Here is a 42,993-nt window from a genome sequence, read left to right as displayed (position 1 = left end):
TACTAATGGGTAACAAAGTAGCCGAACACTTAAAAATATCGACTGAAAAAGACCGAAAACTCGTTATTTCAAAGATAAATCAATAAGTTAAATTCGTAGATAATCTTTCGGGAGTTGCGTTGACCGGTGTTCGGATACAAAGTTTCGCATTAGTAACACCTGGGCTGCCATCCAGGGCCGCGATGCGTTATCCATCGAGTGGGACCTGGAACCCGCCGGAGACAACGCGGGCTATACCTCCGACGACTATCCCAGGCTGCTGGAAGAGCGCGCCGAGTCATCCGGCAAGGTCATCCGGGAGTCCGGGGATGTGGAAAAGGCCCTGGAAGAAGCGGACAAGACCGTCACCGCCACGTATTACATGCCTCATATGGCCCAGGCGCCGATGGAACCTCCCGTGGCCATCGTTCAGTTCAACGGCGACAGCGCTGAAGCCTGGGCGCCGGTCCAGCATCCCCGGGCGACCCGGGAGGGTGTCGCTGGTGCGCTGGGCCTCGACCTGGACAAGGTGACCGTCCACCAGACCCTGTTGGGCGGTGGTTTTGGCCGCAAGTCCAAGCCAGACTTCGTGATCGAGGCGGCCATACTGGCGAAGCAGTTTGAAGGACGCCCGGTGCGGGTTCAGTGGACCCGTGAAGACGATATTCACCATGCCTATTTCCACGCGGTCTCGGTTGACCGGTTGCAAGCCGGCCTCGATAAGGACGGCAAGGCAATGGGCTGGCTGCACCGTACCCTGTCACCGAGCATTGGCTCACTGTTCGCTGAAGACCCGAAGCACAAGGCGGACTTCGAATTGGGCATGGGCTTTAACACCATGCCCTTTGATATCCCGGCCATTCGCCTGGAAAACCCAGAGGCTGCCGCCCATACCCGCATCGGCTGGTTCCGCGCAGTCTATAACCTGCCCCACGCCTGGGCCATCCAGAGCTTTGCTGCGGAAATGGCCGAGGCAGCAGGCAGGGACCATCGGGACTACCTGCTGGAGCTTCTGGGAGAACCACGCAAAATCAACCCGGCGGAGTTCAAGGACGGCTGGAACTACGGGGAAAACCCGGAGGTCTATCCCATCGATATCGGCCGCATGAGAGCGGTGGTGGAGCGGGCAACCCGCGAAGCCAACTGGGATAACAAGGACCGGGGTGAGCGGCGTGGGCTGGGCCTGGCCATGCATCACAGCTTTGTGTCCTATACCGCCATCGTGATGGATGTAGAGGTAGACAACGACGGCGGGGTGATTATCCACCGGGCGGACATTGCCTTCGATTGCGGCAGGGCGGTCAACCCGGAGCGGGTACGCTCGCAGCTGGAAGGCGCCTGTGTCATGGGCATCGGTATCGCCCTGCAAAGCGAAGTGTCGTTCAAGGACGGCAAGGCCCAGCAGGATAACTTCGACCGATATCTTATCCCCCGCATGGAACACGCGCCCCGGGAAGTGCACGTGCACCTGGTGGACGGTGGCGAGGATGCCCCCATGGGTGGTGTGGGTGAGCCCGGCTTGCCACCGGTAGCGCCGGCCCTCTGCAACGCTATCTATGCGGCCACCGGCAAACGTATCCGCCGGTTACCGGTAGGAAACCAGTTGGGCTGACGATCATGCAGAACCTGGATTATCGGGTGGTCGGCCAGGCCATGGCCTGGCTGCAGGAGGGCCGCACGGTGTGGCTATGCACCGTGCTGTCCACCTTTGGTTCATCGCCGAGGGAGCCCGGTTCGCTGATGGTGGCCAATGCCAGCGGCGAACACCTGGGCTCGCTCTCCGGTGGCTGTGTGGAAGAGGATTTCCTTGAGCGGCTGGTGGCCGGTGAGTACCAGCAGCCAGCGATGGTAGTACGTTATGGCGGGCCGGAGGATGCGGGCGACCAACCCGGGGCTGCCCGTGTGAAGCTGCCCTGCGGCGGCGTTCTGGAAGTGCTGGTCGAGCGCATGGCCGCCGGCGAGGAGACCCTGGCACATCTCGAACAGATAAAAACGGCGCTGGGCGGTGAGCACGACCGGATCCGGCAGGTACGGCTTGCCGATGGGCACCGTTCCCTGTCAGAGGCGGACCCGAGTGGGCCCCGGGTGCAGTGGAATCCGGGAGAGGAGGTTGTCCGAATCCGGGTGGGGCCGGTGGCCAAACTGATACTGGCTGGTTACTCCAGCGTGGCCGAGGCCTGTGCCGGTTTTGCGCTTACCCTGGGCTACCAGGTCGTGCTTTGTGACCCCCGCAGCGTGGTTACCGACAGCATGAACCTGCCGGATGCCGTGGAGTTCATACCCCAGCTGCCATCACTCTACATCGCTTCGCCGGGGGCCTGCACCCCGTCAACGGCAGTAGTCGCCGTCACCCACGATCCCCGTATTGACGACCTGGCGATGATGGCAGCGGTGAAAACCTCCGCCGGCTACATCGGCGTCATGGGTTCCCGTCGTACCTCACAGGCGCGGGCGGAGCGACTGGCTCGCACCGGTGGCCTTGCGCCCGACGAGATCAGCCGCATTCATATGCCCATCGGCCTGGATATCGGCAGCAAGACCCCGGCGGAGATCGCCCTGGCGATCATGGCGGACGTCCTGCGGGTTCGCCGGGGGAGGGTCCTGTCAGAGGTATGATCTTCTGTCTGGAGTTTTACATGCGGCCACACCCCGAACGTTCCAACGAGGACTCGGCCGGTGGCTGATATTGCCGCCCTGATTCTGGCTGGCGGCTCCAGCACTCGCTTTGGCGGGTGCAAGCTGCTGGCGGAGATCGATGGCCGAAACCTTCTGCAGCGTAGTATTGATCTGGCATCCGGTGTGTTATCAGGCCACGTCCACGTGGTCACCGGCGCCTGGCATACGCAACTGATGGCGGCGAAGGCCGAGGGGCAGCTCTACGGGGCGGAGTTCATCCACGTCGTGGACTGGTCTGAGGGCATGGCGGCATCCTTGCGGGCCGGAATCAACACCCTGGCCGCTGACTACGACGCTGTGCTGGTGCTGCTGGCGGACCAGGTGGCGCTGACAATGGCAGACCTTGAGGCCTTGCTGGAGGCTTTCGACGGGCACAATATAGTTTGTGGCGTATACGGCGGCCGCCGGGGTGTGCCTGCGGTTTTCCCCCGCAGCAGCTTTCCACGGTTGAGGCAGCTGGTTGGCGACCAGGGCGCCAAGGCGGTGTTGTATGAAACCGCCATCCCCATCCGGGAGTGTGCCATGCCCAATGCACAACGGGATATTGATACCCCGGAGCAACTTAAGGCCTGGCCTGGGAGCGGGGCCGGAGGAGACAGTTCGCAGCAATAATCAACAGCTCAATCCATAAGTCCAGGAAGCAACTTGTCCGAAACCGTGTCGTTGCTGATACTGCGTGACAAGCTACAAACACGCATGTCCGTGTGGTCCATGTTTCAAGGAGTCCTGCGATGTCCATTTATCTCCGCCAGATCTGCCTGGTGGCCGAACAGCTTGAACCGGTTGTCGAGCAGATTGAAAACCTGTTCGGCGTACCGGTATGCCATCGGGATCCGGAGGTAGCCACCTTCGGGCTGGAAAACGCCCTGTTTGCCTTTGGCAGCCAGTTCCTGGAAGTGGTGGCACCCATCCGCGAAGGCACGGCCGCCGGGCGTTTCCTGGAGCGACGGGGTGGACCCGGGGGTTACATTGTGATCTGCCAGGCCACCTCACTCGAAGAGCAAGCTGGCGTGCGGGCCAGGGCTGCCGAAAACAACGTCCGGGTAGCCTGGGAGTCGGATCATGAAAGCGGGAACCTTATGCAACTGCACCCCCGGGACATGGGCGCAGCCTTCCTGGAAGTAGACTGGGACGAACAGGCCGACCCCCGGGGTAACTGGCAGCCAGCGGGAGGTATGGACTGGGTCAAACACACCATGACCGACCGGGTGTCCGGAATTACCGGCGTCACCCTTTCCGACACGCGACCGACCCAACTGGCACGTCACTGGTCAAACGTTCTGGGTATGCCCGTGAAAGACCGTGATGGCACACCGGTGATCGAGACACCAAACGCGGTATTGAAGTTTGCAGAATGCGATCACCAGGAGTCCGCCGGGCTGACGGCGATCGACCTGGCAGTCGGTGACCCGGCGACGATTCTGACACGTTCCATGGAGCAGGGCACCGATCACACCGGCCACGGCCTCAAGCTGTGCGGTGTGGAGATTCTTTTGCGGTAGTCTCGTGACCTTGCTTGCGGCCAAGCCGGTTTTTCTGCCGCTAGCGTTGACCTGGTGGAATACCCGGGGGCTGGGGGCCATCGGGTACCCCACCAGGCAATGGCTCAGTAAGCCTTGTAGGGAAGGAACTTGCCGGACAGCACCACGTTAACGCGATCCCCATTGGGGTTTTGCTCGCGCTGGATGTCCATGTTGAAGTCAATGGCGCTCATGATGCCGTCGCCAAACTCCTCATGGATGAGTTCCTTGATAGTGCTGCCGTAGACATTGACCACTTCGTACCAGCGGTAGATCAGCGGGTCGGTGGGCACGGCTGTCGGCAGGGAACCCTTGTAGGGAACCACCTGCAGCCAGGCAATGGCCTCATCGGTCAGGCCGAAGATGTCGCCGACAATTTCGGCCTGCTTCTTGTCGAAGGTCATCTGGCCCAGGCACGCAGCGGTGGTCCATTCCTTGGAGAGGCCGATGGCATCGGCCACCTGGCTCCATTGAATGCCCTTGCTGACCTTGGCAGAGAGGATCATGTTGGTCACTTCTTCGCGGGTATGGATCATGATGTTCACCTTTGGTTGACGTCATTGTCGGGACTGGGCCGGTCGTCCGGCCCGGAAAGATCAGGCGGCCTTGCTTTGCATGGGCTGGCCAAGGCTCAGTGTGGCGACGATGGTGTCGCCAACCCGTTGTTCCATCACCATGCTGTTGCCTTCCCGCTGGGTGATTTCCCAGCGGCCATCCGGTTTTGGCAGGCCGTGCAACACCAGCGGCAGTGACCGGGTTTTCAGGCGCACCACCGGTGGTCTATGTTCATAGGCTGGTGCCTCAACACCCAACACCGCCGCCGCAATGGTGCGGGCCTGGTGCTGGATGGGTTCGATAAAGCGGCACGGTTCACCGTTCAGACTGATACAGTCGCCAAGGGCATGGATCCAGGGATCGCTGGAGCGCAACTCCTGGTCCACCTCGATGCCACCGTTGAATGCCAGCCCTGCCTGGCGGGCCAGGCGGTTGTCGGTTTTCAGGCCGGTGGCGGCGATCACCTGGTCCACGGTCAGTGTTTCACCGTTTGCCAGCAGAACGGTCTTGCCGTCACCGTCGGCGCGGACTGCCTTGACCTGGCTGTCGGGCCGGTAGTGAATGCCCAGTTCCGCCAGGCTTTCCTGCAGGGCCTGCCCGGCTTCCGGGGGAATCAGGCCATAAAGGGGGTGGCTCTGGCGGTCCAGCAGGGTGACCGTGTGGCCGGCGCGGGCCAGGTCTTCGGCCAGTTCGCAGCCCACCATCCCTGCGCCGACAATGGCCACCCGCCGGGGGCCTGCCGCCAGTTGTTGCTGTAATCCGCTCCAGCCGGCCAGGTCATTGATGCGCCAGCACAGTGATGGGGGCAACTCGTCAGGCAGGGCGGGCTTTGCGCCCTGGGCCAGCACCAGGCGGGTGTAGGCCACGGTGCCCCGGGTGGTGCGCACTTCCCGTCGCTCCGGGCTGATGCCCACCACGAAGGTGTCTGCAAGCAGGCGAACCCCGAGTCGGTTTGCCGCATCGGCAGCGCTCTCCCGCACCAGGTCCCCGGGCTGCTGCCCCCGGCTCAGGGCTACCGATAGCTCCGGTTTGTGGTAACGGTCACCATGGCAGGCGCTGATCAGGGTGATCGGGGTTTCGGCGTCCAGGTGGCGGATCGCCTCTACTACTGACCACCCGGCAATGCCGGCACCCACCACCACAATGCCCGGAGTCTTGCTGAAGGTGGTGATGCCCACCGGCGCGGCTGCGGTAATCTCCTGCTTTTCCAGCAGTTCGAAGTCGGACTTGGTGACACCGCACAGGGGGCACTCCCAGTCGTCCGGAATGTCCTCAAACCGGGTACCCGGGGGCAGTCCGCTGTCCGGGTCGCCTTCCGCCTCGTCGTAGATAAGGCCACAGGCGAGGCAGATGTACTGGCGCCAGGGGCGTTCGTCCAGGTCGGGTTTACGGGTACTCATGCCGGAACCTCCTCTCGCATCAGTTTGTCCATCTCCCAGCGCAGGTGCTTGATGGCCGGTGTGACGATGGCAACGAAATGGGCTTCACGGATCCGGCGCTGGGGGGCGGAGTTCATCAGGTACCCGCGGGCCCCCTGGTGCAGCAGGGCGGACTGGGAGGCCTTCAGGGACAATTCGGAACCGTGGGCCCTCAATTCCAGCACATCGAGCAGGTAGTCCTTGCTGCCGTCAAAGGGGGTTTCTGCAAGACGGGCTGCGCGTTCGGCCACCTCGTCAAATTCGGCCTGCAATTCGTCGGGGCGGTTATGCAGGTACTGATTCACGTGCCCCAGCTGGTTCTCCACCGCACGGATGGAATCGATGGAGCCCTGGATGACACCGGCGGCGATGCCCACCTGCAGCAGGATGAACGCACCGCGGATCCTCTGGATAAACGGCCGGGCCGGGTCCGCAATGATCTGGTCTTCGCTCACGAAGTAGTCGTCCAGGGGCACCGACCAGGTGCTGGTGCCCTCCATACCCGAGAACTCCGGGCAGGGTCGCAGGGGCACCCGGTCATCAATGTCCAGCAGGAACATCACTTCGTGGGAGCGGCTACCGTCATCGCGGTCTACGCCGGCAATGGCGCCACAGTATTGGCCCGGGCCAATGTGGCTGACCCAGGGCAGGGTACCGCTGACCCGGTACCCGCCCGGTACTTTCTTCGCTTTCAGGGCCATTTTCTCGATGCCGGTCAGGGCCTTCATGGGATTGGACAGGGCGGTGCCCCCGAAGGTCTGGCCGCCAGCATGGCCCTGCAATCGCTCCAGCAGGGCCGGGTTGCCGGACTGCTCCATGTAGAGTCCGCAGACATCGTGGCACCAGGTCATGAACCCGGTGGAGCCACAGTGACGGCTGATCTCCTGCATGCTCGACAGCGCCAGTCCGAAGCGACTACCGTGTTGGTCCAGGTGAGTGGCGAAGGCGCCGGCCTGGCCCAGGTCTGCCATGATGTCGGTCGGGTAATAACCTTCATGGTCGATGCGGTAGGCGTTGGGCGCCAGCTGCTCGCTGGCAACCCGGGCGACCTCAGCCTGCACCATGGCGTCATCGGCCCAGGGGCTTAACGGTGGGTTGGATATGGCGACGTTATTCATGGCAGTTCTCTCCTCTTGGTCCTCGCCTCTGTGTGGGCCGGTTCAGTCCATCAGGCTGATGCTGAACGGGATCGGGTTGCGCATGGTGTTGGCCACCGGGGAGAAGTAGTTGGCGTGCTGAACGATCTCGTCCAGCTGTTCCCGGGTGGCATCGCCTTCCACCAGCACCTTGACGCGGATTTCCTGGAAGCCCATCTGATCGGGCTTCATTTCCGCACCACCGGCACCCCAGGCCGCCGGGTTGCCGATATCCCCTTCCAGGAAGATCTCCAGTTTGCTGAGTTTGACCTGCTTCCAGGTGGCCACGGCGGTGATGCCGACGGCGAGGCAGCCACCCAGGCCGGACAGCACGATCTCGCCAGGTGCCGGCGCGGTGTCCTCACCGAACAGGTGCAGGGGCTCGTCCACCACCACTTCATGCTGATTGACGTGGCTGATGGTCCGGTACTGGCCCTCGGTAACCGTGTGGACCTTGTTGGTGCCGCGGGTGCCGGGGTTGTTGCGACCCTTCTCGGCGAAGGCCAGCAGACCCTCCCGGTCGATCGGACGCAGGTAGGTGGAAATGGTTTCGGGTTTGGTAGGCGTTGCAGTGGTCATTGGCAATTCTCCAGTGGCTTTGATGACACCGCGCGGTCCGGGACGGGCCTCGCGGTAACCTGTTATGTCCAGAGCAGGAGCTGTGCCAGTTTCGCCATTTTTATTTTTTAGCCTTTAAAAACAGATGCTTATGGTTTTCGGTGTGGCGGTAGAAAGGAGTGAGGCGGGAAGTGTCGGACATTGTCCTGATGACAATGTCCGACAATGTCGGTTGGTGGTCAGGGCGCATTGGTCAGTTCAAGCTTGTCCAGCCGGTAGCGGAATTGGCGGGCGCTCATGCCCAGTAATGCCGCTGCTCGCGTCTTGTTGCCGCCGGTCTGTTGAAGGGCGTTCAGCAATTGTTCCTCTTCATCCTCCCGGACCCAACGATACGGACGGGAAGAGGCGGCAACAGGGGCTACAAGGCCCGGTTCCGTGATGCGGGTCGTGGCAGCAGGTTCCGCGGCGCGCGGGTAATTTGATACAGCCGCCTGGCCCGCCTCCAGGTGCTTGTTGATCACCGATTCCTGGCGCAGGATGCTCTCGATGTCGCTGACGCTGATGTTGCCGTCCAGCGCAATCAGTACCGCCCGCTTGATCACGTTTTCCAGCTGGCGGATATTGCCGGGCCAGTTATAGCTCTCCAGTCGCTCCAACACACCCCGCCCAAACAGGGTGTAGCGGCCGTACTCGCGATTGGCGCTGAGCAGGAAGTGCCGGGCCAGAATGCGAACATCACCGTCCCGTTCCCGCAGCGGCGGCAGGTGGACCGGGAACACATTCAGGCGATAGAAGAGATCCAGGCGGAAAGTGCCCTGGTTGACGGCCTCCTGCAGGTTCTTGTGGGTTGCGGTGACAATGCGCACATCCACCGGTACATCCCGGGTACCACCGACCCGCTGGATAACCTGGCCTTCCAGCACCCGCAGCAGCTTGGACTGCAGTTCCATGTTCAGGTCACCGATCTCGTCCAGGAACAGGGTGCCACCGTTGGCCAGTTCGATCTTGCCTGGCTTGGTGGCGGTCGCGCCGGTGAAGGCACCTTTTTCATGACCGAACAGCTCGGACTCCAGCAGCTGCTCGGGAATGGCGGCGCAGTTGATGGCCAGGAAGGGCTGGTCACAGCGTTTGCTGTTGAGGTGGAGAATCTGGGAGAACCGCTCCTTGCCGGTGCCGGACTCACCGGTCAACAGCACCGTGACCGGGGTATCGGCTACCCGGGTAATCTGCAGCAGGGCATCCTTGACGGCGGCGCTTTCCCCCAGGATGCCGTGGTTGTTCTGTTGCTGCTCCAGGGCCACCTTCAGTTCCTGGTTTTCTTCCCGCAGGTGGCTGGTACGCTCTTCGATCAGGGTGTTGATCTTGATGATCTGGGCGATAAAAGTGGCCAGGATGCGCAGGATCACCAGGTCGGCATTGATGGCCCTGGGCCGCATGCGCAGCCGGTGTGCCGCCAGCACACCAACCGTGAGATTGCCCTCCATGATGGGCACCGCCAGGTAGGAGACAATGCCTTCCGGCAGGGTCGCCCGGTCCACGGTCCGGAACAGGAAGCCGGGTTCCTGGTCCACGTCCTGCACCACCGCCTGCTGCCCGGTTTTCATGACCTTCCCGGTGACCCCTTCCTCGAAACTGTAGAGGCCCCGTTTACGCTCCTGATCGGTCAGTCCGTAGCTGTAGCGAATCGCAAGCAGGCCGTCCTCATCCGATGGCAGCAGCACCCGGCCCCGGTTGAGTCCCAGCATCTGGGACATCAGGCGCAGGGTACCGGTGATGGCCACCCCGGGTGTGGCGGACTGACCGATCAGCCGGGCGGCCTCCTGCACCACGGTGAGGTCGGCAGCGCCGGTGTCAATGGGCGCGTTGGTGGTCACGGACGAAATCGGCTGCGTGTCCATGGTGTTCATTCTCCTGGCTGGGCAACGACAAAAGCCCGCTCAGGGAGCAGGCTTGTTGCAGGTACGGGAATCCGGGCGCTGGTTATTCGACATGCCAGTTGAAGCGCTTTATGAGCAGGCCGCAAATCGTGTCCAGCCCGTAGCCTATGAGGCCGATGACAAGGACAATCGCTGCCAGTGTGTCGTAGGCCAGGGTGTCCCGGGCATCATTGATGGCGTAACCCAGACCGCTGGTAACCCCCAGGTATTCCGCGGGCACCAGCACCACCCAGGCCACGCCCACGGCAAGCCGGATGCCGGCCATGACATCGGTCATGATCGCTGGAAGGATGATCCGTCGCAGCATCTGCGGGCCGGAGGCGCCGAGGTTCTTCGCCACCTTGAACCAGTTCGGGTCGATGCGGCGCACGCCGTGGGCGGTGGAGAACATGATCGGCCATACGGTGGCCATCACCAGCAGGAAGATGATCGCAGCGTCCCAGGTGGCAAAGGCCAGCACTGCAATCGGCATCCAGGCCAGGGGGCTGATCATGCGCAGGAACTGGAACGGCACGTTGGCGATCTTCATCGCGGTGCCGACGTAGCCGATCAGCACCCCTACGGGGACGCCGATAACCACGCCCCAGAACAGGCCGATCAGGACCCGGTACAGGCTTGAGACGATGGTGGGCCAGATGTCACCACTGGCCACCAGGTCGTAAAGGGCGCTGAAGGTAGGCGCCGGGGCGAAGTTGGCGAAGGCCCACATGTCCGGGTCATTGGCGACTACGTAGCCCCCCAGCCACCACAGGGCGAGGAGCGTTGTAATGCCAATGGCCGGATAGCGAAGCGCGGCCAGCCAGCTGATGACAGGGGCGAGGTTGACCTGCGCCCCGTTGGCACCGCTGAGTGCCTGTGTTGTCTGAGTACTCATAGCTTGATGGCCTCCTCCCGTTCGAACGGGTTATCGGCGTTAAACCCGGGGCCCTGCTGCCAGCCGGTGTGCTTTTCCATCGCGGCTTTCACAAAGCGGTAATCCACCAGGTCGTCGGCAACAAAGTCCGCGTCCAGGTCTTGCAGGAAGGTGGTATCGCCACCCACCAGTGTGTTTTTCAGTTCATTGACGATCAGCCGGGTGGCGGAGGGGTAGGGCCAGGGCTGGAAGTCGATCCGTCCGCTGCCCCATTGCGGGTTCTGGATGGCGTCCGGTGTGGCGTAGCTGTCCTCGTCGTAAAGGGTCATGGCCCGCTCGACAATGTCAGCTTTCATGGGCAGGTAGCCCTTACCATCCTTCGACAGCATGCGGGCTACTTCCGCCTTGTTCTGCTGCGAATAGATCTGCGCCCGGACGATGGCGTTCATCACTTTCTGACTCCACTCCGGGTTGGCGTTCACCTGGTTCTCATTCATGCAGACCACGCAGCAGGGGTGGTTTTTCCACATGTCGCCGGTGAAGCGCAGCATCTTGCCACCGGCCAGCATCTCGCCAACGGCGTTGAAGGGCTCAGCCACGATAAACGCGTCGATCTTGCGCGCGGCCAGGGCCGGGGGCATGTCCGGTGGGGGCATGATCTGCAGGTTGACTTCGTTGGGTGCCAGCGTGTCCCCCTGGGATTTAATCACTGGCGTCAGGCCAGCGTGGCGCAGGCCCATCTGCAGCACAATGTTGTGCATGGAGTACCAGTAAGGCACGGCGATCTGCTTGCCACCCAGTTCGGCAAAGCTCTCCACATTCGTGTGTCGACCCACCACCAGCCCGGAGCCGTTCAGGTGGGCCCAGGCCATGATCTTGACCGGGAAACCGTTGTTGTAGCGCATCCAGACGGGGATCGGCTTGAGCAGGTGCACCAGGTTGAACTTGGCGGCGGCAAAGCCTTCCACCAGCGGTGACCAGCCCCGGATCAGGGTCGGCGGCTCGGTTTTCAGGCCTTCATCCTCGAAATAGCCCATGGCATGGGCGACCAGCAGAACCGTGGCGTCGGTAATCGGCAGGTAACCGATACGCACCACTTCGTCCTCAGGCGCCTGCATGCTGCCCCAGGCGGAGGCGCTGGCGGTCAGGCCGAACCCGGCCGCCAGGCCGCCGGCGGCCATACTGTCCAGCAGGAAGTCACGCCGGCTCATCTCGTGTTTTTGCAGATAGGCCAACTCATCGGCGGGGATATTGCTTTGCTTGCTTCTTGGCTTCTTCATGGTCAGGACCTCAATGATTCAGGCAGAGTCTCAGGCGGCGTTTTCGGCGTCGTCATCGGTGGTTTCAGTGATGGCCTTGCGGCCGGCCAGTCCGTCATCGGTATCCTTGAACTGGGTCATCAGCTGGTCGCGCAGGGACTGGAAGCCCGCGTCCATGTGGCGGCGGGGCCAGGGTAATTCCACATCCAGCTCGCCCACGATGCGGCCGGGGTTCTGGGACATGATCATGACGCGATCCGCCATGGCGATGGCCTCATCGATGTCGTGGGTAACGATGACCATGGTGATGTCCAGGTCGCGGCAGATTGCGGGAACCTCTTCCTGCAGGGCGGTGCGGGTGAAAGCGTCCAGTGCGGAAAAGGGCTCGTCCAGCAGCAGGATTTCCGGATCGGTTGCCAGCGAGCGTGCCAGTGCAACGCGCTGTTGCTGTCCCCCGGAGAGGCTCTGCACATTGACGTCCCGCTTGTCATGGAGGCCCAGCATCTCCAGCAGTTCGTCCACCCGGCTGAAGGCTTCGGTCTTGGCCATGCCGGAGAACAGCAGACCAAGCGCCGCGTTCTCCCGCACGCTCATCCACGGGTAGAGCGAAGCCTTCTGGAACATCATGTTCCACTTGGCGCTGGGCCGGGAAACCTGGTGGCCGTTGACGCGGACGCAGCCTTCGGAGGGAATCAGCAGGCCGGCCAGCATGTGCAGCAGGGTGGACTTGCCACAGCCACTGCGGCCAATCAGCGCGACCATCTCACCGGGTTCGATCCGGTTTTCGATCTTCTCCAGGGTTGGTGCCGCCCCGCGGCTGAAACGGTGGGTGATGTAGTCGAGGGAAATCGTTGCGCCCATAGTGATGCTCCGGTCAGGTATCTGGTCCGGTATCAGCAGGTTGTATGCCACATCAAGAAAGTGACGGTTATACAGCGGGTTGGCTGAAATAGTGAGGCTTTGTCAGGCATTGTCACCACCGGACAATGTCCGACAATGGCGCACTATGGGAAATGTGCACCGGGGCCGGGCGTGGACCAAGTAGCCAGACGGGATACTAACTCTCAGATAACGTTCGCCACTCCGAACGGAATATGCACCATCGGGATATTGCCACCGGCGGATTGCAGGTGGCTTTGCTGGTCGTCGAAGAACATGTGGGGGCGAAGCACGCTCAGGATACGGTCCTTGGTCATGCCGCCGAGGAAGAACACCTCGTTGGCGTCGACGCCCCAGTGCTCCAGGGTAGTGATGACCCGCTCGTGGGCCGGGGCGCTGCGGGCGGTGACGATGGCGGTACGCAGGATGCGCTGGTAGTCCGGGTCAGCGTTGCTGGCCTCGTCTTCCAGTTGCTGCAGTAGGGACAGCTTGCGGAACAGGTCGGCCAGCGGGCCTGGACTATGGGGGACGTCGGCCCGGGAGGTTTCGTGTTCGTGGAAGGCTTCCAGTTCCTGGCTCTTGTAGACCCGCTCTGAGGCATCATCGGCGATGACTCCGTCGAAATCGAAGGCGATGCGCAACTCCACATCGTCTTCCTCGTCGACCACTTGGGAGGGCAGCACGGTTCCCGCCGGGTATTCATAGTCGATCGCCTTCTGCACATCCTGTTCGTTGGACGACAGGAACAGCGAGGCATTAAAGGCGGGGATATAAGGGTAGGGCGACTTGCCCTCCAGGAAGGCCGCCCGGCTGATGTCCAGGCCGTGGTGGGCGATAGACCGGAACACCCGCTTGCCGGTAATGGCGGAATTGCGCGACAGGAGCACTACCTCCACCGGGCTTTTTTCCGGGAAGCGCTTGTTGATGTTCAGAAACCGCCGAACAAACGGAAACGCCACACCCTTCTCCAGCGGCTGGTCCAGGTGCGCCTCCTGGTAATCCCGGTAGGCGACGGCGCCTTCTTCCTGGAACACCCGGTCCGACTCGGTCAGGTCAAACAGCGCACTGGAGGCGACAGCGATGACCAGTTTCTGTTCAATGGGGAAGGGCATGGGGCAGGGGGTCCTTGCAGGGATTCGATGACGTGCGCCCGTTCATCAACAGGTAGTGCGCTCGCTTCATCAATGAATACGCATATCATTCGCTTCTAGTATTGCCGGGCTAACCTGGATTTCTCATGACGGGATAAAAGAAAGCGGCTGAAAGTGCTATGATTTCAAGAGCCTAACCAATCCACCAAGCACCAACAGCCGCTTCCAAAATGGTACCTGAAAAACTGACCTTCTCGCCACTCTCTCGCCGTCAAATTGAAGCCGATTTCTCCGGTGGTCACATCACCTCCGATGCCGGACTGCTTTTGCTTCGGGAAGTCGACAATCAACACCAGCTCACTCAGCGCCTGGCTACGGTGCTGGACGATGCCCGTAATCCGGTGCTTCGCCACAAGCTTCAAACCATGATCCGGCAACGGGTCTTTGGCGTGGCTGCCGGGTACGAAGATCTAAACGATCACGAAACGTTACGCGCTGGCCAGGCACTTCAGACCGCGACCGGTGAAGAGGCCATTCTGGCGGGCAAATCGACCTTGTGCCGCATGGAACAGCGCGTAGACCGGCAGGCCGTGGTCAAGGCCCACGAACTGCTGTGGCATCACTTCATTGAACAGCACGAGACTCCACCCAAGGAAATTGTGCTGGATTTTGATGGCACCGACGTTCCGGTGCATGGCGACCAGCCCGGCAAGTTCTTTAACGCCTACTACAATCACCATTGTTACTTCCCACTGTACGTGTTCTGCGGTCGCCATCTGCTGGTGAGCTACCTGCGCACCAGCAACCGAAGCGACAGCCGCCACAGCTGGGCCATTCTGGCCTTGCTGGTGAAGTTCATTCGGCAGTACTGGACGAATACCCGCATCGTGTTCCGGGGTGACAGCGGCTTTTACCGTCCCCGATTGCTGAGCTGGTGCGACCGGAACAACGTGGACTATCTGGTGGGCCTCAGCAAGAACAGCCGGCTGCTCAAGGAGGTAGACGTACCCTCGATGTTGGTTCGCAAGGCTCACAACGAACTGGGTGAAAAAGTCTGCGCCACCTACCGGTTCCAGTACCAGGCCCGAACCTGGAAACACCCCCGCTGGGTGATCGCGCGTCTGGAGGAGGGCGAACTGGGTGCCAACCCCAGGTTCATTATCAGCTCCCGTTACGACGACGGCGTTAAACTCTACTACGAGCAATACTGTGCCCGGGGTGACATGGAAAACCGGATCAAGGATCAGCAGTTGTGTCTGTTCGCAGATCGCACCTCCAGCACGCGGTGGTGGACCAATCAGTGGCGGCTGCTTCTGTCGGGCTTTGCCTACACGTTGTTCGAGCGATTACGCGCTCACCTGAAGAAAACGCCCTTCGAGCGCATGAGCGCCAGTAACCTGCGGCTGAAGCTGATCAAGGTGGGCGCGGTCATCATTCGCAACACTCGGCGCATACGGGTGTTGATGAGTGATGCCTATCCTTACAAAGACGAACTCTCTGACCTGGTACGCCGTCTGGTTCCGGGATAGAAGCCCGGGCTCCCCCGGCCCGATACCAATGGGGGAAAGGGGGAGTTGTGCCTGAATGCCGGAAACTGGCTAAATAATCGCCAACTTCGACCATGACCACTCGGATCTGGCACTACCAGGCTTGGTCTGCGAAGGTTGTTGGAGCACTATGAGAAATCCGGGTTAGGATCGGAGAGTCCTTCATTTGGAGGGGCGCTATTACGGCATTGCCAGCAAAACTTTGTCCAGGGTCAAACTGGAGCTTGCGCGCCGGGTGGAATGTCAGCAGTAATGACACCCCAGGCGGTGAATTTGTCTGATGAGGATATTGCTGATATTTCTGCTTATTACAGTGAACAATAAATTTATTTTTTTAATTCGTATTTAATTTAAAAATATATAAAAGCATTTTTTATACCCTCCCCCAAAAAACTTTAGGGGGAGGGTAAATTTATCAGCCGATTAGATACTTCGCATGGAAGCGAAGGTGCTCCTCAATAAAACTGGCGATGAAGTAGTAGCTGTGGTCGTACCCTTCATGCCGGTTCAGTTCCAGCGGATAGCCACTTTGTTTGGCAGCGGCTTCCAGCATTTCCGGCTTCAACTGCTCGGTCAGGAAGTTGTCCGCTTCGCCTTGGTCCACCAACGCCGGCACAAACTTGCTCGCCTTTTGCATCAGCAAGCTGGCGTCGTACTCAGCCCAGCTGGCGGTGTCTTTACCGAGGTAAGCGCCAAAGGCCTTCTTACCCCACGGGCAATTGACCGGGTTACTGATCGGGCTGAACGCCGAGACGGACTGGAAACGCTCCGGGTTGCGCAGTGCCAGCACCAACGCACCATGCCCGCCCATCGAGTGGCCAAAGATGGAACGCTGATCGCTCACCGGGAACATATCTTCAATCAGTGCCGGTAATTCGTTGAGCACGTAATCGTACATCCGGTAATGCTTGCTCCAGGGTTCCTGAGTCGCATTTACATAGAACCCGGCGCCCTTACCCAAGTCGTAGCCTTCATCATCGGCGACATCGTCCCCGCGCGGGCTGGTGTCCGGGGCAACAATGGCGACACCCAGTTCGGCAGCCATGCGATGCGCACCGGCTTTTTGCATGAAGTTTTCATCGGTACAGGTCAGCCCGGACAACCAATACAGCGCTGGCACCTTTTTGCCATTGGAGGCCTGCGGCGGCAGGTAGATAGCAAACCGCATCGAACAGTTCAGCGTCTCGGAGTGATGACTGTACTGCTTGTGCCAACCACCAAAACTTTTATTACTGCTCAGATTTTCAATAGTCATTGCAACCTCTCAACAAAACGGTCGCCCGCCTGACTGGCAGGCGACCAGATTTCATTACTTGTCGTAGTGAATAACGGTACGGATGCTCTTGCCTTCGTGCATCAGATCAAACGCCTTGTTGATATCTTCCAGTCCCATGGTGTGGGTGATGAAATCGTTCAACTTGAATTCACCTTGCATGTACCGCTCAACGATGCCCGGCAGCTCGGAACGGCCCTTCACGCCACCAAAGGCAGAGCCTTTCCAGACCCGACCGGTCACCAGCTGGAACGGACGCGTGGAAATTTCCTGGCCGGCGCCCGCAACACCGATAACCACCGACTCACCCCAGCCTTTGTGGCAGCATTCCAGTGCTGAACGCATTACATCTACGTTGCCGATGCACTCGAAGGAATAATCCACACCGCCGTCGGTCAGTTCTACGATCACTTCCTGAATCGGCTTGTCGTAATCTTTCGGGTTGATGCAGTCGGTCGCGCCCAACTGGCGGGCCAGCTCAAATTTGCTCTCGTTGATGTCGATAGCAATGATGCGGCTGGCTTTAGTCATGGTGGCACCAATCACCGCCGACAGGCCGATGCCGCCCATACCGAAGATGGCCACGGTAGCGCCCTCTTCTACTTTGGCGGTGTTCATCACCGCACCCATGCCGGTGGTTACGCCACAACCGAGCAAGCACACTTCTTCCAATGGCGCTTCTTTGTTCACTTTTGCCAGAGAAATCTCGGGCAGTACGGTGTACTCGGAGAAGGTTGAGCAACCCATGTAGTGATAGATCGGCTCGCCGTTTAACGAGAAACGAGTGGTGCCGTCTGGCATCAGGCCCTTGCCCTGGGTTTCACGAATCTTCCCGCACAGGTTGGTTTTACCAGAGGTGCAGAATTTACATTCGCCGCACTCAGGGGTGTACAGCGGAATAACGTGGTCACCCACTTTCAGGCTTGTAACGCCTTCGCCTACCGACTCAACAATACCGCCGCCTTCGTGGCCGAGAATGGTCGGGAAAATGCCTTCGGGATCTTCGCCAGACAAGGTAAACGCATCGGTATGACACACACCGCTAGCGATCACCCGGATACGTACTTCGCCAGCTTGAGGCGGCATCACATCCACTTCTTCAATGGACAGAGGTTGTTTCGGGCCCCAGGCGATAGCGGCTTTAGATTTGATGGTCTGAGTCATGTTGTGTGCTCCAGATTTTGTCGGGCTTCGGCAGGTTCTTCTGCCATGTTGATGGGATCATTGTATTATTGTTCTTAAGATAGATAATCGGCCAATTAATCAAATCACCTTTACTGTATAGTAACAATGAACCGTATTTTGTTTGCTGGCGGCATTTTGTATCTAAGCTCACCCAAGTCGTAACGCAAGGAACTGAACATGTTTATTTGGGAAGGGGTCAGTGAGTTTGTGGCGGTCGCGGAAGCCGAAAGTTTTACCGCTGCGGCGAAACGATTGGGCATTTCCACAGCTCAGGTGAGCCGGCAGGTCAGCGCACTGGAATCCCGGCTTTCGACCAAACTGCTGTATCGCACCACCCGCAAGGTTTCGGTGACGGAAGCCGGCCAAACCTACTACCAGTATTGCCGCCAGGTACTCGATGGTCTGGAAGAGGCCGAGCGGGCCATGACCAACCTGCAACTTATCCCCAAGGGAAAATTACGGCTGACCGCACCGGTGACCTATGGCGAGAAGGTGATCGCCCCCTTGGTGAACGATTTCATCCTGCGCTACCCGGAGTTGGAGGTGCAGCTGAATCTGACCAACCAGAAGCTGGATCTGGTCGGTGGCGGTTACGATTTGGCGATTCGGCTGGGAAAACTGGAAGATTCATCCATGATGGCCAAGCGGTTGTCGTCACGAACCTTATACGTGTGCGCCTCGCCGGAATACTTATCCACCTATGGTGTGCCGCATTCGCTTTCGGAACTGGACCGGCACAATTGTTTGCAAGGCAATCTGGATTACTGGCGCTTTCAGGACCGAGGTAAGCCCTACAACGTTCGCGTTAAAGGCAACATGAAGTGCGACAGCGGTTGGGCGTTGCTGGACGCGGCCCTGAAAGGCATCGGGATCGTGCAACTTCCCGATTATTACGTTCAGCCGTCATTGGCCTGTGGAAAACTTATGAACTTGCTGGAACATTATCAAGAAGCCGACGATGGAATCTGGGCGATTTATCCACATAACCGGCATTTATCCCCAAAAGTGCGGATGCTGCTGGATTTCCTGGACGAATCGTTAAGTTAAATTCTGTGGGGCAGTAGTTTTGTCAGTTTGTCCAAATGCGCCGTTTGGCCTGCGTCAGTTTCGCGGCGGTCTCCAGCCGTACATATACCAAACGCCTCTGGTCATCCGCCGCGTCGCAACTCCCTGACACCCCGACCCAGCTTGCGGCGCAACAGGGCCCGCAGGGTCACCCCATCCGAGTACCCGACCTGTGCGGCGACTTGGTCGACGCTCGCGTTTCCGGTGCGCAAGAGATGGACGGCATGCTCCACGCGCAGGTCCTGGAAATACGACAACGGTGTCTTGCCCAAAACGCTTTGCAGCCGCCGCGCCAAGGTGCGCTCGCTTGTGCCCGCGGCGCTGGCCGCCTCGGCCAGCGAGAACCCCTTCGCGAGCTGACTTCTGGCCCAGCACTCGAAGCGCTCCACCATCGGGTCGGCATGCGCAAGGTGGTCGGGAATCACGAACTCGGCTTGCGAACTGCGTGTCTCTACCAGCAGATAGCGTGCCACCAGGGCAGCCAGCGCCGGACTGCGCTCCCGGATGATGCGCAAGGCCAGGTCGACGTGGGCCAAAGCGGCACCCGCGGTGGTGAAGCGTGTCGAGTTCACGATCATGCGTGACTCGTCCAGCGTGACGTTCGGATAGCGCTGCCGAAACATCGGCCCCAGCCACCATGACGTCGTCGCACGATGCCCATCAAGCAGGCCGCTCTCTGCAAGCAAGAAGCTACCGGAGCAGGCGGCACCAAGGTGCGCGCCAGCGGTGGACCACTGCTGTAGCATGGCGACCGCATCGGGCACGTCGGGGCGTGTGAGCCGAGCCGAGAGCGTGTCAGGCATCTTGTCACCAAACGCGGGCACGAGCACGACGTCTGGTTCCGGCACACCACGCGCAGGGACCACGGGGACCGTCAAGCCTTGCGCAGTTCGGATGCGACGCCGCACGCCCACCAGCGTGAGCTCTATGTGCGCGGGAGCTTGTGGCAGCGAGCCTGTCATCGCATTGGCCAAGCCCACTGTGTCAGTGAGCGCCGCAAGCCCCAGATCAAACACGCCATCACAAACAAGGATGTGGAGTTTCATGGCAAGAATGATATCAAAGTTGTCATTATTGTCTATAGAGATGGCTGTCATGACGACTTAGACTTCAGGCTCGTTGATCCATTCACCTAACCCATTTACCCAAAGGATTACAGTATGACCAAGCTCGCCCTGTTTGTTCGCCTCGAAGCCAAACCCGGCCAGGAGGCTGCGCTTGCCGACTTCCTGGCCAGCGCACTGCCGCTCGCCAACGCCGAGTCCGGCACCACTGCCTGGTTCGCATTGAAGTTTGGCCCTTCGACGTTCGGTGTGTTCGATGCCTTTGCCGATGAGGCAGGTCGCCAAGCACATCTGAACGGCCAGATCGCCGAGGCCTTGATGGCCAACGCCGAGACCTTGCTCAGTTCTCCGCCCAATATCGAGAAGGTCGAACTGCTTGCAGCCAAACTGCCTGCATGACAACCCGGCCTTGACTCAATCAGGTCACGCTGCGTAGGGCCACACGGCCCTACGCAGCCCCCCTCGATTGCCGGGGGGGTGTTCGGCGACAATTAGGATGACCAGTTGGCGACAATTCTCTTGGCAGCCAGCCTTCTGATTTTAACAAGGTCGATAATACTGATGCCTGTAGTTGCCCCAACTAAACTGAGCACCATCTTGCCAGTTCAGCCCGGTATTCCCCGGTGGCATTTCAGACTCTTGTGCGGGTGGCTGCGATTATAGTCTCAGATCCATTTCGGCAATCTGGCCATCACTGTGGCTGGATCAGGAAGGTCGTACAGGTATACATCGCCCCGCTTAAACGCCTTCACAAAAGCCTCCGCTATGCCGTTACTATGAGGGCTTCGCGCGGGTGTGATATACACCACAAAACCCAGAGCGGATGCGAAGACTCGCGTTTCTTTGGCAATGTAGCAGTTGCCATTATCCGTCAGCCATTCCAGAGATTGTGGCACTCACTTCGACTAGCCGAACCGGTATTTCGGGCTTTCCCGCAGTACTCCTGTTACCTGCCCGCTGAACTGGTGGCTGGATTATCAGGCCACATCTCCAAAGGTCCTGCGCCAGTCACGAGGGCTTACGTGGTGACGTTGCTTGAAATGCTGCCGGAATGACGTTGCTGTGTGGAAGCCGATTCTTTCCGAGATGGCTTCCACAGGCAGCGATGTGGTCTCCAGCAGTTCCCGTCCTCGCCGAAGTCGTTCACTCACCAACCACTCCACTACCGTCATGCCGGTGGCTCTCTGGAAATGGCGGGTGAAGGTGCGCCGGCTCATGGCGGTGCGGGCGGCCAGTTCATCGATTGTGTGTGTTTCGGCCAGATGTTCCCGCAGATAGTCAAGTAGTCGGTTGATATGCGCATCCTGAGTGGAAATCGCGACCGGCTGCTCAATGAACTGAGCCTGGCCACCTTCCCGGTGCGGCGGAACAACCATCAGGCGGGCAAGGGTATTGGCGGTCCTGGCACCGTAATACTCCCGCACCAGAAACAGGCAGCAATCCAGTCCCGCCGCTGTGCCAGCGGACGTGACCAGCCGGTCATCCTTCACATAGAGGGCGTTGGTATCCAGATTCACCTGTGGAAACCTATTGAGGAAGTCCTGTTCTGCCAGCCAGTGGGTCGAGGCTCTCTTGTTATCCAGCAAACCCGCATAGGCCAGCGCATAGGTGCCGTAGCAAAGGCCTACCACATGTGCGCCCCGTTCATGGCAGCGGGTGAGAGCCTCCGCCAATTGCGGCGGTGGGGCTTCGCTAAGATCGTGCCAGCCGGGTACTACCGCAATATCAACCGCATCCAATAATTCCAGCCCGCCATCTGGCTGAACGGTCATGGCCCGTTCGGATGTGAGGGGCTTGCCGTCTGGGGTGATAATCAGCAACTCGAACAAGGGGCCGTCGGGCAAGGCAATACTGAACACCATGTAAGGAACAGAGAAATGGAAGGGGCTGAATTGTGGGTGAAGGATAAGCCCGACTTTCGGTAGCGCCACGGTGTCACTCCTGTGGTTCATTTAACCCGATGATAACTGCTTGGCCCGATTCTTTCGATCATTGTCTTTCAGGTCAATATTGGTGGTGATCACATCTCCGTAGACTTACTCCATCAACGAACACCCTGTTGGAGGATAAATACCATGTTGATCAAAACTTTCGCTGCCGCCCTGATGCTTGCTTCGACTGTTTTTACTGGCGCTGCTTTCGCCGAATCGTATACCCGGGAACCCAGCCACCAGATACAGCAAATCCGCAATGCCACCATCAAGGTTACATACGGAGAGACCACCTTTCTGATTGATCCTATGCTGGCCGAACAAGGAGCTTACCCGGGCTTTCCGGACACTTACCGCAGTGAGCTGCGTAATCCTTTGGTGGGCTTGCCCATGGCCGCTGAGGATGTGATTGAGGGTACCGATGCGGTGATCGTTACCCATTCCCGAGCTGGCCAAGGCGCTCGGTGAAATCATGGGTGTGGTTTTTGAAGCCGAGGGGCAGGAAACCACTTACGTGGTAGGCGATACCGTGTGGCGTGATGAAGTGGTTCAGTCATTGGAGCGCTTTCAGCCGGACGTTGTTGTGTTGAATGCCGGGGCGGCGGAACTGACAGGCTTTGAGGGCGACTCGATCATCATGGGCAAAGAAGATACCCTGCGAGTGCACCGAGCTTTACCAGATGCGGACATTGTCGCCGTGCACATGGATGCGGTGAACCATATGACCCTGAGCCGTGAAGAGCTGGCAGAGTTCGTGGAGAACGAGGGGATTGATGAGCGGGTATTGATCCCGGCGGATGGTGAGATTCTTTCTTTCTGACCAGAACACCCCTGAAACAAATGATCCAATGAGGAACAGTCAAATGAGCAAGCGAGCCGTTATTGTTGTCGATATCCAGAATGAGTACTTTGCCTCCGGCAAACTGCCTCTGGTGAACATTGAACAGGCAGCCGCCAAGGCTGCCCAGGTGATAGATACAGCGCGTCAGAACAAAGACCTGCTGGTGCATGTTCACCATGAGTTTCCGGACCCGGATGCGCCTGTATTCACCCCGGGTACAAACGGCATCAACATCCACGAATCCGTGGCACCAAAAGGTGATGAGCCGGTGATTCTGAAGAATTATCCCAACTCATTCCTGAAAACCAACCTGAAAGAGCTGCTGGATGCCAGCGACATTGAGGAAGTGGTTGTGATCGGTGCCATGAGTCACATGTGCATCGAAGCCACCAGCCGAGCCGCTTCAGATTTTGGCTACAAGGTCACTGTGCTGGAAGATGCTTGCGCCACGATGGACCTGGAGTTCAACGGCGTGAAGGTGCCGGCGGCACAGGTTCATGCCACGGCTATGGCGGCTCTTGGGTTTGCCTATGCGAGTGTCCAGTCCACCCGGGATTACCTGTGAGGATCTTGCTCTTCGTATCTGTCGGGTGGTTGCTCCCGTAAACTGAAGCCGACCGGCCAGAAACATTTCAGCCGGTCGTTTCAGTGGTATCGTTCGGCCCGGATCTATTGCTGGACGGCCTCATATGTTGCGTGCAGATTCCAAAAATCTGAACGTTCGCTTTGCGACCAGGTTGGACAACAGGAAACAATTTTCTGAGCCATACTTAAAGGCCCTAACCCTCCGAAGAGGGCCACACCATGACATTTCCTATCAGCAAAGCTCCCTGGAACAAGGGAAAGCTCGTTGGCCAGAAACTACCGCTCAAACTCGAACAAATATGGGCTATCCGTATTCGGTTGGAGATTGCTAAGAACATCCGAGAGCTGGCGATGTTCAACATGGCAATTGATTGCAAGCTCCGGTCCTGCGATTTGGTAAAGCTCTTGGTTCGAGATATTTCCAGAAACGGAGAGGTTCTGGATCGGGCGCAAGTCACTCAGCAGAAAACCAGTCAACCTGTTCAATTTGAGATAACGAAAAAGACGCGCGAATCGGTCGAAGCGTGGATCGAATTGCGCAGACTTTCAGGTATGGATTATTTGTGGCCGAGTCGGATGAGAAAGTTTGACCACATCACTACTCATCAATATGCCCGTCTCGTCAAAAAGTGGATAACCAGCATTGGACTTGATCCTTCAGTCTACGCAACCCATTCGATGAGACGCAGCAAAGCGACATTGATCTACAAGAAGACCAAAAATCTGCGAGCTGTACAGTTGTTATTGGGACACACGAATATGTCGAGCACCGTGCGATACCTTGGCGTCGAAGTCGAGGATGCTCTGGAGATAGCCGAGAGTATTGAGATCTAAATGCGTAACTTGGCTTGGTCGCTGAATGTTGCAGACGCTGCCAGATCCGGTCGATGATCACCTTCGGGTTTCGATCAGGCTCCTTCAGTCGTAAACAAAAGCGGACATTCTAGCCACAAACCGTTTGGGCTAGCTCAAGAGATACTTCGTGACTGTGAATTTGCCGCGTTTTTACTATGAACCGGTCGGATCACGGATGAGAGATGGGTGAAAGAGTGGTTCTGTGATGACTCTCCTGTGTTTCTGATTATACTGGTCGCATGAAACACTCTGAGATCGGCTTGCATATACGAACCTACGAAGACGAGGGAAAAAGCCACTCCCACGACCATCACCAACTGGTATTGCCGTTGGTGGGAACGTTATCTCTGTCAGTGGATGCCAAGGAAGGAAAGGTTGCACAGCATCGAGCGGCAATCATTCCCGCAGGAATTGGCCATGGATATGCTGCGACCGACGATAATCGGTTTTTGGTTGCAGATGTCCCCGAAGGCTTGGCCCCGGCGCTAGACAAGCTACCTTGTTTCGTAGACCTCGATCCGGCATTGCTCCATTACGTCCAGTTCCTTCACGCACAGCTCCAACATGGGACTGAGTCGGATTTTACCCAGCATCAAATGCTGCTTCTGCTGATTCAGTTGCTTCAGGAGCGCCATGGAAGTCAGCTGAAGCTGGACCGCAGAGTCCTCGCCGCGAAACAATTGCTGGACGAACACTTCAGCCGACCGCTGTCCTTGGCTGAGGCGGCTGCCGTGGCACATCTGAGCATTCGGCAGTTGAACGATCTGTTTCGGCGCCAGGTCGGCATGACGCCGCATCAATACCTCACAGAGTTACGAATGAAAGAAGCTTGGCGGCTTCTGGAGCAGTCGGGGCTCAGCGTCCAGCGAGTTGCCGACGCTGTTGGCTATTCATCGTTATCGGCCTTTAGCGACAGGTTCAGAGCCCACTTTGGAAAAGCGCCCAGCCACTTCCGCCGTATTTCGAAATAGTTCCGCCAGGATTTGAAAGTTCCTACCCTTCGCACTGGATACCCTTCTGCAATCATTCACACATGAGAGTTTCGGGAGGGTTTCATGGCATCCGTTACCGCCGCAACCTGGATCGGGTCAATTTCGGTTCTGTTATGGGGCACTTTGGCATTGCTGACCAAGCTTTCCGGTGGTGAGATTCCTGAGTTCCAGCTTATGGCCATGACCTTCGGTATCGCTTTCCTGCTGATGTGCGGTCGCTGGGTCTTCTCGGGACATTCCGGTGTGCATTATTTACGGCAATCGCCGCTTGCATGGTGCATCGGCATCGTTGGTTTGTTCGGGTATCACTTTGCCTACTTCAAGGCCATGACACTGGCCCCGGCCGTTGAAGTCAGCCTTCTGGCTTACCTATGGCCGCTGCTAATCGTCCTGCTGTCGGCCTTCCTGCCGGGCGAGAAACTACGAGGTCAGTACATCGTTGGGGGCCTGGTTGCCCTAGCGGGTTGTTGGTTGTTGATCAGCCGTAATGCCGATGGATTTTCCTGGGAGAACCTGCCGGGTTACATGGTGGCTCTGTCCTGCGCTTTGATCTGGTCATCCTATTCCGTTCTCAGCAGACTGGTTCGCTCGGTACCGACCGATGCGGTGGGCTGGTTCTGCGGTGTCACGGCTTTTCTGGCGTTGATTTGTCACCTTTTATGGGAGGAAACAGTGTGGCCAGAAGGCGCACTTCAATGGATTGGCGTGGTGGGGCTCGGCCTCGGACCGGTGGGCATAGCATTCTTCACCTGGGACCATGGTGTAAAGCACGGAAACATCCAGTTACTGGGAACCCTGGCATACAGTGCGCCACTGATTTCAGTGATCCTGTTGATCATTGCCGGATTCGGGGAGGCTACAGTTGCCGTGTTGAGTGCCAGCATCCTGATCGTCATTGGTTCCTTGATCGCGGGTCGTGCGAAGAGCCGAAAGTTCGCCAAGCCAGATTTGTTAACAGACTAACTACGTCAGAGGAGCAGTGAGATGATTACCTGGGACGATTTCGATAAGGTTGAACTACGGATCGGGACCATCATTGAAGTGATGGATTTTCCTGAAGCGCGCAAACCGGCTTATAAATTGCGAGTGGATTTCGGGCCGGACATTGGTGTTCGTAAATCGAGTGCACAGATTACAAACCTCTATGGCAAGGAGGAGCTCATCGGCAAGCAGATTCTGGCCGTCACCAATTTTCCGCCTAAACAGATCGGCCCTTTTCTGTCTGAGTGCCTGGTCACTGGCGTGCAAACGGAGAAGGGCGCAGTTACCTTGGTGAGACCGGATGCGCAGGTGGATAACGGGGAGCGCTTGTTCTGAGTTTCGACGGCTTACACATCACGGGCCAACTGGTATTTAAGTCCAAGTGAGGGCGATGAACGGGACAAAGTCTCCTGTGCTGGCTATGGTGAGCGGAAAGCTCACCGTTGCAGCGCTCTAATGCACTTTCCTCTGATTCGTTGCTCCAAAATAGCCGCAAAGCTCCGCGTAATCGTCCAATGCAAATGTTCGCTTTGCGACCATGAATGTCTTCTCCTTCGCGGAATACCGGCGACGACGCAATCCGGTTATAACTTCGACTTCCTCCACCTTGGACACGCTTTTGCACTAGGTCTATGCCTAGGCCTTTGCTTCTACCAAGGTGTCCGGTTTAAATGGGGGCTACTACAGTAATGGTGGTTGTCCTTCGGTACTATGGCGTGGGGCTTTAAATATCGTATGTTGTCGGACGCATCTACGCTGGCGCTGGCACGCCGCAAAGTCAGGGTACTGCCAAGAGGTCAATTTCATTGCCTGAGTTGAAAACGGTTGGTCTTTTTCTCGTCACCGCTTTGGCAGAGATCGTGGGTTGTTATTTGCCTTATCTCTGGCTTCGAGAAGGTAAAACCATCTGGCTCCTGGTGCCAGGTGCGTTGAGCCTCGCGGTATTTGCGTGGCTGCTTTCACTGCACCCCACCGCTGCTGGCAGGGTCTATGCTGCGTATGGCGGTGTGTATATTTTTATGGCAATTGTGTGGCTTTGGGTGGTCGATGGGATTCGACCAACAGTTTGGGATTTAGTTGGTTCAGCTGTTGCTTTGGTGGGAATGGCGATCATCATGTTTGCGCCTCGCGCCACATAACCAACTGTTGTAGTTCGTTCCGGGCCGTCGGTCCTACACCCGAACGCCCATTTCGCTGCGGTACATGGGCGCCACTATACTAGTGCTTATCGTCCTACCCGAATGTTCGCTTTGCAACCGTCCCCTATTCCATGCAAACCAAACAAAAGCGAATGTTGGCACTGCGACGCAGTGCTGACAGTATGACGAGCGTTGGACGCATTTCTTCTGGTGAATGCCGGAATCATCAACCCACTGCGTCGGGTCTGTGGTTGGATTTCAACGGAGACAATACTCCTATCACCCCCATGGGGGATATTACAGATGGCCAGATAAGATCCACACACCCACAGCGATTAACGTAACGCCGCCAAAAATTTCTGCTCGATGTCCTAATACAGCTCCGACAGCGCGCCCCAGCATGATGCCAAGGGTCACCATGAGAGTGGTTGCTAAGCCAATCAAAGCTGCGGCCACCCAGATGTTCACGTTGATGAGTGCCAAGCCTACACCAACTGCCAAGGCATCAATGCTTGTCCCGAAGGCTGTAAGGCAGGTGCGGAGCAATGACTGCTTTAATGGCTTTTCTACCTCATCTTCTTCCGGCTTAATGCCCTCAGAAATCATATGCAGGCCAAGAATCATCAGAAGGGAAAACGCAATCCAATGATCCCAGGCTTCCACATAACCTGAGGCAGACTTACCGATCAGCCAGCCGACCAACGGGGTTAAGGCTTCAATCGAACCGAAGATGAGTCCGATTTTGAAAGCTTCGGTTAACCGGGGATGCTTAAGGCTTGCACCTTTACCAATCGCCGCAGCAAAGGCATCGGTGGACATCGCAAAGGCAAGCAAGAGAAGGGCAAAAGGGCTCATTAAACGGGCTCCGGTCGGGCATATTGAGTCCACGATATAACCACACGCCCGACCTTGGGCATGGATATATCGATGGTCTCGCCAACCGAGAGGTGTTCGCACCATGGCATGTGGCCAAGTATGTTGATACGAACTCTTCCGAGCATCGGAAGCAGGCTACTCCCCAACGAAACGGTAATTTAGCAAGCTTCTATAGCCAATACAAACTTGCCTCTGATTAGCATTGATTCGGCAGTTCCTCTGGCATTGATTCATGATTGGTACTGCACTGGTTTAACTCAACGGTTACATGAACCAGAGATTTAGGCTGGGCTTGAATACGATTCCTGTACGCTGTGGGTGACTCAATACGGTGTGAAACCAAAGATACTATGCAGCGTGTATGTTTGAACCAATCGTCCACACATGCAGGTCAGAGACTTTTGCTTCGTCGTCTTCGACAGTTTGTTTTATAGCTTCCTCCAAGTCCTGAAGTTGCTCGTCGAGAAAGACTTTGGTACGCCATCGGCTAGCCATGCCATTGAGCCATATACGATTCCTGCGAGGATTTCCCAGACCATCATTGCCAGTGATTCAATCGTTCGTGATGCACAGAAAATTTCCTGAGAAAAAACGGATAGACGGTTTTGTCGCTATGAACGAATTCATATCCCCGGGGGGGGGATAGGGAGCTGCTACGCCAGCCCGCTGGCAGCTGCACGTGAGGTGTCAGTTGCCTGACCGTCCGCCGGTTGAACTGGCGCCAGTACCTGATTCCATCCGCGACATGGTCTTTGGCAAGTACATTGTTCGCTATTCTGTACATGTGAGTGCCATCATCATTCTAAGGGTATGGCACGAGCTGGAAGGTGAACGATAGCATTTTAAGCAGCCGCTGTTGTCGGACAGTTTTCCACCGCTGCGCGGTTCCAAAACTGCCGCAAAGCTTCGCGTTATCGCACCATCTGAACGTTCGCTTTGCGACCATACCGAGTACCAACAGCTTGTTCCGATCTCATCCAAGGGGGCTCATCGAACGGTCACTCTATTGCGGAACAAATACGTTGTTCCGTTGAATGGGCGAGGGGTCGTGAAGTGAGTCGCTGGTTTTTTGCGGACAGGGTGCGATTTTCTACCAACCAGTTAAACCTTCCGCACCCGTCGGGACCAGGCTTAATCGATGTAAAGATTCGTATCCGAATGTTTCACCTTGCGAAGTGGGTTCCGGGGTAGCGGTTGGGCAGTTATACAGACTTGCTCATAGCATATGAGCGGTTTCTTCTGTGATCACAATTTTTTAATTGTTCTGCAATATGGCGTTTCAGTGAGTTGAGCTTCCCGTTGACATTTGGATAGCATTAGCCGATATTTGTTGTACGGTTATTTTCCGTACGCGATGGCTTCTAGGTTTAAGCCAGTAGTACAGCAAAATGGAAAACACCAAAACAGAGGGACTGGTCGATTGGCCAGCCAGTTGAAAGAGGAACACCGCATGTCAAAAACAAGCGCGCGGCTGGATTTACGAATTGATCCAGCTATTAAAGAATTGGCGGCGCGCGCTTCAGCTCTGACCGGGAGTCACAGTCTCTCAGAGTTTGTCATCCAGGCAATCCGGGAGAAGTCGGTTCGCGTGATCGAGGAGGCTGAGGTGTATCGCCTGAACAGCCAGTCGTTTGATGCTTTTGTAGCAGCTTGCGAGGCAGCTCCAGCACCGAACGAGGCGTTGCTGAGCGCGAAACGCCGCCGGAGCAAAAGGATGGAAAACGGTGACCTTGAGGTTAGAGCCATTAGATAAGAAGTCGCATGACCGGAAATCGTTTGATTGTGGGCTGGAACGGGTAAATGAGTTCCTTAGCCGAGAAGCTCGCAAGCAGATGGACAAGAAAATTAATCGCACCTGGGTGCTGGTGGATGATGAACCTACAAATGTGTTGCCAGCTCCGGTCCTGGGGTATTTCACCCTGACCAGCGCAACCGTAGTGCGTGATGAGCTTCCAGATCAGGAGACCCGTAGCCGATACCCGGCTTATCCCATTCCAGTGATCAAGCTTGCGTGGCTGGGTGTGGATAGCAAACTACACGGCTCCGGACACCGATACGGTGAAACGCTGCTTCTTGAGGCCTTGGAAGAAGCGTACCGGATTGTTCAATACAGTGGCATGGGAATAGCGGTTGTAACGGACCCTCTTACCCAGAGCAGTGATCGCTTTTTTAAGCGCTACGGCTTCCTGCCTATGGGAAGGCAATTCGGAGATCTGCAGTCGCTTTACTTGCCTATGGGTACAATTGGTCAGCTGATTGATCTTCCATCTTGAGAATGGTCGCAACCAGGAATTGCCGCCCGAACGAACGTTCAAAGCTTTGAATAACGGGCCTGTAGTGAGATTTTGGTTCCATTCAGAAAATGAATGCTCTCGCTGCCAGTCCGTCATCAGCATAAGGGGTATGAAGCCTGGCGGTGCTCTCAGGCAGGGCTGGAGCTCCTTTCCACATACCAAACCGCCGAGTCCGCGATCTCTGGCGGATGAGTCAAGCCGCAAGAGAGCTGCAGGTGGCATTCTACCTAACCTTTATAGAGTGCTGCCGCCCCTCTTAGCGCTGCCAATACCAATTGCTCGTCGTCACAAACGGACTGTTTCTTTAGTTGTGCAAGAGCCAGTGCGCCAAGCCGAAAACTTTGTGAAATGGGCAGGGGTAGGGCGTATCCGGTACCTGATCCTTGGCTGGCAGCCAGGTAAATCCTGCCGGGCTGGCGCTCAATCGTTATCCCCTTTGTTGGCCTCTTAAACTCGGCCTTGGGTAAATAGCCCAGACACACACAACAAAGAAGTGGTAGATCGTCCTCGCCCAATTGGAGAACAATCTTACTATTCCATTCAATGCGTTCACCTTTGCGTGGTGCGACTTCCAAATTCAGTGCAGCCAGCGGCACGCCTCCCTCTTGGGTGATGTAGGTCGCCTCTGCAGTGAGAGCCGCCTTTGAACCGAAACAGCGTACCTTTGCCTGGAGAGCAGGGTGTTCAGGCTTAACCGTCGACATAGCGATGAATGCTCAATGCTTGAATGACTGGTTCTGGTTCTATCTTGGATTCGCGCTGGAGTCTAACTGGAACCTCTTTACGAAATGCTGGATTTTCACGCCAAGCCAACCTCGGGAGAGTCTCCTGCTGTGCAATAACTACTCCCGAAATCGGGCAACTCTTCCGGAGGACCTTGCCCGCCTCGCGATAGGCGTAGTTTGCTCGCAATTGATTCGGCAGAGTGATTCGGCGGACCAAAGGCTGATCTGGTGAACATTTTCGCCGCAGGACATCTATGGCGGTGTCTGCCAACTCCACATCACGATCCCTGAGCCCTTCGGCAAGCGCCATGGCCTCATCAAAGCTGAGTTTCTGGATCCGGGCGTGACTGGTTGCCCAGGTCCAGGAGATTGAATCCAAATTACGAGGCATGATCCGGATCTGTCGGTAACACTCCCGCAGATCAAGCGTCTGAATTCCGGCACTTTTCAGAGCGTTCTTCAGGACCGTTTCCCGTGATACCCCGCGCTTCTCAAGGGAAAGGTTCCGGATTTTCAGGACCGTTCCCTTGAAGTGACTTTTAGCTGCGTTTAGCTGCTCGACCGCCGACACTGTCGCATCTGAAGCACAAATAATACCCGCTTCGTATTTCCTGTTGTGAGTATCGTCAATGGTCAGGCCAACCGCATCGATAATCGCAGCTCTGCGCGCATCCGAGGTATAGCGCTGTTTTTCAGTGGCGCCAAAAGTTGGGATATACACTTCAAAATTTGTGGCATGATCCACTTCTGATAGCTTCTTTAGCCCTTCACAATGATCCACGAGAGATTGATAAGCATTCGAAAGCTCCTCGATCAAGTCACGCGGGACAGGGACATCGCCAACATCAGAGTTCAACATGTTTTGGATCTCCCAATATCAGAGTACGGCACGGACACTGTGTGAACACAAACAACTTTATAGTCTGGTTTATTATACCATATATTTCTGCAGACGAATCTCTTCATTAGCCAATACCAGACTCTGACGGTATCTTGGTTACACGTAAGCAAAAGATCCTTGAGATTGCCTGAACTCACGAATTGGACACCATGACGAAACTTGCGATCCCACTAAGCCTTGAGACGTTACAGGAGCTGGATAAAGACCGGACAAGACTCTCCGGCTTAACCAATGCCGAGCTGGCGGGTTTGTTTACCCTGTTTAAACTGGCCAACTCATCAAAACCCTTTAATGGCCCTGCGAGTGAACGTCTCCTTGCGGAAAGCCTCCAGCTGATTGGTGATTCTCAAGAGGCCAGATCAGAAATTGAGGACCTGGTACAGGATCGAGTAGAGCACTTTTCTGACCTGGCTCCGGGCAACAGCGACATGTTCTTTCTGATGTCAGTCTCGGACGTTGCCAACAAAAGTTACCTGGAACAAAAAAACCGATGGCGTTATGGTTGCTCGAAAGAGTTCAACCAGGTGTTCATCAAACGTAACATCTTGGGTCTGCAGCGGAATGTGTCACTGTCGACTGAGCACGACCGCTTGATTCGAGCCATCGAGGCCGAGCCGGACGAACCCATGGCCATTCAAGGCTTCGCCGGCGTGGGTAAGACCTACCTCATCACAACGCTTGCGGCATCCTTGAGCGCCAAAGGTCTCTCTGTTGTAGCTCTGGCTCACACCCGTCAGCAACTCACAGCGCTCATGGAACGCACGCAAGCCGTTCGGGGATTGACGTTAGCGGAATTGATGAAAGAACTGGTCTATCCTGGAGAGCCTGCACCCAGGCCCTCCAGGGGCTCGCGTTACCGGATGGGGCAGCGCTTCAACCGCACCTATGAGCAAATGGCACATATTCTGGGGATCCAACCGCTTCAGCGAGCGAAGCCTCCCGAGGTTGCCAAAATTGCGTGGAAGACGGTGACGTCGTTTTGCCACAACTCCGGTCATGAGATCACGACTGAACATCTACCCGCTACGATAAAGTCTCACTGGTCCGCCTCAGACAAAGTCATTCTGGTAGAAGTTGCTCGCAGGATGTGGGAAGTCATTGTGAATCCGCCAAATCAGGAATCTGAACTGCCAATGCGGATCTATCACCAAATCAAGCATGCTGATGTTGAAGGCAAGGTGCTTCCTCCTACGATCCGTATCGCCCTGGTCGATGAAGCCCACGATCTGCCCCTGCCCATTATTAATATTCTTGAGCGAACGCCGCCACCTCAGGCGACATTTACCTTTGGTGATCGATACCAACACCTTTTTGGGGCTGGAGGAACTCAGCGACCAGGGCGATCACGAGGTCGAGAACTAGGTGTATCAGTCAGGGCTGGTGAGAGCACAACGGAGCTTTTTAACCGGGTTCTTGCGGCACACCCCATTACTCCGGAGCTGGAGTTTGTCGGCATCAGACCAGAAAACACCCGGGTTGTGTCCTACCAGACCCTGCCGGCGCCGAGCGGAAACTGCGCCATCATTTTTCGCTCATACTGGGCCTTGTTTGAGCAGTTCCAGCGATGTGCCCATGAAAAAGCCGCCTTCACGTTGATGCCAGGATCGGAGAAAGCCCTGCAGTGGTTCATGGGCGACGTAATCGAGCTCTTCAATCACGGTACGCGCCCGAGCTTCCCAAGCTTATTCCGGTACGGAACCTTCGACGAACTGGTAAAGCGAGAATCGCAGCACGCCGATATCAGTCGTATTGTCGACCTGCTTTCCCGTGGCTATCAGCTCAAACACCTCGATGAATCATTGTCTCGGCAGGCGAGGGGCTACGCCAATGTTCTGTGGCTAGGGATGCCAGAGCACACCAAGAACATGGAATTTGAAAAAGTTGTTATTGCGGACGATTTTTTCAGTCAGACCAACATGGTCTCAAAAGATGCTCTCGTGTCCAGCGTGTACACTGCGATCTCGCGTGTTAAAGCGGAGCTGCACCTACCTGCTGAATTTGATAATTGGGTAAGGGGGCTCTCAAGCTGACCAGGGAAACGTCGGTCCACGGTTCAGAGCGATGCGTTATGCCCCTGCGGTTTTCGGATGATCCGAGGATTAGCGTCATCTTAATCTTTAATGATATGGTTTTTTATACCAGATCGGCTTTAGCAAACGAAGAAAAGCAGGAGTATCCCGCAACCTCTCAGATGGAATCCAAACTCGCTCCTGAACTAACCTTCAATTCTCTTTGATAACCTGACATAACCTTGGCACGGCTACGCCGCGCAGGGCTCAGGACGGAAAAGCCTTCTCCTTTGTTTAGCCATGCTCCGAAGATGAGGGCTGGCCACTCTGGGTGCCTAAGGCGGATCTGGTATAAAACTTCAGACCAAAACTTGCAGGGGTCGATCAAACCACCTTCAAGTAATATACTGTTCATCCATACAGTTTATTGAGATGCGGTGTCCAATGCTGATCAAACAGATTTTCCGTCCAACAGAGCAACTCCGGAGCTCCATTGCGTTCTTCAGTGATGCGGTCAAGGCCGGCTTCCCGTCACCGGCCCAGGATTACATTGAAAAAACACTGTCTTTGGACGACCTGTGTATTCGGACGCCGGCTGCAACCTACTTCGTTCGTGCATCCGGCTCCTCCATGGAAAGGGCGGGGATTCACGATGGTGATGTGCTGGTTGTCGATCGCAGTCTGCCACCGGGACATCGCAAGATCGTCATTGCGTCCGTTGACGGCGAGTTTGTGTGCAAACGCCTGGACCTGAGTGTTCCGAGCCGGCCTGTGTTGCGGGCAGAAAGCGAAGATTACCCCGACATCACGCTTCGGGAGGAGGATGAACTCGAAATTTTCGGTGTTGTAACCACCGTGGTGCATGCGCTCTGACATGAAACAGGTGTTCGCTCTTTGTGACATGAACAGCTTTTACGCCAGCTGCGAGCAGTTATTCAATCCAGCGTTTCGTGGCCGGCCGGTCGTGGTCGCCAGTAACAACGATGGCTGTGCCGTTGCACGATCACCGGAGGCGAAAGCACTCGGTATAAAGATGGGCCAACCCATTTTTGAGTTGCGGGAGTACGTCGAAAAGCACGGCCTGATTGTTTGCTCATCCAACTATGCACTCTACGGAGATATGTCCCATCGATTCATGCTTGCCCTGGCGGAATGCGCACCTCGGGTCATGCCCTACAGTATTGATGAAGCCTTTCTTGATCTGACCGGTATCGATTCCGTTGTGTCGTATCTGGATTTCGGCCACCACGTCAAAGAGCTGGTGCGAATATGGACGGGCTTACCTATCTGTGTCGGAATCGCTCCAAGTCCGACATTGGCAAAATTAGCTAACCACGCCGCAAAACACTATCCCGCCACCCGGGGTGTCGTGGATCTGACTAACCGAGACCGGCAACGACGTCTTATGCACCTGACACCGGTGGAAGAAGTATGGGGAATCGGCAGGAAACTGAGCAAACGACTGGATGCCCTGGGAATAAAGACCGCTCTGGATCTAGCCGATTCCGATCCTAAATGGATACGAGATCACTTTTCAGTCGTGGTCGAGCGCACCGTCAGGGAGCTGAACGGCATACCATGTCATTCAGACCTTCTCGAAGTAGCACCGGCAAAGCAGCAGATTCTATGTTCAAAGTCCTTCGGGGCACCCGTCACCGATCTGAACTCCATGCTTGCCGCGATTACCGCTCACGCATCCCGAGCGTCTGAGAAGCTGCGTCGCGAAAACCGGGATTGCGGGTATCTGGCCGCGTTCATGTCAACGAGCCGGTTTCGAACCGGTAACCACTACGCCAACCAGCAAGGGATTACTCTGCCATTCCCGACCTCAGACACCCGGGAAATCGTACGACATGCGGTCAGTATTGCCCGGTCGTTGTGGCGGGAGGGGTACCGGTACAACAAAGCGGGCATTGTACTGACAGACTTCCGGGTGCCTGGTGCTTGCCAATCCGATTTTTTCAGCCAGGTCGAGGACGACGAGCGCAACCGGAAGCTGATGCGGACCTTAGACAAGATCAACAGCATCGCTGGCAAAAACACGATCCAGTTTGGCCGGCAGATTCACAAAAACCAAAGCTGGCAAATGCGAAGAGAAAATCTATCGCCGGCTTACACGACTCGATGGGCTGACATCCCCGTGGCGATCAGTTAAATCCCTCAAACAAAGACAGCCTGGACGTTCTCTTCGATGCTATACCAGTTGTGGAAAACTATTCGTGGGTGTCAGTCACCTTCAGATAACAGTCAGTTCGACAGCTGCACGTATCTGCGCCTGGTTTCGGGCTGTCTGTTGCTTAACCCCCGCAACCAAGATCTTCATGTCTTCGATCGGCATCCCTTTAGAGACAATTCTTGCACCAGCAGCCACAATCGCCGCACGCTTTCGTTCCGGAATACTTGGGTCGGCGGTGAGCATAATCTTAACCATTCCCTGGTTTGGATGCTCATGACTGGCTAGCCATTCGAGCAGCTTTAGGCCATCAACATGGGGCATGTGAAAATCGACCAGGAGCAGATCAAATCGTTGCTCTTCGAGTCTCGTGATGCCCGAAATCGGGTCATCGCAGACCGTTAATTCGACGTCTGGAATTCCAAGAATCTTCGGCGCAAAAAAACGCTGCATTTGCTTAAGAAAAGTGTGGTTATCGTCAATCAACAGTACCTTTGTTTTCTGGTCTCCGCTTTTTGATGTGCGGATCGACCCAGGCTCCAGATCCATATCATGATCCGGCAGAACTGCAGCTTGCTTGGGGAGCTCTCCGGTCCGGTAATCAACGGGTAGATCGATCGTCAGGCAGGTCCCGAAGCCTGGCTTACTGTCGATCCTGATTCTCCCTCCAAGGAATTCGGAGAATTTCTTCATAACTGGCATCCCGATGCCCCATCCATCTTTTCCGCGACGGATACCAAGCGAAAGCGGGTCTTTGTGCCATAGCAGCGCATTCATCTCAGCGGTGGACATGCCAGCCCCGGTGTCTCGCACAGAAATCGAAATTCCTTTGTCTCGGAGAGACATCGATATTTTCACGAAGCCATCGGACGTATGTTTAAACGCGTTTTCGATCGCGTTTCGAACCACCACTTTGATTAAATCGTAGTCTGAGTACACCTCAGTAACTCCGATTCTAGGATCATCGACGCAATCCCATATCAGGGCGACATTCGCCGTGCCGGCGAACTGGCCGTTCAACTCATTGCACATTTTCGCCACTGCAAACCAGTCTTTTCTGGACTTGAGAGTCCCGTTCTCCAGAGCCGCCAGAGCGAGAATAGACTTTATGTGATGGTCAAGCGTATCCAAGTCATCAAGACTCATTTGCAGGATACCCCTGGCATCCCCAAGAGCGGCCCCATCGATATAGGCCAATGCCAGATCCGCTTGAGATCGGAGATTTGTGATCGGTGTGCGCAGCTCATGTGCAGCAATGGCCAGCAGATTTTGCTTCATCACAATCGCTTTACCCTGAGCGACATACCGTCCTTTAAGCTGTGAAAGCCAAAACCCGAGCAGAAGATTGCCAACAACAGCGAAGACAAGCGCTGCGACGGTCAGTTCCGAAAGGTACGAATCGAAGGGAAAACTCCGTAGCGAGAGGAGGTACAGCCCGGACAGCAAACTAGCCAGAGCCCACAGAAAAACCATGGTGCCCCTGGAACCTTTCATCGCGCGGGAGCAGGCAATCGCTGCAACGGCTAAGAGGAACAAAAATACCGACAACAACACAGTCGAGGGGATTTCATCCAGGTTCAGTGTACCGTTGTCCGACTCCAGTGGATGCGGGTTTTCAAAAGCGCTCAGTGGTGCTCCCGATAGTGGTGGCCATGGGTGTGTGTGCTTTTGAAACAAATCCGTTTGCTTAGCCAGCAGCAAGGCCAGTAACAGAACGATAAAGATGGCGGGAATAATCCCAGCGATGATGGCGCGGGGTTTGATCATGGTATGTACATCCCTGTCGTCAAAAAAAGCGTGAAAGCTTTTATTCAGCGCCTCCATGGCACCAGCCTGATTCTACTATGTGCATGTCGCATGTGGTCAATAACTAATCAGGGAAACATGATTTTGCTCTCAATATTGAATCCGACACTCTTCGAACGACCTCAGGACGTTGCTCCGATACACCAATCGGGGGCAAACTTGTATCTGAATCCTTAAAACTCAATGGCCCGATCTGGCCATCAACTAAGGAAAGTGCCCCAGAGATCTGGGTCGAGTTCAGGAATGGGATTTCTCTCCGTGAGAGGCTTGTGTGCGAACCCCCGGGTTCACCCACGTCTACCGCCAACCAAATAGGTCTTTGTGCTGTGACCCATTTTTGCCAGGTTGATTGCCGTTTAACGGCAAACTCAATCCGGCTTCAGGATGGTCACTCATGGGTTTCCTTTTCCTCGTCAGACTCTCAGTCCGCCCGGGCCCTGGTTTTCGAAGCAAACCAAGAAAAAGACGTGCAAGGAGAACCCAGTGAAATTGATCAACCTCGGTTTGGCCCTCGGGCTTATCGGCGTACTTGCTGGTTGCGCCGGTGGCGAACACATCTACACCAACGATGGCAGGTGCCTTACCTGCATCAACAATCCTCTTACCGGCAAACCCATCAATCACGATGGATCAGCGCCCGGCAGCACCATTGAGTCCCGAAACCCAGCCTCTATCGCCGAGACTGCTCAGGCGGATGAACCAGCAAAGAAAAGCTCTTCATACATTGAGCAAACAACAACGTTCTCGGCTCCAATCGACGTGGATGTTGCGTTTGTGAAGGTAAAAAAAGAGTACCGATATTATACGGAACAGGAGATTCGCCAGGAGTGGGGCATCGTTGCTGACGACAAGCTCAATCAATTTGACACTGCCTATAGCGCGTCGCCTTCTGCCTACTATCACATGCGTGCACCGAGAGAGCACGGTAATGGTAGATACGTCATCGATCATAAGATCGAAAAGCAGGCTACCGATAAAAGCCAAATCACCATTACCGTTTGGGTTAGAGAAGACTCCCCGATAACACCGGCCGATGTTGCAGGCAGTCTCGCACTCAGAACCAAAGCCGCGTTAACCCGTTAATAACGGCTGGGCGACCAGGGTGGTCGCCCATCAGACAAAGGGAGAAACACCATGTTGAGACTATTTATAGGCTTCGTCCTTGGTGTTGTTACCTCCTACTACTCGATGCCCAGCCTCTTCAAGCTGACAGTCCTACTACCAGAGGTTAATTTCGAGCGCTTTTTCTCAAATGACCAACCGCTTACTTCCAATACGATTAATGCCACACATCCTTCAGAGTTCGAGAATACAGCCGCCCACAATGCCATCAGCGAACGAGTTGAGATAGCCAGGTCACTGGCCGAACTCCATCCTGCCCAGGATCCCGCATCCATAGAAGTAACCGAGGTTTTATTCAACCTTGCCAGGAAAAGCCCTCAGGCCCAGGCTCTCATTCAGGAAAAGCTGCCCGGAGGTTTGACTAATGGAGAGGCTCTTTCGATTCTCTCAAGCATCGGAACGAGAGGTTAAACCACCATGGGTAGCTCCAATTTCCTGGTTCAACCACAGATTGCCTCTCCATATAGTCCCGACTTTCAACGGTTGTTGGCAGACGCTATTTCGGAAATCGAGACCACAACGGATCACCTATGACACATCTGAGCGAAGACCGGGTAAAAGATCTATTCAGGGATATTGAAGGGCGCATCAAACGCGGCAATCCAAATCCAATTCGCTATCTGAAGAATCTGCATCCGTCGAAAGACGAGATCGAAGGCCTGGAATGGAGATATCGGCTTTCAGGCTACCTGGAGGGTTTAGCCGTATCCGATCAAATGGATAACGGTTTCATTGAACCGTTGGTGGCAACACTCTTCTCCAGGGCCGACGTTTCAGACGGAGATCGCCCAGGACGTGCTCGCCCATTCAGCATCGATATTGTTACCGAACAACGCAAGACGTTCAGCTTCGACGTACCGGCAATGAACCCGTTGGACGCCTATGTTCAGCTTACGAAACGGACTGCGTACAAGTCGATTCCTGGAATTGAAGTTATCAAAGTGTTCGAAGGGCTCCTTCCCGACAGGACTTCTGGAGTCCAACCTTTGCGAACCTTCCATACTGGTGAGCTCATTTTCACCTCCTGACTAACAAGGAAACTGATATGCCTCTGGTCCTGCAACGCGCACTGAATGAGTCCATCATCATTGGAGAGGACATCGAAGTGACCGTAACCCTGATCGATACCAACCGAATCAGACTGATGATAGAGGCCCCCTCCCATGTTCCAGTGCATCGTAAAGAGGTGTTTCTGCGATTGAAGCAGGAGGAGTTACAAAAATCGGGGCCGGACTCACTCACATATCGAGGGAAAAATCTTCTGCGTAAAATCGGCTTTTCTAAGTGATCATCCTACCGGTTTTCATCATGCCCAATCTTACTAGGTTGACCGTGACCTTTATCTTTGTTTGATTGTTCTACACTCAGTCGCTGATTGTTGTCCATAAAGATCGAAGGCAGACTCTCTTTTGAGTCTACGTATTTTCTGGCCGACCGGACATCTCGCCAGCCGACCCAATGCATTAATTGGGACCACGACGCGCCCTGATCAATCAACCAATCTGAGATGCCACGACGCATCGAATGCGAACTGAAATGTTCCGGAATGTGCGCACCATTCTCGCGCGCCTCGTCAAAAACCCTCTTCAAAATTTTATTGATGGAATTCGAGTTAAGGCCATCAGACCAAACCGCCCCCCAGCGGTCGACTTTACTGAACAAGAACTGGTCTTTAATTGTTTCAGAGCCGATATCGAGTCCCCCAAATCTGTCCTCGATCCACTCGGAAATTGCGTAAATAGGGCATAGTTCCGATAAAGCAACAAGCGTTACCTCTCGCCCGGAACTGCTGCGGTCGGCCTTTGAGGTGGGAATCATCATCGTCAATTTTGGCGGATGACTTCTCCAATCAAAAGTCAGGTGGGAAAGCCGTATATTCACCAATTCGCTTCCGCGAAGACCAAACCAAAATGCCGTGAGTAGCATGGCCCTGTCCCGCGAATAACGGCGCCACTCCCGATTAGCCGCACCTTCTTGACGATTTCTTTTATCCGCAAGAAAGCTCACTGTTTCCCTGAGGGTGTCTAAAGGCAGAGCATTCGCCTGTTTCTGGCTGGCATTATGGAATTTCCGAATTCCTCGCATGGTTTCTAGAACGAGTTTGCTCTTGTTCGGGTTAGAGCCGGTCATCTCTTCGTGCCACTTGCCAATCAATGAGCGGCGCTGTTCCAACGTCGCCACTTTCAGTGTCCCGGCATAATGACTCAGATAAAGAGACAGATCATGTGGCGTGCAAGGGAAGGGGCCTTTATACACTTCCCGATAATGCTTAATCGCGTTAGCGGTGGCGATCTCGGTGTTGGTGCTCCGCGCAGCTTCTAGGTATTTATTGAGCTTTGACTGGTCTGGGTGCCCCGGAGAATGGGACAAGCTCTCATCTTCGAGGCCCCGTTTACGCTCATTACCCTGACTTTCGTAGGATCCATTTCTGGTCATTTCACAGGCTCCCGCTGCGCTTACTTGTCCGCAAGTGAATTTCAATTTGTAACATTCAGAAGGCCCGACACAGGCCGCCACTCTGATGAGGGAGTTGCACCAGATTGGCCCGAAAATCCCAATGCCCGTAGCCAGTCCTTGCATCAACGAAAACCTGCCTTTTACGGTCTTCCGGGAGATCGAAGAACTGAGGTCTTGGATTTAGCGTTCCGGCTAAGGTTTGCCAACGATCAGTGATACGAAGCCGGCACCTGGCTGCTGTGTACATAGTCAGAAACAGCTCCTCCGCATGCGCAGCCGGAGCGGTCTCAATGAGCAGCTCCGGAAGCCCAATTTTATCAAAACCAACCGTATAGCTGAGACCATCTACATGCCGGACGTGTAAACCTAAACGGTGAATGCTCGCGCGAATGTCATTCGCATGCAGTTCCAGGCCGTTCTCGAAGTAAGTTAAATCCATCAGCAGCTCTCCATTGACTGTATCAATATCCACCGTACCCCAGTAATCAGAACCGACAAGGTACCCCCGCTGAATGCCATACAGGTTGGCACCAGGCCCAGTCAGTTTCTTCATCGCCATGTAACCAGGTGCCAGGGATATTCGAAATGATCTTCACCTGTCTGCTTCATTTCATCGTGGTTTCGGATGACCCGATCCCAAAAGCCACGACTTAACCGCCCTACTCTCCCAATATATCATCAAGATGCGATAACCTTCTATTATCGAATCTTGATTTTTAACATAAAAAGAGGCCTTCTTCTTATTTCGTGTTTCTTTTCGTTCGTTTCGTTATACTATTCGTACCATGCCCAAAGATGAATGCCGGAAATTCGAAGAGCGCTAGGGATCAAACGCTGAAAAGTCACTAATTCATTGTTTTTGATCATTTTTTCTGTGTGGAGACTTACTGTCATGCCTAGACCAGCCAAAATCACTGAATTAGCCGTCGAATCAGCTGTGGCTGAGCTAAAAAGCACCCATACACCAGTCAACCCTTACCAGGTCCGCAAAATTCTTGGTGAAGGATCCATCGCGAAAATCGGTTACTTCCTGAAAGCTCTGGGACATACGACGGACTACAGCGCCGAAAAAGACGACCCCCTTACACTGAAGCTGGTCAACATGCTCAGGCCGGTTGCCCTTGAGCTGGATGAGCAGTCCAAAGAACGAATTCGACAAGCAACCCAACAGCTCAATACCGAGCTAGAAGAAAAAGCTACTCTGGTAAGCAGTTTGGAGCGCCAGCTCGGGGACAAGCAGTCAGTAATCGACGAGTTTGAAGCAAAGTTAGAAAAAGCTATTGCGGAGAGGGATCTCAGTCGCGATAAGAG

Annotated in this window: 41 protein-coding genes, 4 pseudogenes and 1 riboswitch (1 of these 46 cut by a window edge); of the genes and pseudogenes, 25 read left to right on the top strand and 20 right to left on the bottom strand. The window is 55.8% G+C overall.

Annotated elements, in window-relative coordinates:
* Positions 1–151 precede the first annotated feature (151 nt).
* The 4 genes and pseudogenes from QUE75_RS20460 to QUE75_RS20445 all read left to right on the top strand — a co-directional run.
* A pseudogene (locus tag QUE75_RS20460) lies at positions 152–1,591 on the top strand (xanthine dehydrogenase family protein molybdopterin-binding subunit); the annotation flags it as partial.
* A gap of 5 nt (positions 1,592–1,596) precedes the next feature.
* On the top strand, positions 1,597–2,595 hold the full coding sequence (locus tag QUE75_RS20455) for an XdhC family protein (RefSeq protein WP_286255889.1): 999 nt from the start codon (positions 1,597–1,599) through the stop codon (positions 2,593–2,595).
* A gap of 60 nt (positions 2,596–2,655) precedes the next feature.
* Positions 2,656–3,267: a nucleotidyltransferase family protein gene (locus tag QUE75_RS20450; RefSeq protein WP_286255887.1), complete on the top strand. Its 612-nt coding sequence runs from the start codon at positions 2,656–2,658 to the stop codon at positions 3,265–3,267.
* Between the two features lie 119 nt (positions 3,268–3,386).
* Positions 3,387–4,157 carry a VOC family protein gene (locus QUE75_RS20445; protein ID WP_286255885.1) on the top strand — a complete coding sequence of 257 codons (771 nt, stop codon included), beginning with the start codon at positions 3,387–3,389 and terminating at the stop codon, positions 4,155–4,157.
* Between the two features lie 104 nt (positions 4,158–4,261).
* Here the strand turns inward: QUE75_RS20445 and cynS are convergent, their stop codons facing one another.
* From cynS to QUE75_RS20400, 9 genes are all read right to left on the bottom strand, one after another.
* Entirely contained in the window at positions 4,262–4,711 is a 450-nt protein-coding gene (gene cynS / locus QUE75_RS20440) for a cyanase (protein ID WP_286255883.1), read from the bottom strand.
* 60 nt (positions 4,712–4,771) lie between these two features.
* On the bottom strand, positions 4,772–6,130 hold the full coding sequence (locus QUE75_RS20435) for an FAD-dependent oxidoreductase (RefSeq protein ID WP_286255881.1): 1,359 nt from the start codon (positions 6,128–6,130) through the stop codon (positions 4,772–4,774).
* Positions 6,127–7,266 (bottom strand): acyl-CoA dehydrogenase family protein, encoded by a 1,140-nt coding sequence (locus QUE75_RS20430; protein ID WP_396631719.1) that lies wholly within the window; start codon positions 7,264–7,266, stop codon positions 6,127–6,129. Before QUE75_RS20430 ends, QUE75_RS20435 begins: the two co-directional genes overlap by 4 nt.
* 42 nt (positions 7,267–7,308) lie before the next feature.
* Positions 7,309–7,863 (bottom strand): OsmC family protein, encoded by a 555-nt coding sequence (locus QUE75_RS20425; protein WP_286255880.1) that lies wholly within the window; start codon positions 7,861–7,863, stop codon positions 7,309–7,311.
* A gap of 218 nt (positions 7,864–8,081) precedes the next feature.
* A complete protein-coding gene (locus tag QUE75_RS20420; protein ID WP_264994225.1) occupies positions 8,082–9,740 on the bottom strand; it encodes a sigma 54-interacting transcriptional regulator in 1,659 nt (552 codons plus the stop codon).
* Between the two features lie 82 nt (positions 9,741–9,822).
* The gene (locus tag QUE75_RS20415) at positions 9,823–10,653 is read right to left on the bottom strand and encodes an ABC transporter permease (RefSeq protein WP_091848632.1); all 831 of its coding nucleotides are present in this window, start codon (positions 10,651–10,653) and stop codon (positions 9,823–9,825) included.
* Complete coding sequence (locus QUE75_RS20410) at positions 10,650–11,912, bottom strand: ABC transporter substrate-binding protein (protein ID WP_218144751.1); 1,263 nt, start codon at positions 11,910–11,912, stop codon at positions 10,650–10,652. Before QUE75_RS20410 ends, QUE75_RS20415 begins: the two co-directional genes overlap by 4 nt.
* 30 nt (positions 11,913–11,942) lie before the next feature.
* Positions 11,943–12,752 (bottom strand): ABC transporter ATP-binding protein, encoded by an 810-nt coding sequence (locus QUE75_RS20405; RefSeq protein ID WP_091848631.1) that lies wholly within the window; start codon positions 12,750–12,752, stop codon positions 11,943–11,945.
* Between the two features lie 203 nt (positions 12,753–12,955).
* Positions 12,956–13,882 (bottom strand): 5'-nucleotidase, encoded by a 927-nt coding sequence (locus tag QUE75_RS20400; protein WP_286255867.1) that lies wholly within the window; start codon positions 13,880–13,882, stop codon positions 12,956–12,958.
* A 209-nt stretch (positions 13,883–14,091) separates the two neighbouring features.
* On the opposite strand from QUE75_RS20400, the gene QUE75_RS20395 reads away from it, so the two are divergent.
* Positions 14,092–15,390: an IS1380 family transposase gene (locus tag QUE75_RS20395; protein WP_286255865.1), complete on the top strand. Its 1,299-nt coding sequence runs from the start codon at positions 14,092–14,094 to the stop codon at positions 15,388–15,390.
* A 433-nt stretch (positions 15,391–15,823) separates the two neighbouring features.
* Here the strand turns inward: QUE75_RS20395 and fghA are convergent, their stop codons facing one another.
* Positions 15,824–16,663, bottom strand: coding sequence for an S-formylglutathione hydrolase (fghA, locus tag QUE75_RS20390; RefSeq protein ID WP_286255863.1), 840 nt, complete (start codon positions 16,661–16,663; stop codon positions 15,824–15,826).
* A gap of 54 nt (positions 16,664–16,717) precedes the next feature.
* On the bottom strand, positions 16,718–17,845 hold the full coding sequence (locus QUE75_RS20385; RefSeq protein WP_286255862.1) for an S-(hydroxymethyl)glutathione dehydrogenase/class III alcohol dehydrogenase: 1,128 nt from the start codon (positions 17,843–17,845) through the stop codon (positions 16,718–16,720).
* 198 nt (positions 17,846–18,043) lie between these two features.
* On the opposite strand from QUE75_RS20385, the gene QUE75_RS20380 reads away from it, so the two are divergent.
* On the top strand, positions 18,044–18,913 hold the full coding sequence (locus QUE75_RS20380; RefSeq protein WP_123634556.1) for a LysR substrate-binding domain-containing protein: 870 nt from the start codon (positions 18,044–18,046) through the stop codon (positions 18,911–18,913).
* 101 nt (positions 18,914–19,014) lie between these two features.
* Here QUE75_RS20380 and QUE75_RS20375 read toward each other — a convergent pair whose 3' ends face one another.
* Positions 19,015–20,028, bottom strand: coding sequence for a GlxA family transcriptional regulator (locus tag QUE75_RS20375; protein WP_286255856.1), 1,014 nt, complete (start codon positions 20,026–20,028; stop codon positions 19,015–19,017).
* A 63-nt stretch (positions 20,029–20,091) separates the two neighbouring features.
* Between QUE75_RS20375 and QUE75_RS20370 the strand changes: the two genes are divergently transcribed.
* Complete coding sequence (locus tag QUE75_RS20370) at positions 20,092–20,394, top strand: putative quinol monooxygenase (protein WP_008175538.1); 303 nt, start codon at positions 20,092–20,094, stop codon at positions 20,392–20,394.
* A 269-nt stretch (positions 20,395–20,663) separates the two neighbouring features.
* Here QUE75_RS20370 and QUE75_RS20630 read toward each other — a convergent pair.
* Both QUE75_RS20630 and QUE75_RS20360 read right to left on the bottom strand, forming a co-directional pair.
* Positions 20,664–20,891 (bottom strand): annotated as a pseudogene (locus tag QUE75_RS20630) (IS3 family transposase); the annotation flags it as partial.
* An 81-nt stretch (positions 20,892–20,972) separates the two neighbouring features.
* A complete protein-coding gene (locus QUE75_RS20360) occupies positions 20,973–21,926 on the bottom strand; it encodes a GlxA family transcriptional regulator (protein WP_286255855.1) in 954 nt (317 codons plus the stop codon).
* A 144-nt stretch (positions 21,927–22,070) separates the two neighbouring features.
* On the opposite strand from QUE75_RS20360, the pseudogene QUE75_RS20355 reads away from it, so the two are divergent.
* From QUE75_RS20355 to QUE75_RS20325, 7 genes and pseudogenes are all read left to right on the top strand, one after another.
* Positions 22,071–22,746 (top strand): annotated as a pseudogene (locus QUE75_RS20355) (MBL fold metallo-hydrolase).
* A 43-nt stretch (positions 22,747–22,789) separates the two neighbouring features.
* Positions 22,790–23,332, top strand: a complete 543-nt coding sequence (locus QUE75_RS20350; protein ID WP_008175532.1) for a cysteine hydrolase family protein — start codon at positions 22,790–22,792, stop codon at positions 23,330–23,332.
* A gap of 239 nt (positions 23,333–23,571) precedes the next feature.
* Positions 23,572–24,186, top strand: a complete 615-nt coding sequence (locus QUE75_RS20345) for a tyrosine-type recombinase/integrase (RefSeq protein ID WP_286255851.1) — start codon at positions 23,572–23,574, stop codon at positions 24,184–24,186.
* A gap of 260 nt (positions 24,187–24,446) precedes the next feature.
* Positions 24,447–25,178, top strand: a complete 732-nt coding sequence (locus QUE75_RS20340; protein WP_022991569.1) for an AraC family transcriptional regulator — start codon at positions 24,447–24,449, stop codon at positions 25,176–25,178.
* 84 nt (positions 25,179–25,262) lie between these two features.
* Positions 25,263–26,162, top strand: a complete 900-nt coding sequence (gene yddG, locus QUE75_RS20335; RefSeq protein ID WP_286255847.1) for an aromatic amino acid exporter YddG — start codon at positions 25,263–25,265, stop codon at positions 26,160–26,162.
* Positions 26,163–26,183: 21 nt separating this feature from the next.
* The gene (locus QUE75_RS20330) at positions 26,184–26,516 is read left to right on the top strand and encodes a tRNA-binding protein (RefSeq protein WP_286255845.1); all 333 of its coding nucleotides are present in this window, start codon (positions 26,184–26,186) and stop codon (positions 26,514–26,516) included.
* A 470-nt stretch (positions 26,517–26,986) separates the two neighbouring features.
* On the top strand, positions 26,987–27,319 hold the full coding sequence (locus tag QUE75_RS20325; RefSeq protein WP_058091419.1) for a YnfA family protein: 333 nt from the start codon (positions 26,987–26,989) through the stop codon (positions 27,317–27,319).
* A gap of 297 nt (positions 27,320–27,616) precedes the next feature.
* Here QUE75_RS20325 and QUE75_RS20320 read toward each other — a convergent pair whose 3' ends face one another.
* Entirely contained in the window at positions 27,617–28,174 is a 558-nt protein-coding gene (locus QUE75_RS20320) for a manganese efflux pump MntP (RefSeq protein ID WP_058091418.1), read from the bottom strand.
* Between the two features lie 38 nt (positions 28,175–28,212).
* A riboswitch (yybP-ykoY riboswitch) is annotated at positions 28,213–28,351 on the bottom strand.
* Between the two features lie 550 nt (positions 28,352–28,901).
* Here QUE75_RS20320 and QUE75_RS20315 point away from each other — a divergent pair.
* From QUE75_RS20315 to QUE75_RS20305, 3 genes and pseudogenes are all read left to right on the top strand, one after another.
* A pseudogene (locus QUE75_RS20315) lies at positions 28,902–29,033 on the top strand (type II toxin-antitoxin system RelE/ParE family toxin); the annotation flags it as partial.
* Between the two features lie 582 nt (positions 29,034–29,615).
* On the top strand, positions 29,616–29,948 hold the full coding sequence (locus QUE75_RS20310) for a type II toxin-antitoxin system TacA family antitoxin (protein ID WP_236075127.1): 333 nt from the start codon (positions 29,616–29,618) through the stop codon (positions 29,946–29,948).
* A 79-nt stretch (positions 29,949–30,027) separates the two neighbouring features.
* Positions 30,028–30,468, top strand: a complete 441-nt coding sequence (locus QUE75_RS20305) for an acetyltransferase (RefSeq protein ID WP_236075128.1) — start codon at positions 30,028–30,030, stop codon at positions 30,466–30,468.
* Positions 30,469–30,716: 248 nt separating this feature from the next.
* Here the strand turns inward: QUE75_RS20305 and QUE75_RS20300 are convergent, their stop codons facing one another.
* Together QUE75_RS20300 and QUE75_RS20295 are read right to left on the bottom strand one after the other, a co-directional pair.
* Positions 30,717–31,193, bottom strand: coding sequence for a hypothetical protein (locus tag QUE75_RS20300; protein ID WP_222562911.1), 477 nt, complete (start codon positions 31,191–31,193; stop codon positions 30,717–30,719).
* Positions 31,180–32,073: a hypothetical protein gene (locus QUE75_RS20295; RefSeq protein ID WP_286255836.1), complete on the bottom strand. Its 894-nt coding sequence runs from the start codon at positions 32,071–32,073 to the stop codon at positions 31,180–31,182. Before QUE75_RS20295 ends, QUE75_RS20300 begins: the two co-directional genes overlap by 14 nt.
* 191 nt (positions 32,074–32,264) lie before the next feature.
* Between QUE75_RS20295 and QUE75_RS20290 the strand changes: the two genes are divergently transcribed.
* From QUE75_RS20290 to umuC, 3 genes are all read left to right on the top strand, one after another.
* Positions 32,265–34,145: an AAA family ATPase gene (locus QUE75_RS20290; RefSeq protein WP_286255834.1), complete on the top strand. Its 1,881-nt coding sequence runs from the start codon at positions 32,265–32,267 to the stop codon at positions 34,143–34,145.
* A gap of 423 nt (positions 34,146–34,568) precedes the next feature.
* Positions 34,569–34,997, top strand: a complete 429-nt coding sequence (gene umuD / locus QUE75_RS20285) for a translesion error-prone DNA polymerase V autoproteolytic subunit (protein ID WP_011783492.1) — start codon at positions 34,569–34,571, stop codon at positions 34,995–34,997.
* A 1-nt stretch (position 34,998) separates the two neighbouring features.
* Positions 34,999–36,279 (top strand): translesion error-prone DNA polymerase V subunit UmuC, encoded by a 1,281-nt coding sequence (gene umuC, locus QUE75_RS20280; protein WP_286255830.1) that lies wholly within the window; start codon positions 34,999–35,001, stop codon positions 36,277–36,279.
* Between the two features lie 81 nt (positions 36,280–36,360).
* On the opposite strand, the gene QUE75_RS20275 is transcribed toward umuC, so the two are convergent.
* Entirely contained in the window at positions 36,361–38,121 is a 1,761-nt protein-coding gene (locus tag QUE75_RS20275) for a hybrid sensor histidine kinase/response regulator (protein WP_286255829.1), read from the bottom strand.
* A gap of 465 nt (positions 38,122–38,586) precedes the next feature.
* On the opposite strand from QUE75_RS20275, the gene QUE75_RS20270 reads away from it, so the two are divergent.
* The 4 genes from QUE75_RS20270 to QUE75_RS20255 all read left to right on the top strand — a co-directional run bounded on the left by QUE75_RS20270 (position 38,587) and on the right by QUE75_RS20255 (position 40,513).
* Entirely contained in the window at positions 38,587–39,186 is a 600-nt protein-coding gene (locus tag QUE75_RS20270) for a hypothetical protein (protein ID WP_286255827.1), read from the top strand.
* A 51-nt stretch (positions 39,187–39,237) separates the two neighbouring features.
* Positions 39,238–39,636 (top strand): hypothetical protein, encoded by a 399-nt coding sequence (locus QUE75_RS20265; protein WP_286255825.1) that lies wholly within the window; start codon positions 39,238–39,240, stop codon positions 39,634–39,636.
* Between the two features lie 119 nt (positions 39,637–39,755).
* The gene (locus tag QUE75_RS20260) at positions 39,756–40,253 is read left to right on the top strand and encodes a hypothetical protein (protein ID WP_011783497.1); all 498 of its coding nucleotides are present in this window, start codon (positions 39,756–39,758) and stop codon (positions 40,251–40,253) included.
* A 17-nt stretch (positions 40,254–40,270) separates the two neighbouring features.
* Positions 40,271–40,513, top strand: a complete 243-nt coding sequence (locus tag QUE75_RS20255) for a carbon storage regulator (RefSeq protein ID WP_286255820.1) — start codon at positions 40,271–40,273, stop codon at positions 40,511–40,513.
* 5 nt (positions 40,514–40,518) lie between these two features.
* On the opposite strand, the gene QUE75_RS20250 is transcribed toward QUE75_RS20255, so the two are convergent.
* Together QUE75_RS20250 and QUE75_RS20245 are read right to left on the bottom strand one after the other, a co-directional pair.
* Positions 40,519–41,661, bottom strand: coding sequence for a tyrosine-type recombinase/integrase (locus QUE75_RS20250; RefSeq protein ID WP_286255818.1), 1,143 nt, complete (start codon positions 41,659–41,661; stop codon positions 40,519–40,521).
* A 55-nt stretch (positions 41,662–41,716) separates the two neighbouring features.
* The gene (locus QUE75_RS20245; protein ID WP_286255815.1) at positions 41,717–42,241 is read right to left on the bottom strand and encodes a hypothetical protein; all 525 of its coding nucleotides are present in this window, start codon (positions 42,239–42,241) and stop codon (positions 41,717–41,719) included.
* A gap of 333 nt (positions 42,242–42,574) precedes the next feature.
* On the opposite strand from QUE75_RS20245, the gene QUE75_RS20240 reads away from it, so the two are divergent.
* Positions 42,575–42,993: the start of a coiled-coil domain-containing protein gene (locus QUE75_RS20240; RefSeq protein ID WP_138435722.1), read on the top strand. 622 nt of this gene lie beyond the right edge of the window; only the first 419 of its 1,041 coding nucleotides appear in the window; the start codon lies at positions 42,575–42,577; the stop codon falls past the right edge of the window.

Origin of the sequence: Marinobacter shengliensis (genome assembly GCF_030297115.1) — a bacterium.
GTDB lineage: Bacteria > Pseudomonadota > Gammaproteobacteria > Pseudomonadales > Oleiphilaceae > Marinobacter > Marinobacter shengliensis.
This window is presented reverse-complemented; position numbering and strand designations above follow the sequence as displayed.

Bases quoted from the DNA above. Each gene is read 5' to 3' on its own strand.
- QUE75_RS20250 (WP_286255818.1), bottom strand. From the start codon at position 41,661: ATGACCAGAAATGGATCCTACGAAAGTCAGGGTAATGAGCGTAAACGG.
- QUE75_RS20290 (WP_286255834.1), top strand. From the start codon at position 32,265: ATGACGAAACTTGCGATCCCACTAAGCCTTGAGACGTTACAGGAGCTG.
- QUE75_RS20305 (WP_236075128.1), top strand. From the start codon at position 30,028: ATGGACAAGAAAATTAATCGCACCTGGGTGCTGGTGGATGATGAACCT.
- umuD (WP_011783492.1), top strand. From the start codon at position 34,569: ATGCTGATCAAACAGATTTTCCGTCCAACAGAGCAACTCCGGAGCTCC.
- QUE75_RS20445 (WP_286255885.1), top strand. From the start codon at position 3,387: ATGTCCATTTATCTCCGCCAGATCTGCCTGGTGGCCGAACAGCTTGAA.
- QUE75_RS20330 (WP_286255845.1), top strand. From the start codon at position 26,184: ATGATTACCTGGGACGATTTCGATAAGGTTGAACTACGGATCGGGACC.
- fghA (WP_286255863.1), bottom strand. From the start codon at position 16,663: ATGACTATTGAAAATCTGAGCAGTAATAAAAGTTTTGGTGGTTGGCAC.
- QUE75_RS20265 (WP_286255825.1), top strand. From the start codon at position 39,238: ATGTTGAGACTATTTATAGGCTTCGTCCTTGGTGTTGTTACCTCCTAC.
- QUE75_RS20425 (WP_286255880.1), bottom strand. From the start codon at position 7,863: ATGACCACTGCAACGCCTACCAAACCCGAAACCATTTCCACCTACCTG.
- QUE75_RS20370 (WP_008175538.1), top strand. From the start codon at position 20,092: ATGACCAAGCTCGCCCTGTTTGTTCGCCTCGAAGCCAAACCCGGCCAG.
- QUE75_RS20405 (WP_091848631.1), bottom strand. From the start codon at position 12,752: ATGGGCGCAACGATTTCCCTCGACTACATCACCCACCGTTTCAGCCGC.
- QUE75_RS20430 (WP_396631719.1), bottom strand. From the start codon at position 7,266: ATGAATAACGTCGCCATATCCAACCCACCGTTAAGCCCCTGGGCCGAT.
- QUE75_RS20380 (WP_123634556.1), top strand. From the start codon at position 18,044: ATGTTTATTTGGGAAGGGGTCAGTGAGTTTGTGGCGGTCGCGGAAGCC.
- QUE75_RS20375 (WP_286255856.1), bottom strand. From the start codon at position 20,028: ATGACAGCCATCTCTATAGACAATAATGACAACTTTGATATCATTCTT.
- QUE75_RS20435 (WP_286255881.1), bottom strand. From the start codon at position 6,130: ATGAGTACCCGTAAACCCGACCTGGACGAACGCCCCTGGCGCCAGTAC.
- QUE75_RS20395 (WP_286255865.1), top strand. From the start codon at position 14,092: ATGGTACCTGAAAAACTGACCTTCTCGCCACTCTCTCGCCGTCAAATT.
- QUE75_RS20455 (WP_286255889.1), top strand. From the start codon at position 1,597: ATGCAGAACCTGGATTATCGGGTGGTCGGCCAGGCCATGGCCTGGCTG.
- QUE75_RS20300 (WP_222562911.1), bottom strand. From the start codon at position 31,193: ATGTCGACGGTTAAGCCTGAACACCCTGCTCTCCAGGCAAAGGTACGC.
- QUE75_RS20320 (WP_058091418.1), bottom strand. From the start codon at position 28,174: ATGAGCCCTTTTGCCCTTCTCTTGCTTGCCTTTGCGATGTCCACCGAT.
- yddG (WP_286255847.1), top strand. From the start codon at position 25,263: ATGGCATCCGTTACCGCCGCAACCTGGATCGGGTCAATTTCGGTTCTG.
- QUE75_RS20400 (WP_286255867.1), bottom strand. From the start codon at position 13,882: ATGCCCTTCCCCATTGAACAGAAACTGGTCATCGCTGTCGCCTCCAGT.
- QUE75_RS20340 (WP_022991569.1), top strand. From the start codon at position 24,447: ATGAAACACTCTGAGATCGGCTTGCATATACGAACCTACGAAGACGAG.
- QUE75_RS20420 (WP_264994225.1), bottom strand. From the start codon at position 9,740: ATGGACACGCAGCCGATTTCGTCCGTGACCACCAACGCGCCCATTGAC.
- QUE75_RS20275 (WP_286255829.1), bottom strand. From the start codon at position 38,121: ATGGAGGCGCTGAATAAAAGCTTTCACGCTTTTTTTGACGACAGGGAT.
- QUE75_RS20415 (WP_091848632.1), bottom strand. From the start codon at position 10,653: ATGAGTACTCAGACAACACAGGCACTCAGCGGTGCCAACGGGGCGCAG.
- QUE75_RS20245 (WP_286255815.1), bottom strand. From the start codon at position 42,241: ATGGCGATGAAGAAACTGACTGGGCCTGGTGCCAACCTGTATGGCATT.
- QUE75_RS20385 (WP_286255862.1), bottom strand. From the start codon at position 17,845: ATGACTCAGACCATCAAATCTAAAGCCGCTATCGCCTGGGGCCCGAAA.
- QUE75_RS20255 (WP_286255820.1), top strand. From the start codon at position 40,271: ATGCCTCTGGTCCTGCAACGCGCACTGAATGAGTCCATCATCATTGGA.
- QUE75_RS20345 (WP_286255851.1), top strand. From the start codon at position 23,572: ATGACATTTCCTATCAGCAAAGCTCCCTGGAACAAGGGAAAGCTCGTT.
- QUE75_RS20410 (WP_218144751.1), bottom strand. From the start codon at position 11,912: ATGAAGAAGCCAAGAAGCAAGCAAAGCAATATCCCCGCCGATGAGTTG.
- QUE75_RS20350 (WP_008175532.1), top strand. From the start codon at position 22,790: ATGAGCAAGCGAGCCGTTATTGTTGTCGATATCCAGAATGAGTACTTT.
- cynS (WP_286255883.1), bottom strand. From the start codon at position 4,711: ATGATCCATACCCGCGAAGAAGTGACCAACATGATCCTCTCTGCCAAG.
- QUE75_RS20295 (WP_286255836.1), bottom strand. From the start codon at position 32,073: ATGTTGAACTCTGATGTTGGCGATGTCCCTGTCCCGCGTGACTTGATC.
- QUE75_RS20260 (WP_011783497.1), top strand. From the start codon at position 39,756: ATGACACATCTGAGCGAAGACCGGGTAAAAGATCTATTCAGGGATATT.
- umuC (WP_286255830.1), top strand. From the start codon at position 34,999: ATGAAACAGGTGTTCGCTCTTTGTGACATGAACAGCTTTTACGCCAGC.